Genomic DNA, 57,671 nt, shown 5'->3' on the forward strand with positions numbered 1-57,671 from the left:
ATAGGATAAAAAATAATATAGTGAATTCAAAGTTTTGACCGTATATTTTTTTATAAAGTTATCGTATATAAACTTTATTGACCTTACTTCTTCAAGTGCAAGTATTGACAGTATTAGCCAGTAAAATATATTAAAGCTTCGCTTCTTAAAAATATGTCTATATTCATATAAATATTGTTTTAATGTTTGTTTTATAGAGTTTTTGGATATACTAATCATAATCAGACATCTCCTAGATTTTTTTTTTAGTTATGATTAGTATTCCTAGGATTTAGATGTCTGATTTTTCTACTTTATGGAAGCTAACTCTTTATTTCTTGTAAAGTGGTGTAAAATATAATTATTTGTAATAAATTTTATCATAATTTTCCTTATTAATTTAAATTAAATATTTTGTTCATGATATAATTATTTTAAGTAAAAGTTAATGGGGTTTTAAAGTATGAAGAGGCCATTTTCTTATTTTTTATTTCCATATATTCTTGGAGTTTACTTTGGATATAAATTTCATATTATAACAAGTTTATTATTTGTAGGTTTATTATCTTCTATAATTTTATTTATACTATCAATTTTAAATAAAAAGGCATTTATATATTCTTTATTTTTGCTAATTTTCTTTATTGGATATTATAATACTAGCAGTAATATGATTAAAGAAGATAAATTGCAATTTTTGTATGATAATAGAGTGGAATATGCAGGTATAGTAAAAGAAAAAATTATTAAAAATTCGTCTCGTTCAAAATATGTATTAGTTACCGATTATATTAGAATTAACAGAAATATTTATCATATAAAAGAAAAAGTATTATTAAATGTAAAAGGAGAAAAAACTTTTGAAGAAGGAGATAAAATAAAGGGAATCGGTTTTGTAAAAAGGCCCAAGGCAAATACAAATCCAAGATTGTTTAACTACAGACTTTACTTGAAGACACAAGATATAAATCTAATAATATATTCAAAAGATTATTCAATTTATTTATTATCTAAAAATAATTTAAAATTTTTTGAGCATAATGCTCAATTAATCCGAAATAAATTTTTAAATGTATTAGATATGGCATTGTCAGAAGAAAATAGTTCAATAATTAAATCAATTATATTAGGGAAAAGTTCGTATTTGAATAAAAATATACTTAATAGTTTTAGAGAGTTGGGAGTATCTCATATATTAGCAGTATCGGGACTTCATGTAGGAATAATTTCGGCTTTTTTCCTTTTTGTTTTTACTATGTTGCAGCTAGATAGAAAATTATCTACTCTCATTACAATAGTTTTAATTTGGAGCTATGGTTATATAGTTCAATTTCCTCCATCAGTATTAAGAGCTTCAATTATTTTTACGCTATTGATGACTTCTAACCTGACTTTGAGAAGATATGATGCAACAAATAGTATTTTATTTAGCGCCTTTATTTTACTTATTTTTAAGCCTTTATGGATTTTTAATATAGGCTTTCAATTATCATTTGCATCGGCTTTATCATTAGTATTATTTACAGAAAGAGTAAAATTATTATTAAATATAAATAACAGGTTTATAAATGTGATGTCTCCTATTCTAGCTGTGCAAATTGGTATATTACCATTGCTATCATATCATTTTAATAATATATCTTTAATAGCAATAATAACTAATTTAATTTTAGTTCCAATATTGTCTATTTCAGTTATAGGTGGGTTTATTTTAATTTTTGTTTCCTATATCAATATAAATACTGCATTATTTTTAGGAACATTATTGGATTTAATTTTAGACTTTACTAGATTTTTGATAAATATTTTTAATAAGTTTCCGTATAAGACATTAATATTACCACAACCATCATTTGAAAGTATTATTTACTATTATCTTGCCGTTTTTATATTTTTAGGTTTTATTAGGTTTGATTTACTATCTATGAAGATTAAGAAAACTTTTTTGATATGTACTTTATTTACTATATTATTAACAACATTTTATATTACTCTACAAAATGATGTAGAAATAGAATTTTTAGATGTTGGACAAGGTGATTGCAGTTTGGTTAATATTAATAACGATAAATTCTTTTTAATAGATACTGGAGGTTCGCTTTCAGGAGAATTTGATATTGGTGAAAATATACTCTATCCGTATTTGGTTAAAAAGGGTATTTTTGCTTTGGATGGAGTCTTTATATCTCATTTTCATGAAGACCATTGTGAAGCTTTGTTAAAATTGATTGAAAAATTGAAAATAAGGAATATATTTATATCGTATGAGAATATGGAAAACGATATTTATTTAGATATTATTAAAAAAGCCGCAGAGAATGATATACCTATTAAAATACTAACTAGAGGTGATAAGATAAATATAACTAAAAATGTGTCATTTGAAGTCTTATATCCTAGTAAAGGAATAAATAAAAATAAATTTGAAAATGAAAACAATTTATCTATGGTATTGCTTTTAAATGCATATGGTAAGAAAATTTTATTTACTGGAGATATAGAGTCAGAAGTCGAGAATATCTTATCAAGCCAGAATAACATAGACATAGATGTTATTAAAGTCCCTCATCATGGCAGCAATACATCTTCAACTGAAGAATTTTTAAGGTCAGTTAAACCTGAATATGGTATTATAAGTGTAGGTATAAACCGATTTGGGCATCCTAGCGATGAAGTATTAAAAAGATATAAAAAATACAATATAGAAATTTATAGAACTGATAAAGATGGATTAATTACAATACGAATTACACCGAGAGGTTATAAAATATACGAGTTTGTTAATAATTAAAATTTTAAGACAGGGAGTGTTGTTATGAGTTATAGACAGATTTTAAATGATATTCAAAATAATGACTTAAAAAGAGTTTATCTTATATATGGAAAAGAGAATTATTTAATTAATTGGATAGTAAATGAGATAAAAGAAAAATATATAGATAAGAATTTTGAGACTCTTAATTATGTGCATTTGGACGGCAAGGAAGTAAGTGTAGATTCAATTATAAATGCTTGTGAGACGTTGCCTTTTATGTCAGATAAAAAAATTGTAGTTATAGAAAATTTAGTATTTTTAACAGGAGGCAAAACATATAGCAAAGAAGAGGAACAGCGTCTAAATGAATATATCTGCAATATAAGTAGTTTTATTTGTTTGATTTTTATTGTTAGAGAAGAAAAAATTGACAATAGGAAAAGGATAATAAAAAATATAAAAGATGTTGGTATGGTTGTTGAATTATCAAAAATAAAAGGAGATGATTTGGTTAAATGGGTATATAAGATGTTTAGTAAATATAATAAAAATATAACTAAAAAAAACATTTCATACTTTATTGAAAATACCGGATATTCGGAATTTAGTAGCGATAAAACGCTTTATGACTTAGAAAATGAAATTATAAAAATATGTAATTATTTAGGAGATAGAAAGGAAGTTACAACTGGAGATATAGACAAAGTTTTAATTCGAAGCCTTGAAAATAATATTTTTAAATTAGTTGATTCGATTGGACAGAAGAGAACAGATAAAGCACTAACACTTTTAAATGAAATGATATTAAATAATGAACCGATACAATTAATTTTATATATGGTTATTAAACAAATTAGGCTTTTATTTATGACAAAACTTTTAGAGGGGAAAGGATATAGTCAAGGTGTCATTGCACAAAAGTTAGGAGTTCAGAATTTTGTAGTAAAGAAGTTGATTGAGCAGAGTAGGAATTTTAGGATTGAAGAATTACAAAGTGCATTCGAAAGGTGTTTAAAAGTAGACGAAGATATTAAAAGAGGTGAAATAGAAAGCAGATTAGCACTTGAAATGTTAATTGTTGAGTTCTCAAAAAAATAATTCGGGCTTTTGCCCGAAGTATAAGTATTACATATTTAATTAGACAGCTTCATTTAATCTCCTAGCTAAACGGCTAACCTTTCTTGAAGCCGCATTTTTATGAATAGTTCCTTTTGCAGCAGCTCTATAAAGCTTTTTCTCAACTAATCTAAGCAAGCTTTTAGCCTCTTCAATATTTCCGCTTTCTAATGCTTCATTAAACTTTCTGATGTAAGTTTTAATTTCTGACTTTCTTCTTCTATTTATAGCAGTTCTTTTTTCTATAACTTTAATTCTTTTTTTAGCTGATTTGATGTTTGCCATAGGTTCACCCCCTTCAATTGCAATTGACAAATGATATTTTACCATGAACATATATAAATTGCAAGAAAAATATGTTATTTCTTTTATTCCCATGTATCAGAAAAATTATGCAGTTGATAAGATAAATTTGAAAACAAAAATAAGAATAAATAATTTAATAAAGAGTTAATATAAAAATACTACTAAATATAAAGGTGGTGTTAAAATGCTACAAATAAGAACTGACTTAGCTATTGAAGCAAGAGAATTATATAAAGAAAGGAATAACATTGAAGTATCCGGGGTTGAAGTTGAGAAAGAAGAGAAGAATGATTATACAATAACAAGAGTAAAGATAGTTAATGAGTATGGAGCAAATCAAATGGGTAAACCAATTGGAAATTATATTACTATTGAAGTGCCAGCATTAAAAAAAGCTGATCAGGATTTGAAAGATGAAATTAGTAAGGTATTGGCTAAAGAACTTAAAGCTTTACACAAACTTGATAAAAGTAATAAAACTCTAGTTGTAGGATTAGGTAATTGGAACGTAACTCCTGATGCATTAGGTCCGAAAGTAGTAGATAAAATTTTAGTTACAAGGCATTATTTTGAGGCTTATAAGAAGATTGAAGATGAGACAATGGCAAATGTTTCTGCTATTTCTCCGGGGGTAATGGGTCTTACTGGAATTGAAACAGGAGAGATAATAAAAGGTATTGTCGAAAAGATTAAGCCAGATTTGGTTATAGCCGTAGATGCATTGGCATCTAGAAAAATGGAAAGAGTAAGTAGTACTATTCAAATTTCCGATACTGGGATTAATCCTGGTTCTGGTGTAGGTAATAAAAGAAAAGGTTTAAATGAAGAATATTTGGGGATTCCAGTTATAGCGATAGGTGTACCGACTGTTGTTGATGCTGCAACAATGGTAAATGATACTATTGATATGATAATAGGTGAAATGAAGAAACAATCTAAAGTTGGTAGTAATTTTTATTCTATGTTAGAAGAAATGGAAAGCGAAGATAAATATCAATTAATTAAAGAGGTATTAAATCCTTATATGGGAAATGTTATGGTTACTCCAAAAGAAGTTGATGATTTGATTGACGATCTCTCAAAAGTAATTGCAAATGGATTAAATATTTCATTACACCCAGGAATTGATTTGAAAGATGTAAATAGGTATTTAAATTAGCGACTTAAAAATTAGTCGCTTTTTTTCTATTCATAATAACAAAATTTACAGAATATAATTTCATATAGTAGTCTAACATTAGAGAAATATAGGGGAGTGTTACCTATGAGGTATAAGATTTATAAAGATAAGGGGATTTGGTATATTATAATAGCTATTTTGTGTTTAGTGTTGTTTTTTATGGGATTTAAAATAATCTCTAATCTTTCAAATGATTTTGCTAAAGATGATGATGAAGAAGTTGAAGAGGTATTTAACTATATTTCTTACTATAATGGAGAAAAAGAAAATAATTTATATAAAACAGATGCTGCTGATTTATCTAGTGCAAAGAATGAAGAGCAGTATTTAAAAACTGATGATGTAGACATAGATGATTTTTTTTTGAAAATAATTATTAATTCCAATTCATATATGAAGGCTATGTATTATGAAAAATATAGAAATAATTCTGATAGAGCCTTTATTAATAAATTTTTAAATGGTTTAAAATCATATTTTCAAATGACATCTTTTTTGAAAGCACAGATAGAATCGATTTTTAATAAAGAGGATATTACTCCTGTAAACAGTGTAAATTATTCTAATGAAAGAGAAATAGAAAAGGACGAAGACGAAGATGTTGTTAAACAGGATATTGATTTGGATGAAGATGGAAAAGTGGAGATAAAGGAGGATATAATATTTATTGAAGATTCTTCTGAGGCAAAAGTAGGAAGTATTTTAAAGGATAATAGTATAAAAACAAAAATGGTAAAAAAATTAAAAGTCAATAAAGAAAAGCCATATGTACTTATATATCATACACATGGAACAGAAGCATATTTGCCTATAAAATCAAATAGATATCATACAACGAAAAGAGATTATAATGTTATAAAGATAGGAGATATTATAACTGAGGTGCTTTCTAAAAAAGGTCATAAAGTTAAACATATTGATATTTACCATGATATACCTTCATACAATAAGTCATATTCTAGATCTTTATCGACAGTTAAAGATATAATAAATAAAGATAAAAATATAAAAATAATTTTTGATATACATAGAGATGGCATTCCAGAAGATGCGAGTTATATTAAAAAGGCTTTAGCTGAAAGTAAGGTTAAAATTAATGGTGTTGATGTTGCTACTTATTCATTCGTTATTGGACCTGAAAACCCAAATAAAGATGAGATATTAAATTTTGCTAAGTATATAAAAGCGGTTTCTGATAAAATGTATCCGGGATTATGTAAAGGGATCATAATAAAACCCTATGGTAAGTTTAATCAGTATGTAAAAGATCATTATGCATTAATAGAAGTTGGAAGTAATTTAAATACAATTGAAGAAGCTAAAAGAGCCGCAAAATTTATTGGGAATATTCTAGATATAGCATTAAAAGGGATTATCGAATGAATAGATTAAGTTCTTTTTTTTTTAGAATAAAAGTGATATAATGATATATGTGCTGATTTGGAGGTGGTTATGTGAAAGAAGAGACAAGAAATGAAATATTAGAATGGATAAAAAGTATATTGTATGCTGTTGTTATAGCTATAATAATTAAGACTTTTATTTTCAATACTACATATGTTATAGGCGATTCTATGTATCCAACTTTACATGAAGGAGATAGATTGTTTACAAATAAATTAGTATATATTATAGGAGAACCGAAAAGAGGAGATATAGTTATACTTAAAGCACCAGATAAACCAAATGTAGATTATATAAAGCGTGTAATAGCTGTCGAGAATGATGAAATAAAGATATCAGATGGTAAGGTGTATATTAACGGGAAAGTATTAGATGAATATTATTTGAAAGATGGTTTGTATACTCATGGCGATATAGATTTAAAAATTCCAAAAGGATATGTATTTGTATTAGGCGACAATAGAAAGTTTGGTGCAAGTAAAGATAGTAGGTATTTTGGACCAGTTCCGGTGAAATCTATTAAAGGTAAAGCGGTGTTTAGATATTATCCTTTTGATAATAGATTTGGATCATTATATAAATAGGTATAAATATTTTTGACTTTGTCCATAATAATTCTGGTGATTATTATGGGAGCAAGGCTTGAAAGATTAAAAAGGGAAAAACTTAGGCGTAAAATAAAGCGGAAAAAAAGATTGACAGTTTTATTAACTATTTTGATTTTGTTCATAGGTATCAAGATTGTTAATCAGTCTTTTGTTGAACTTTTACAAGTTGAAAACGAAAAATTGTTTGAATATAGCTATTTTAATGGTATATATAAAATACAATTGATGGGGAATATCTATAATATAGAAAAGTCAGATATTGATATGTATTACAGAAAATGTAGAGCTATAGTATTGAAATATGTTGATCAGATAAAAGATTTAATAGCCAAATTTAAAGATGACCGGGTTTAAGCCCGGTATTTTAGTATGCAAATGTTTTATTAATTTATACTTTTAACACATTATGTATTTGTGTTATAATTGTTTAGAATTACTTCCATGTTATAAGGAGGATAGGTATGCCAAAAGACAGACAGAAAAGAGTGAGGAATTTTTCTATAATAGCTCATATAGATCATGGTAAGTCAACATTAGCCGATAGATTAATAGAGAAAACGGGACTTCTTACCGAAAGAGAAATGAAGGACCAAATATTGGATAATATGGATTTGGAACGTGAAAGAGGAATTACAATAAAATTACAGACTACGAGATTAATCTATAAGGCTAAAGATGGTGAAGAGTATATTTTAAATCTTATAGATACACCGGGGCATGTCGATTTTAACTATGAGGTATCGAGAAGTTTAGCTGCTTGTGAAGGGGCTTTACTAGTAGTTGATGCGGCACAGGGTGTTGAAGCTCAAACTTTAGCAAATGTTTATTTAGCATTAGAACAAGATTTAGAGATAATACCTGTCATTAATAAAATAGATTTACCAAGTGCAAGACCAGAAGAAGTAAAGAGAGAAATAGAAGATGTAATAGGGCTAGACTGTGCAGATGCACCTATGATATCAGCTAAGGAAGGATTAAATATAGAGGACGTATTAGAAAGTATCGTAAAGAAAATACCAGCACCTACAGGAGACATTAATGCTCCATTGAAGGCTTTGATATTTGATTCGTACTATGACAATTATAAAGGCGTTATAACTTATATAAGAGTGGTTGAAGGAAATATAAAGCCAGGTATGAAAATAAAAATGATGGCAACAGGTAAGACTTTTGAAGTCAGTGAAGTTGGTATATTTGCACCGGGTCAAGTACCGGTTAAAGAATTAAATGCTGGAGATGTTGGTTACGTTGCAGCAAGTATAAAAAATGTTAGAGATGCAAGAGTAGGTGATACGATAACAGATGCACAAAATCCGACTGAAAAGCCTTTGCCTGGTTATAAGAAAGTTACACCTATGGTATACTGCGGAGTATACCCGGCTGAAGGAGAAGACTATAATAATGTTAAAGATGCATTAGAAAAATTACAAGTAAATGATGCTGCATTAGTTTTTGAGCCTGAAACATCTGCAGCATTAGGATTTGGTTTTAGATGTGGATTTTTGGGATTATTGCACATGGAAATTATTCAGGAAAGGTTAGAAAGAGAATTCAATTTAAATATTGTTACTACAGCTCCTAGTGTTATTTATAAAATCATGAAAAAAGACGGTGAAATGTTAACTATTCAGAATCCGACAAACTTGCCGCTAGTAGCCGAAATAGAGTATATGGAAGAGCCAATAGTAGAAGCTTCGATTATGACACCTACTGACTATGTTGGTGCTGTAATGGAGTTATGTCAGTCAAGAAGAGGAACATTTAAGAATATGGAATATTTAGATCAATCAAGGGTAGTAATGCATTATGATCTGCCATTAAATGAAGTAATTTATGATTTTTTTGATGCACTTAAATCGAAAACAAAGGGATATGCTTCTTTTGACTATGAACTTAAAGGATACCAGAAATCTGATTTAGTTAAGTTAGATATTTTAATCAATAAAGAGCTTGTAGACGCATTTTCTATAATAGTTCACAGAGATAAGGCTTATGAGAGAGCTAGAAGTATAGTTGAAAAATTAAAGGAAGTTATACCGAGACATTTGTTTGCTGTTCCAATTCAAGCGGCAATTGGTTCGAAAGTAATTGCTAGAGAAACTATTAAAGCATTAAGGAAAGACGTTCTTGCAAAATGTTATGGTGGAGACGTATCAAGAAAGAAAAAATTATTGCAGAAACAAAAAGAGGGTAAAAAACGAATGAGGCAATTAGGTAATGTTGAAGTACCTCAGGAGGCATTTTTAGCGGTATTGAAATTTGATGATAAATAATATAAGTTTACTTTTGTGGGGATTCCTAGTTTTAAAAGGGATTCCTTTTCTTTTTGTTGAATTAAGAAAATAGATAAATATATTGATAAATTTACAAGGAGTGTTTATTTATGATAGACTTTGATATATCTATAATTATAATCGGACTAGTACTATTAAGTATACTATATATTTATTTTAAATTTGTAATGAAAAAAGAGAATGTTTTTTTATTATTCTTTAGTATATTCTACTTTTATTTATTGATTTCAATAAAATATACTTTATTTCCAATACCTATAACTATGGCAAAAGTAGTTAGAAATGAAACAGCTTTCTTATCTGGAGTCAATTTAATTCCCTTTAATTATAAATCAGTTAATTATTTATTAAGTAAGCAAGTTATTTACAACATACTATTATCTGTTCCTTTTGGCTTTGGCATTCCATATATTACCAAACTCAATAGAAAAAAATTAGTTATATTAGCTATAAGTTTTGGAACTATAATAGAATCTTTACAATTAATTATCTCGCTATTTTTAAAGTCCGATACAATTTTAAGTTATATATATAAAATAAGTAAAGAAAACATTTAAATTAAAAGGAGAATTAATCATGAACGAATTATTGGGAATATACATTCATATACCTTTTTGTGTAAGTAAATGTTTTTACTGTGATTTTAATTCATATACAGATAAATCATATATTATTAAAGACTATATAAAATATTTAAAAAAAGAAATAGATTTGTATTCAGTCGAATTAAAAGATTATAAAGTTAAAACAATATTTATTGGAGGTGGAACACCTTCTAGTATAGATAGTAAATTTTTATGTGATATTGTAAATCATATTTACAAAAAATTTAATCTTTCTACGTTGATCGAATTTACAGTAGAAGCAAATCCCAAGACGCTAGATAAGTATAAACTAAAAGACTACAAAAACTTGGGAATAAATAGAATGAGTTTAGGTTTGCAGTCTTTTAATGATAAGTTATTAAAAAGTATAGGACGAATTCATACCGCTAGAGATTTTTTAGAAAGCTATGATTTAATAAGAAAGTTTGGTTTTGATAATGTTAATGTAGATGTAATGTTTAATCTACCGGGACAGACGATAAAAGATGTTATTGATACATTAAAAAAAGTTATTGCACTAAAGCCAGAACATATCTCGTTTTATAGTTTAAAGATAGAAGAAGGAACTTTATTTTATAAACTATATAATGAATCAAGATTAGACTTACCAGATGAAGATACGGAAAGAGATATGTATCATAAAGGAATAGAATTATTAGAAGATAATAACTTTATACATTATGAAATATCTAATTTTGCTAAGCATGGTTATGAATGTAAACATAATTTAATATACTGGAATGTAAAGCCTTATCTCGGATTAGGATTATCTGCTCATTCTAATATAAATAGCAAAAGATGGAGTAATTTTAGGAATTTTAAGCAGTATTTCAAGTGTTTAGATAATGGTAGATTGCCTATTGAAGAAAATGAGGAAATAGATGTAGAAATGGAAATGGCAGAATTTATGATATTAGGATTAAGATTGATTAAAGGAATTGAAAAATTAGATTTTAAAAAAAGATTCGGATTAAATGTAGATGATATATATGGTATGCAATTAAGAAGTTTAGAAAATAAAGGATTGATAGAAAATAAAGAAGAATATATTAAGTTAACAAAACGGGGAATTGATTTATCTAATTTAGTTTTTATGGAATTACTTCCTTAACTTACGTATTTATTAGCAACTACTAACTAATTAATACAAGGGTATTGACAAATTTTAAAAACAGTGATAATTTAAAAGCATAAGATTAGCACTCGATAGTATAGAGTGCTAATAAAAATGACAAGTTTTGCAAATTATAAAAATTAGGCTTTCTATAACTAATTGAGGTGGTATATATGATGTTGAATGATAGAAAGCTTAAAATTTTACAGGCAGTAATTCATAGTTACATTACAAGTGCAGAACCGGTAGGTTCAAGAACTATTGCTAAAAAATATAATTTAGGAGTCAGTTCAGCGACTATACGGAACGAGATGTCGGATTTAGAGGAATTAGGATATTTATTACAACCTCATACTTCAGCAGGAAGGATACCGTCTGATAAAGCATATAGATTATATGTGGATAATTTGATGCAAATAAGAAAGATTACAGAAGAAGAAAGAAGAAAAATAAAGTTGAGTTTGCTTAAAGAAATAAGGGAAATAGAGCAAGTTATACAGAATGCAGCTAAAATTTTATCTGAACTTACAAATTGTACATCTTTAGCAATTGCTCCTCAAATAAAGAGAAGTAAACTAAAAAGAATACAGTTAATACCTATTGACGAGCATAAAGTATTAGTCGTTATGGTTACTGATACAGGAATAGTTAAAAATACAGTATTTAGGATTGAAAATGGCGTAAGAGAAGAACAATTAGAAAAGATTACTAATTATCTAAATAGTAGATTGAAAGGGTGTTCAATAGAAGACATAAGTAAAAATATTGATACAGAATTTGTAAAAGATATGTATGATTTGAGAGATACGATAAAAGATATTTTGCCGTTAATAAATCAGTCAATAGATGGGATGTATGAAGTAGATTTGTTTGCAGATGGAGTAACTAACATATTTAACTTTCCAGAGTATAATGATATTGCAAGAGCGAAAAGTTTTATATCATTTATAGAAAATAAAGAATCTGTAGTCGATATGCTTTTAAAAAGTGGTTTTCATGACATTGAAATTATCATTGGTAGAGAGAATTGTTATGAAGAGGTAAGTAATTGTAGTCTAATTACTGCAACATATAGTTTAAATGGTAAAACGATAGGCAAAATAGGTGTAATTGGTCCTACAAGAATGGATTATTCAAAAGTAGTTTCTGTTGTAAAATCTATAGCTTTTGATTTAAATGAAATCTTAAATTATTTTATATTATAGGGTGTGAGGTTCTATCTTACACCCAATATACTGAATATATGTGTTTATGAATATAGAAAAGAGGTGGAATAAATGGAAAAACAGCAGCAAGAACAAGAAATAATAAAAGAACAAGTACATAATGAAAAACAGGAAAATATAAAAGATACAGAAGAAGATATTAATGATGTAAAAAATGAATCAAAAGAAGATAGTATAGACGAATTAAAAGCAAAGTTAGAAGATAAGATAAAAGAACTAGAGGAATTAAATAATAGATATTTGAGATTACAGGCAGATTTTTTAAACTATAAGAAAAGAGTAGAAAAAGAAAAAGAGTCAATATATGCATATGCATCTGAAGAATTAATATGTCAGGTATTACCTGTCATAGATAACTTTGAAAGAGCATTAGATTCAGTTGATGATAACCATAAAGAAGATAGCTTCTATAAAGGTGTAGAAATGGTCTATAAACAATTGATGGATATACTTAAAAAGAGTGGGTTAGAAGAGATAAATGCAATAGGGGAGAAATTTGATCCTAATTTACATCATGGTGTTGCACAAGAAGAATCGAGTGAACATGAGGAGGATATAATAATAGAAGTATACCAAAAAGGTTATAAATTAAAGGATAAAGTCATTAGACCAAGTATGGTAAAAATATCAAAATAAACTTGAAAGGGAGGAGAAGACTATGGGTAAAATAATAGGTATCGATTTAGGTACAACAAACTCCTGTGTTGCTGTTATTGAAGGAGGAGAACCTGTAGTTATACCAAATGCTGAAGGTAATAGAACTACACCTTCGATTGTAGCTTTTACAAAAAGTGGAGAGAGATTAGTTGGTGAAACTGCAAAAAGACAAGCAATTACAAATCCAGATAGAACAATAATTTCAATAAAGAGACATATGGGTACAGATTATAAAGTAAATATTGATGGAAAAGAATATACACCTCAAGATATTTCTGCTATGATTCTTCAAAAACTTAAAGCAGATGCTGAAAGTTATCTTGGGGAGCCAGTTACAGATGCAGTAATAACTGTTCCTGCATATTTCACAGATAGCCAAAGACAAGCAACAAAAGATGCAGGTAGGATAGCAGGATTAAATGTAAGAAGGATTATAAACGAACCAACAGCTGCATCACTTGCATATGGTTTAGATAAAGGTGATCAGCAGCAAAAAATATTAGTATTTGACTTAGGTGGAGGTACATTTGACGTATCAATATTAGAAATTGGAGATGGAGTATTCGAGGTTATTGCAACAAGCGGTAATAACCATTTAGGTGGAGACGATTTTGATCAAGCAATTATTGATTATTTAGCAGAGGAATTCAAGAAAGAACATGGAATAGATTTAAGAAATGATAAAATGGCTTTGCAGAGATTAAAAGAAGCAGCAGAAAAGGCTAAAAAAGAATTATCAAGTGTTATGACAACAAATATAAATCTTCCATTTATTACTGCTACGCAAGATGGGCCTAAACATTTGAACATGGATTTAACAAGAGCTAAATTTGAGGAATTAACAGCTCATCTTGTAGAAAAAACTATAGAACCTACTAAAAGAGCATTATCTGATGCTAATTTATCGCCATCAGATATAGATAAAGTTATTTTAGTTGGTGGTTCAACAAGAATACCAGCTGTTCAGAGGGCTATTAAGAATTTAATTGGTAAAGAGCCTCATAAGGGAATAAATCCTGATGAGTGTGTAGCTATTGGTGCAGCAATTCAGGCAGGAGTTTTAAGTGGAGAAGTTAAAGATTTATTATTACTTGATGTAACTCCATTATCACTAGGTATCGAAACATTAGGTGGTGTGTTCACTAAACTAATTGAAAGGAATACAACAATACCTACTAGGAAGAGTCAAATATTTTCAACTGCAGCAGATAATCAAACAGCTGTTGACATTCACGTTTTACAGGGCGAGAGGCCAATGGCTAAAGACAATACAACATTAGGTAGATTCCAATTAACTGGTATACCTCCAGCACCAAGAGGAGTACCACAAATAGAAGTTACATTCGATATAGATGCGAACGGTATAGTACATGTTTCAGCTAAAGATTTAGGAACAGGTAAAGAACAAAAAATTACTATAACTGCATCTACAAACTTAAGCGAAGAAGAAATTCAAAGAAAAATAAAAGAAGCTGAAAAGTATGCAGAAGAAGATAAGAAGAAAAAAGAAGCTGTTGAAGTAAGAAACAACGCCGATTCAATGGTATATCAAACAGAAAAAATATTGGATGAATTAGGAGACAAAGTAAGTGAAGACGAAAAATCTAAGGTTAAAGCTAAATTAGATGAATTAAAGAAAGCATTAGAGGGAGATAATATAGAGGAAATTAAAAGGAAAACTGAAGAATTAACTAATGAATTCCATGCAATATCGCAGAAGATGTATCAACAGGCATCACAGCAATATTCAGCTCAAGCTGGACAACAAGAAAGTAATAAGCAAAGTGAGAAAAAAGATGAGAATGTAGTTGATGCTGACTATGAGGTTGTAGATGATGATAAATAAATAAGCCAAAGCTAAATCCTCTGGATTTAGCTTTGGTTTTTGGTGTTGAAAGGTGGTGAAAAAATGAGCAAGAGAGATTACTACGAAATTTTAGGTGTTAGCAAAAATGCATCGGAGCAAGAGATTAAGAAAGCATACAGAAAATTAGCAAAAAAGTATCATCCAGACCTAAATCCAGGGGATAAAGAGGCCGAACAAAAATTTAAAGAAATAAATGAGGCTTATGAAGTATTGAGTGATTCAGAAAAAAGAGCAAGGTACGATAGATTTGGGCATGCAGGTGTAAATGGTAATGCGGCAGGAGGATTTGGGCAAGGTTTTGGTGGTTTTGAAGGTTTTGGTGGATTTGGTGATATATTTGATGATATTTTTGAAGCTTTTGGTGGTGGTTTTTCACATAGAAGAAAATCAGGCCCTAAAAGGGGAGCTGATTTAAAATATACTTTAGATTTGAAATTTGAAGAAGCAGCCTTTGGAGCACAAAAGGAAATAAAAATAATGCGGACAGAGGATTGTTCAGTATGCCATGGAACAGGTGCTAAACCGGGTACTAAAAAAACAACTTGTCCAAAGTGTAATGGTACAGGAGAAATAAGATATGCTCATAATACGCCTTTTGGTCAGTTCGTAAATGTAAGAACTTGTGATAGATGTCATGGAACAGGAGAGATTATAGAAGTACCATGTTCAAATTGTGGAGGAACCGGTAAAGAACGTCGTTTGAAAAAGATAAATATAAAAATACCGGCAGGAGTAGACACAGGTTCAGTAATACCTCTTAGAGGAGAAGGAGAACCTGGTGAAAAAGGAGGGCCTCCGGGAGATTTATATGTTTATATAAATGTACTGCCTCATGAAATTTTTGAACGTGAAGGTAATGATGTTATTTGTGAAATACCTATAACTTTTGTACAGGCAGCATTAGGGGCTACTATCGAAGTGCCGACACTTGACGGAAAAGTAAGATATAAAATACCAGAAGGAACACAAACAGATACAATTTTTAGATTGAAAAACAAAGGGATTCCATATATCAGAGGTAATGGTAGAGGAGATCAGTATGTGAAAGTAAAAGTACAAGTACCTAAGAAACTAAATGAAAAACAAAAACAGATTTTGAGAGAATTTGCAAAGGCTACTGGAGATACTGTCCATGAACACAAAAAAGGATTTTTTGATAAGGTAAAAGATGCCTTTGGGGGTTAAAATCACTCCATATTCATTGGAGTGATTTACTTTTGTATTTTCGCTGGTTTTTTTTAATTTAATAGGGTATAATAAAGTGGAAATAAAGAAGATTAAAAAATAAAGGATGTGGGGCTAAATGAAGTGGATTGAGGTCCAGATTAAAACTACTACGGAGGCTGTTGAAGTCGTATCTAATATTTTGTATGAAGCTGGAGTAGGGGGGGTAGTTATTGAGGATCCCAACGACCTAATATTCCAAAACAAAAATGAAGGAGATTGGGATTACATAGATCCTACTTTAGTAGAACAAAATTTTGAAGGAGTAATTGTTAAAGGGTATTTACCAGAAAGCGAGGATTTAATAGATAAAATAGAACTGATAAAACAGAACGTGGAAAAAATACCGCAATACAATTTGGACAAGGGATTAGGCGAAGTTACGACATCAGAAGTTTATGAAAAAGACTGGGCCAATTCATGGAAAAAGTATTATAAGCCAAAAAAAATAGGTGAGAAGATAGTTGTAAAACCTTCATGGGAAAGTTATGAGAAAAAATCAGATGATATTGTAATAGAACTTGATCCTGGTATGGCTTTCGGAACAGGAACTCATGAAACGACTATAATGTGCATAAAAAAATTAGAAAAATATGTTCATCAACATGATATAGTTTTTGATATAGGTTGTGGTACTGGTATACTGTCGATTGCAGCAGCTAAACTTGGAGCGATAAGTACTATAGGGATAGATTTAGATGAAGTATCTGTTAAAGTAGCTAAAGAAAATGTGAGAAAAAATGGAGTTGCTAATACCGTCCAAATTAGGAAGGGCAATCTATTAGATGTGGTTGACGGAAAAGCTAATGTTATTGTTGCTAATATAATAGCTGAAGTTATTATTAAACTTGCAGAAGTTGTTCCTAAATTTTTATTAGAAGATGGAGTTTTTATAGCTTCTGGAATAATATTAGATAAAATAAAAGACGTTAAAGCTGCTTTGGATAAAAATGGTTTAGAAGTAATTGACGAAATGAAAATGGGAGAATGGGCATGTTTAGTATCTAGATTCAAAGAGGGATCAGAGAATGCATAAATTCTTTGTAGATAAAAAAGATATTATAGAGGACAAAATAACTATTAAAGGCGAAGATGTAAAGCATATAAAAAATGTATTAAGGCTAAATATTGGTGAAATTATAAATGTATCAAATTGTGAAGGGAAAGAATACTTTGCAGAGATAATAAATATAGAAAAAAATTATGTAGAAGCAATTATCAAAGAAGAATTTGAATCAAAAAGCGAACCGCCTATACAGATTGTGCTTTATCAAGGATTACCAAAATCTTCGAAGATGGATTTGATTATTCAAAAGGCAACAGAATTAGGCATTGTTGAAATAGTACCATTAATAACAAAGAGAACGGTAGTTAGGATTGAAGATGAAAAAAAAGAACTTAAAAAGCTAGAGAGATGGAGACGTATTGTAAAAGAAGCTTCTAAACAGTGTAGAAGAGGGATTATACCAATTGTTAGTAATATAGTAACTTTTAATGAAATGATTGATAGATTAAAAGACGAAGAATTTATTTTAGTCCCTTATGAAAATGAAATGAAAAGGGGATTAAAAGATATATTAAAATCTTTAAAAAAGGATAGAATTAATATAATAATAGGTCCAGAAGGTGGCTTTGAAAAAGAGGAAATAGAAAGATTAAAGGAGATTAATGCTCATATAGTTTCTTTAGGACCTAGGATTTTGAGAACAGAAACTGCAGGATTTACTGCTATAGCTGTGGTTATGTATGAGCTTGGAGATTTAGGAGTGATTTAAATGAAAACTGTTGCTTTTTATACTTTAGGCTGTAAAGTAAATCAGTATGAAACGGAAGCAATGGCTGAACTTTTTAAAAAAGAAGGATACAATGTGGTGGATGCTGAAGATAAGGCTGATATTTATGTTATAAATACTTGTACAGTTACTAATCTTGGTGATAGGAAATCGAGGCAATTTATAAGGAGAGCAAAAAGGAAGAATAGAAAGGCTATTATAGCTGTTGTTGGGTGTTATGTGCAAGTTTCACCTGATGAAGTATTTGAAATTGAAGATGTAGATTTAGTTATTGGAACGAATGATAAAAATAAGATAGTTGAGCTTTGTGAAGAAGTTAAAGAAAAACATAAGCGCATTAAAATTGTTGAAGATATAATGAAAGTAAGAGAGTTTGAAGAGATGCCTATAAATGAGATAGAAGGTAAGACTAGAGCTTTTGTGAAAATACAGGAAGGATGCAATCAGTATTGCTCATATTGCATAATACCTTATGCAAGAGGACCTGTAAGGAGTAGGAAATTACAGAATATTATAAAAGAAGTAGAGAAACTTAGTAAAAGTGGTTTTAAGGAAATTGTTTTAACAGGGATACATGTAGCATCATATGGAAAAGATTTAGGAGATATAAGATTAATAGATGTTATTGAAGCTATACACGATATTGAAGGTATAGAAAGAATAAGATTAAGTTCATTAGAACCTACGATAATAACGGAAGAATTTATGGATAGACTAATAAAACTTCCAAAAGTGTGTAATCATTTTCATTTGTCACTGCAAAGTGGAAGTAATACAGTTTTAAAGAGAATGAACAGAAAATATACAACTGAAGAGTATTTAAGTATAGTTAAACTTATTAGAAAATATATGCCTGATGTAGGTTTGACGACTGATATAATAGTAGGTTTTCCAGGGGAAACAGATGAAGAGTTTGAAGAAACATATAATTTTGTTAAAGAAATAGGTTTTTCAAGAATACATGTTTTTAAATATTCTCCAAGAAAGGGTACACCTGCGGCAAAATTTAAAAATCAAGTTGATGGTAAAATCAAAGCAGAACGAAGTAGAAAATTAATAGAACTAGGTGAAGAACTTAACAAGGTTTTTAATAGAAGATTTATAGGCAAGATAATGAATGTTTTATTTGAAGAGAAAGTTAGAGGAGCAACTGGGCTAATGGAAGGGTATACAACAAATTATATTCGGGTTATGGCTAAAGGAGATATTTCGATTGAAGGAGAAATATTGCCTGTAAAAATGAACAGAATATCGGGTGAAAATTTAATAGGTGAGATTACAAATAAATAAAGGATTTTTTAGTGATATTGTTGAATATATAATTATGGCAGTAAGGAGGTGAACTGGGTGTCTGATTGTATTTTTTGTAAAATAGTTAATGGAGAAATTTCTAGCAATAAAGTATATGAAGATGATAAAGTATTAGCATTTGAAGATATAGATCCTCAAGCACCTGTTCATATACTAATAATACCAAAGAATCATATATCTTCAATTAAAGATATAAATGAGGATAATGTAGATATTATAAATCATATACATTTAGTTATAAAGAAATTAGCGAAAGAAAAAGGTATAGATCAGGATGGATTCAGAATAGTAAACAATTGTGGTAAAAATGGTGGCCAGACTGTAGAACATTTACATTACCATTTATTAGGCGGAAGACACTTAATGTGGCCTCCAGGTTAAAATATTTGTTGCATAAAACTGTTATTTAATGTATAATAATCTAGTGCCGAAATCTACTTACTGCTTTGTGATTAGGAACTGTAGCAGTGGGAGAGGGGAGGGAAGAAGCAGATGACACAGGTAAGAGTTAAAGAGAACGAATCACTAGATAGTGCTCTTAGAAGATTTAAAAGACAATGTGCTATTGCTGGCGTTCTTTCTGAAGTAAGGAAGAGAGAGCATTATGAAAAGCCTAGCGTAAGACGTAAGAAAAAAGCCGAAGCAGCTAGAAGAAAAAATAAGAAAAGAAGATAAGAGGTGGTTTAATGTCCTTTAAGGAAAGGTTAATGGCAGATTTAAAAGCCTCTATGAAAAACAAGGATAAGGTCCGCAAAGATGTTATTACAATGGTAAGAGCTGCTATTAAACAAAGAGAAGTTGATGAGAGAATTGAGTTAAATGATGAGGACATTATAGAACTTATTGCTAAACAAGTAAAACAAAAGAAAGATGCTTTAAAGGATTTTGAAAAAGGCGGAAGACAAGACCTTGTAGAGCTTACTCAAAAAGAGATTGATATATTAATGGAATATCTGCCTAAACAACTATCAGAAGATGAAATTGATGAAATAGTTAAAGCTGCTATAGAGGAAATCGGCGCTAGTACTATGAAAGACATGGGTAAAGTGATGTCTTATGTGATGCCTAAAGTAAAAGGCAGAGTAGATGGAAGTTTAGTTAATAAGATTGTTAGACAATATTTAAAATAGATTATAAACCTGGGTATTTAAATATCCAGGTTTTTTTAAATGAAAAAAGTTAAGAAAAATTAATAAAGATGTTAAGAAATATTAAAATAAACAGAATTAAGAGGATTTATTTAACATAAATAGAATAAAGTTATAAATAAAAGAATCAATGCTGATTTAAACGTAGCAAGGAATATATGTGCACAGCAAAGATATAAAATAGGAGGTGAAAACCGTTGGCTTAATGTTAAGCTGTGTAATCCTATCAAAGTAGAAAGCGACGTTAAGTTTGTAGGCTTATAGCTTCATAATAGGAGTATCGGAGAAGACCTATAAATTTATAAAGATTTATAGGTATGTGTTGCTTTCTATAAAGTTTTTATAAATATAAGTCAACGGATTAACATGAAAAGAGTAATTGCTATAATTTTATGTTTAACGTTAGTATTATCATTAATTGGATGTACTTCTACTGAAAATAGTTCAAGTACAAAAAACAAAGAAATAACAATACTTATGTATGGTAGTCCATATGAGGAGTTTGGGGCAGCATTTAATACATATAAAGAAAAATTCGAGAGGGAAAATGGGATAAAAGTAAAATTTGACGCGATAGATACAGAAAACAAAATGAGGTCTAAATTATATTTAAAAGACGGTCCTACTCTAATATATATAGGACCATGGGAATTTTATGGTAATTTTGTGAAAACGGGGATAGCTTTAAAGGTAGATGATAAATTAAAAAATTATGCAAAAATATATGATAGCATTAAGGATGAGAATGGCTATTTTGTTCCGATAGGTATGGCTCACTATCCTGTATTATTAAACAGAAGAGTTTTCGAAAAGTTGGGAATAGAGGAGCCAGGACTAGATTGGACTAGAGAAGATTATTTTAGAATAAGAGAAAAGTGGTTAGATGAGGAACCTCAGAATTTTACACCATTTTTATTCAAGGAACTCATTGGAAACGTTATGGAAGAATTAGAAATATATGATTTAGAAAATAACAGAATTAATATTGATAAATCAAAAATGATAGAATACATAAAGAAATTGAAGGATGAGCTACATTCCGGTAGGTATATTTTAAATGACAATTATACATTTGAAAACTATTATAAAATGTTTTTCGAAATAAGATCAGAAGAATATAAGAAAGTAAGAGAAATGGTTTCATATAATGAGACAAATAGTATAAGGAGGCAGTTTTACGCTAAGAATGCATTGAATTCCCTCGGGAATAGCCTTGAAATGGATGTAAGAGAACATATTATTTTACCGCAAGTTATTGATAAATTTAATGAATTAGTATTATGGGGATTTGTTGTTAATAAAAACGGAAAAAATATTGACTTAGGTTTAGAATTTTTAAATGGGTTGTTGAGCGATGAAGTACAGCTAGAACTATTCAAAAAGAAGCGGGATTATCCTGTGAATAAAGATATAGAAGATGAAATCGAAAAAATAGAAAAAGATAATAATGTAAACGAAAAATCTATTGCTTTGAGGAAATACGTATTAAGTAAGATAAAAAGTGGAGATTATAAATCATTGAATAGTTATAACGATAAGTATTTAATTATAGATTCAGAATTAACTCGTAATATAATAAAATTTGTTTTTGCAGATAAAGATTATACAGATGAAGAGATGGTCAAAGAAATAGAAAAATTTGAAAACAAGCTAAATATGTGGTTAAATGAGTAGAAATTAAAGCTAAATTAATCGTTAAAGAAGGGAGAATAATAATGTTGGAAGCAGGATTAGTATTAGAAGGCGGTGGAATGAGAGGTTGTTATACTTCAGGAGTTTTAGATTTTTTTATGGAAAAGGATTTATATTTTCCTTATATTATAGGAGTTTCTGCAGGGGCATGCAATGCCTCGTCTTATATTTCAAGACAAAAAGGTAGAAGTATAAAAATTAATCTTGATTATGCCCAAGATGATAGATATATTAGTTATAAAAATTTAATAATCAAAAGAAGTCTTTTTGGTATGGATTTTATATTTGACGAAATACCTAATAAACTTATACCATTTGATTTTGAAACTTTTAATGAAGCAAAAGAAAAATTTATTATAGTGGCTACTGATTGTAAAACAGGACAGCCTGTATATTTTGATAAAGATGAATGTGAAGATGTAGTTAAAGCCATTAAGGCTTCTAGTAGTTTACCATTTGTAGCTCCGATTGTTGAAATGAATGGGAAATTTTTGTTAGATGGAGGGATAGCAGATCCTTTACCTATAAAGAAGTCGATAGAAGACGGAAATAAGAAAAATGTTATTGTTTTGACTAGAAATAAAGGTTATAGGAAGAGTCCTTTTAAGTTGAGAAAATTATTGAAGGTTATGTATTCTGAATATCCTGGGTTAATAAATGCAATGCTTAATAGATATAAAGTGTATAATAGTACATTAGAATATATTGAAAAATTAGAATCAGAAAAGAAAGTTTTTGTAATTAGGCCAACTAAAAATATGAAAGTAGATAGGATTGAAAGAGATGTGAACAAACTAAAAGAATTATATGAGATGGGATATGAAGATGCAAAGAGATGCTATGATGAAATGATGAACTGGATTTGCGAGGAATAGAAAATTTAATGTTTATGAGGTGATATTTTTGTGCCTAAAATTGTATTTTTACTTTTATCTATGTTATTATTTTTAGTTGGCTGTACAGACGAAACTATATCAAAACTTGAACCAGATGCACAGAAAGAAATAACAATATTAATACAAGAGCCAATTAACCCAATCATAGAAAGCTATAAATTCAAATTTGAAAATTCAAAGGGTGTAAAAGTCAAATTCGATATAATAGATGCAGATACATTAGATGACTACATAAAAAAACTAAACATAAATCTGTATTTAAAGAATGGTCCAACTCTTATCTATTTACCCCAGTATTTTTTTTATCAGAGTTATATAGATAGCGGTGTAGCATTAGAAGTTACAGATAGAATTACTAATCTTGAAAAAATATACGATAGTTTAAAAGAAGAAAAAGTTTATTATGTTCCTATTGGGATGTATTATGTTGCGAAAATATTAAATAAAAGCACGTTAGATGAGCTTGATGTTAAAGAGCCTAGTCTTGATTGGACTAAAGATGATTATTTAAAGATTAAAGAGAAATGGTTATCTAAAAAGCCAAGATATTTTACTTTTAAAGATTATGACGAGATTATTAAAGAGCCTTTATATAATCTGAAAATAATAGAAGAAAACAATAAGATTAGTATAAACAATTTGAAAATTAAAGAATTTATAAAAAATACAAGAGAAAAAATATTTTCAGGTAAATACATTTTAAAAGACTATTCTTATGAAAATTACTACAAAATTTTTGTAGAAGGTATAAATACATCAGAATATCGAAGAGTTTTAAGATTTTTACGACTTGTAGATAAAGAAATTTTGGTTCGGAATTTAGGAATAAATGCATTTGAAACAAAACGAGTAAGTGAAATGATAGATAAAGGAGATGCAATAATACTTCCAGAAGTAATTAACGAAAATAACAGTTTTTTTACTTGGGGTTTTATAGTAAACAGGAATGGTAAAAATACAAATTTAGGGATAGAATTTATTAATGGTTTATTAAGTGATGAAGTACAGCTTTCTATGTATGGTAATGGTAAATTGTTTGGAGGTTTTTATCCAGTAAATAAAGAAATAGAAAGTAAAATAGATAAAATAGATGAAATTTATAATTATAACAAGAAAGCTGTAGAATTGAAAAAATTTATATTAGAAAAAATAAAAAAGAGTAAAATAAGACCTTATAATTATGATGACAGAATACATCAAGAACTTTATGATATGCTTCATAGAGACTTATTTAAATTTATTTTTGTGGACAAGCCTTATAAAGATGAAGAGTTAAGTAGAGAATTGCAGAAATTAGAGGATAAATTAAATATGTGGTTGAATGAGTAATTAGCTGATATATAAGAAATAGGAGAGTGGTTTATTGTATAAAAATGTGAAAAGATTAAGTTTTGTGATGATGATATTTTTAATAATAATTGGTATTTATATAAATTTAAATAAAAACACTGGCATGATAAACTTTCAAGATGATACAGAAAATGAAATTACTATAATTGTTTGGAATAAAGTATTAGAAACAGAAATTCCTAGTTTTATAAGTATATTAGATTATTACATACCTAAATTTAAAGAAGAGAATAATGTGGAAGTTAGATATGAAATTGTTTATGCAAATACTTATGAGGATTTTATAAAAAAAAGAAATTTTAAGTTGTATCAAAAAAATGGACCTACTTTAATACCGATTGTACGGAATGGGATAAATGAAAAAATATTGGAACGATATGTTAAAAGTGGGGTAGCGTTAGAACTTACAGATAAAATATCTTATTTGAGTAAGATATACGATGGTCTAAAAGAGGAAAAAGTTTATTATGTACCCATTGGGATGTCATATACTGCTATGGTGCTTAATAAAAACTTATTAGATAAATTTGTAATAGAAGAACCTAATTTTGATTGGACAAAGGAAGATTATCTAAATATTAAAGAGAAGTGGCTCTCTTTAGAACCTAGGCATTTTACAAAGAGAGATTATATTGATATTGTAAAAGGACCATTATATGAACTTAAGTTAATAGATGATAATAATAAGATAAAATTAAATACTTTAGAGGTTAAGAATTTTATAAAAAATGCTAGAAGTAAGATATTTTCAGATAGTTATATATTAAGCAAGGATTTTTCATATAAGGATTATTATAAAATTTTTGTTGAAGGTATAGTTACGCCTGAATGGGAAAAAGCAATGAGATTTTATAAAAGTATAGAAAGGGAATGTTTAGTTTCAACGTTAGGGGTAAATATTTTTGAAACGCAGCAGATAAGTGAAAAAATAGACAGAGAGAATGTATTGATTCTTCCAGAGGTAATAGAAGGGAATAATAATTTTTATACATGGGGTTTTATAGTAAATAAACATGGTAAAAACGTAGAAAAAGGTATTGAATTTGTTAATGGATTGTTAAATGATGATATTCAGTTTTTGATGTACAATGCTGGAGCATTAACTGGTAATTTTTATCCAGTGAACAAAGACATACAAAATAAAATAGAAAAGTTGGATATTAAATATAGTTACAACGAAAAGGCTATAAAACTGAAAATGTATATATTAGATATGTTGAGAAAATGTAATATAAAACCTTATTCTTTTGATACTGTAATACATCAAGAACTCTATGATATGCTTCATAGAGACTTATTTAAATTTATCTTTGCAGACAAGCCTTATACAGATGAAAAGTTGAGCAGAGAACTACAGAAATTGGAACATAAATATAATATGTGGTTAAATGAGTGATTAAAACATAATGTGTAATAAATATTAAAAAATAGTAACAATTACTTTTGGAAGAAGGATTATTTTAACAGTAATAGAATATATAATGAAAAAAATGAGAATAAATTATCAAATTAGAAAACAAAAGTAGTCGTGCCATATTCGCAAAATTTAAAATATTCAAACTCAAACTAAAAGTAGACTTGAGGTGGAGTATGTTAAAAAAAATAAGAAAATCTAAAGGTTTTTTATTTATATTACCTAGTCTAATAGGTTTCTCAATTTTATATATTATCCCTTTTATTTTGGGTTTAAGATATTCTGTAAGCAGAAGTGGTTTTGATAATACTTTTGTTGCATTTAAAAATTATAATGATGTGTTTAAGAGCAATGCATTTAATTTAGCATTAAAAAATACAGCGTTATTTATGGGTATTGCTATACCACTCATTATTATTATTTCTTTTATATTAGCTTTAATAATTTATGAGATAAACGCACCAAAATTTATAAAATTATTTATTATACTTCCTATGGCGATACCTTCGGGTACAGTAGCTGGTTTTTTTAGAAAAGTGTTTGGAACTGGAGGATTCAATTTAATAAATACAGAATATGCAATGATAGTAGTAGTATTAATATTTATTTGGAGAAATACAGGTTATAATCTGATAATATATCTAGCTGGGCTGTCGCAATTAAGAAAAGAAATAATAGAAGCCTCTATGATTGATGGAGCGAATTACTTTCAGAGGCTATGGCATATTATTATTCCACTTATTACGCCTACGACAGTATTTGTTGGAATAGTAACTATAATTAATTCATTTAAAGTATTTAAAGATATATTTATATTACAAGGAAACTATCCAAATCCAAAAATATATATGTTACAGCATTATATGAATAATAAATTTAGAGATCTTCAGTATGAAAAATTAACATCTGCAGCTTATGTATTTGCAGCAGTAATATTTGTTTTCGCTTTCTTACTGTTCTATTTTGATAGAAAACATGCAAGAAAAGTAGGTGAAAGTTAATTATGAAAAAAATATTGCTTGTGTTGATTTTTATAATATCTCTTTTATACGTATTTCCGATAATATATACATTTACGAATTCTTTTATGACGGAGAGTCAAATTAATGCTGAAAATATACAGATTATACCTGATGAGTTTAATTTGCAACAGTATTATTCTATTGTAACTAATAAAGCAGAGTATTTTAAATTTTTTATGAATTCTGTCAAGTTAACTGTTATTATAATAGTTGGACAAATAGTGATAGGGATTTTTGCAGCATTTGCCTTTGCAAAGATGGAATTTCCAGGAAGGGATTTGATATTTGTAATATATATTTTAGCAGTACTACTTCCATTTCAAGTAACTTTAGTACCTAATTATCTTGTGTTAGATAAAATACATAGAGTTTTGAATATAAAAATACTTGATACACATATAGCGATTATTTTACCGGGTATTTTTTCATCATTCGGAGTTTTTTTATTAAGACAGTTTGTAAGAGGTATACCTAACGATATAATTGAAGCGGCAAGAATTGATGGAGCAGGATATGGCAAAATTTTATTTAAAGTAGTTTTACCTGTAATAAAACCTGCAGTTTTTTCGTTGGTTATTCTTACTTTTATAGATAATTGGAACTTGATTGAACAAGCTATTATTTTTATAGATACTCCTTCGAAGTTACCATTATCAGTATTTTTGGAAAATATCTATTATGGTGATTATAAAGTGTTTTATGCTGGCGCAGTACTTTATATTGTCCCTGCCCTATTAATATTTATTAAAGGTGAAGATTATTTGAAAGAGGGTCTAACAGTAGGAGGTATGAAGTGATGGAAAATAAAGTGCTTAAAACAACGAAAAATATAGTGGTAGGTTTTTTTACACTTATATTTATAATGGGTTTTTTTTCAAAGTCAATAGTTAATTTATTTTTACCTAAAGTTCAAGTTGTATCGGCTATAAAGGGCTCTATTGAAAAGAGTGTTGATCTTGAAGGTACAATAGAACCAAAAGAGGTTTATAAAGTAAGGCTCGGTGGTAATGTGATTATAGATGAATATTTTGTTAAAGTAGGACAAGAAGTAAAAGTCGGAGATCCTATTTTTAAAATAAATTATAAATATGGTTTTAAAGGAGAGGATGAGCAAATAGAAGATCTTAAACTTTTACTTGAAAAAGAGAAGGTTAAATTAGATAGACTGAAAAACAGTTCATTTATTATAGATGAGAAGAATATAGAGGTTTTAGAAGATAAAATACAGTTTCAAAAAAATGAGATTTCAAAATTGGAACAGTTATACAAATCAGGAGCAATAAGCCTCTCAGAATTGGAACGAAATAAAGAGAGTCTTAAAGATTTGGAAAATAATTTGGAAATAAAAAAAATATTACTTGAAGAAAAGAAGAAAGAAAATCTATTAGAAATTAAAGAGGCGGAAAACAATATCAAACGGATTAAAAATGAAATATCTGAAATTGAAAATAGGAAGAAGTTTTATGCTAAAGTTTCAGACGATGGGATTTACTATTCGGATGTTGATGGTGTTATATTAAGATTAAATCAAGTGAATAGGATATTAGGTAAAGATACTACAATTATTGAGATTGGCAAAGTGAAAGGATATAATTCAGTAAAATTTGTAGCTTATGTACCTGATAAGTATTATTATTTTGTTAAAAATGCAGCTAAAATTGAAATAGAAACAGAAAACAAAAATCTTGTTCCTGATGCTGCAAGAATTGTAAATGTAAGTGAAGTAGCAGAGAATAAGTTAATAAAGATCGAAGCTATATTTGGAGATGAAGCTCAAGGGGTTCCTGTATTGGGACAAAGATTGCAAGGAAGAATATCAAAAGAATATAATAAAGAAAATACTATTCCAAAAGTCGCTGTTATCCCATATGACGGATATGGTGTAGGAAAAGAAGGTTATGTTTATGCAGTAGAAGAAAAGAAAGGAGTTCTGGGTACTGAATATATTGCGAGAAAAATAGATGTGGTAATGGTAGTAGTTGGAAATAATCAAGTTTGTGTAAGAGGGCTTGAGACATTGGAAAAGCCCAGAGTAATTACGAATTTGTCATATAAGATTAAGGATGGAGTGAAAGTACATTTATGGGAGTAAGGAAAATTATTTTATTAGCTTTAATAATAGTACTATCTTTTAGTTCGTATATGTACTTGAAAGAAAAGTATAATCCTACGGCTGTAGAGATTAGATTCAGAGGAGATTTGAGGAATGAGGAATTCCGAAAAATAAAAAAAATGCTTTATCTAAATGTATATTCAATAAACTATTCGATGAAATATAGACAACATAAACTTATAATGACAACTGGAATGGATACTCAAATAATTGATATACCGATTATCCATGGAGAATTTATAACAGATTCAGAAAGAAGAGTTGCAGTAGTAGGAGATAAGGTAGCAGATTTTTATTTTAAAACAGAGAATGCTGTTGGAAAGAAAATAAAAGTGTTTGAAAATGAATATGAAGTAATAGGTATTATTAAAAATAGTAATGTAATATATATACCATTCGATGAAAAACTTTTTGGACTAGACTGGGAGAAAAAGATAGTAAGATATGTATCTTATGATAAAGAGTTGTTTTATTTACATTTAAAAGTTAATAAAGTAGTTAGTCAACTTTCGGTTTTAGGACTAGATGTGCAAGATATTGTTGTTTATAAAGAAAAAATATATGGTTATATAAATGTGATAATTTTTGTTGCATTATATATATTATTCAATTTTATTGTGAAAATATATAGACGTGTAAAAAAACAAACTATCGTTTTGTTTCAGGGATATATGGAAAAAAGAAGAATAAAAGAATGGTACGAATATGTGTTAGAAATGAAGAATAATATATTAAAAACGTTAGCATATTCCATTCTGCTTGTTTTTATGATTGTGGGGATATTTAAAACGATACCATATTTAACTATTTCTCCTTCGAGTATTCCTGACAATATATTTTCTTTATACAGCATTTTGAGTGTTTTTAAGTATAAATATGATAATTTTATATTACATCTTAATAACGGTTATAGTGAAATAATGATAGATATAATAAAAATTAACATAATTTTTCTATTAACAATTATAGGAATATTACTGAATATGGTATTTAGAAAAGCAAATTCAAGATAAGATTGTTTAATTTATTTTAAGAGTTAAATTTCAGGGTATACATATATTAATAGTCATACTATAATTTAGACTAAGGAGGTGAGAAATTGAAAGTAAGAAGAGTAGCAGTTTTTTTTATTTTATTGGTTCTAGTATTAAGTTCAATTTCAGTATATTCCGATGAAGGGAATGATGTATATGTAATACCAATAAAGGGAGAAATAAATAAAGCTACTTATCAGTTTGTTAAAACAAAAGTTGAGGAAATTTCTAAATATCGACCTGCTGCTATAATTTTTGAAATAGATACATATGGCGGTTTTATAGATAATGCTATAGCTATTAAGGACGTGATTATGGAGATTAATACGCCAACAATTTCTTTTGTAAATAATAAAGCAGAGTCTGCTGGGGTTCTCATTACTATAGCTGGAGAGAAAATAGTTATGGCAGAAGGTTCTACTATAGGTTCTGCCGAACCAATACCAAATACAGAAAAAATTATGTCAATGTGGGTAAGTACTCTAAAGACTGTTGCAGAACAAAGAGGAAGAGACAAAGAATTAGTAGCAGCTATGGCTGACAAAGATATTGAAATAGATGGAGTAGTAAAAAAAGGGAAATTATTAAACTTGAATTATAAAGAAGCTAAACAGTTAGGATTTGCAGATTATATATCTAACGATTATGACGATATATTAGATCATTTTGATATTAATTATAATAAAGTTGTAAAGATAAATACTGATTTAAAAATGAATATAGCCAAATATTTGACTAATCCATATGTAAGTGTATTGCTTATTTCGCTTGGATTTTTAGGCTTTGTTATTGAGTTGTTTACCCCAGGTTTTGGTGTAGGCGGGACATTGAGTTTAATTTCATTTTCATTATATTTCGGAGGGAACATTATAGTAGGAAACTCTGGATGGGGTACAGTTATAATATTTTTAGCAGGTATAGTTTTACTGCTTATAGAAGTGATCATGCCTGGATTTGGTGTACCAGGAATAGGTGGAATAATTTGTGTTATTATAAGCATAGTATTAACTTCTGGTTCTATAGAAAGTGCGATGATTTCGTTAGGAATAGCTATTATACTGACAGTTTTGGTCGTTATACTTTTGGTGAAATATGGGCAAACAAGTCCTTATTTGGATAAAATAGTATTAAGGACAAGACAAAATAATAAAAAAGGTTATGTAGGCGTTGAAAATAAACCTGAATATGTAGGGAAAGAAGGTATAGCTATATCTTTGCTTAGACCAGCAGGAATTATAGATATAGAAGGTAATAGAATTGATGCTGTTTCTGAAGGTTCTTTTATAGAAAAAGGAGCTAAGGTTAAAGTAATTAAAGTTGAAGGACCGAGAGTTGTTGTAAGGAAATTATAATTTTAAGGAGGCGTTTTTCGATGGGAAGTTTTGTTTCAATATCTATTATTATTGTTGTAGTTATTTTGTTTTTAACGATATTATTTAGTTTTATACCTATAGGGCTTTGGATTACAGCTTACTTTTCAGGAGTAAGAATAGGATTTTTTACGCTTGTAGGAATGCGACTTAGAAGAGTTATACCTTCAAGGATTGTTAATCCATTAATTAAAGCTACAAAAGCTGGGCTAGAATTAGGAATTGACAAATTAGAAGCTCATTATTTAGCAGGTGGAGATGTAAATAGCGTTGTTGATGCCTTGATTGCAGCGCAAAGAGCTAATATTCCACTAGAATTTGAAAGAGCGGCAGCAATAGACTTAGCAGGCAGAAATGTATTAGAAGCTGTACAGGTTAGTGTTAATCCTAAAGTTATTGAGACACCAAAAGTTTCAGCAGTTGCAAAAGATGGTATAGAAGTTATGGTTAAAGCTAGAGTTACAGTTAGAGCAAATATAGAGCGATTAGTAGGTGGTGCAGGAGAAGAGACTATTATAGCAAGAGTAGGAGAAGGTATAGTTACTACCGTAGGTAGCGCTAGTAGCCATAAAGAAGTGCTTGAGAATCCTGATAAAATATCTCAAACTGTTTTGGGGAAAGGACTCGATGCAGGTACGGCATTTGAAATATTATCAATAGATATAGCCGACGTTGATGTTGGTAGAAATATAGGTGCTAAACTTCAAACAGACCAAGCCGAAGCCGATAAGAGAATAGCTCAAGCAAAAGCAGAAGAAAGAAGAGCTATGGCTGTTGCTAGGGAACAGGAAATGAAAGCTGAAGTTCAGGCCATGAGAGCTAAAGTAGTCGAAGCAGAAGCAGAAGTCCCATTAGCATTAGCTAAGGCTTTGAGAGAAGGAAAACTTGGTGTAATGGATTATTATAATATGAAAAATATTTTAGCAGATACCAATATGAGGGATGCTATATCCAAGATGAGCAGAGTAGATGAAAAGAGTAACCCTACAAATAAGTAGTAATTTGAGGATGTGTTAATATGGAAGGAATTTGGGATATATTAAAGACTCTTATTGTAATATCGTTACCAGTTATATTTAGTAGTGTATTTAATAAAGATAAAAGAAACGGAAATAGAAGATATTCTAGTGAAACTACATCTGTTCGAAAGATAAAACAAGATTATGAGCTTATTTCTGAAGAAGATGGTGATGAGCCAGAGCAAGTAGAATTTGTATATGTAGAAAGTTCTGAAACAAATCAAGAGAAAGAGATTTTTCCAGTGGAAGTTTTGGAAGAAGAAAGGATTAATAAAGAAAAATTAGAAGATAGAGAAGATGATATCATTAAACAGAATGAGGTAAATGATAAACCTGTATTTACAATAAATTTTAACTCAGATGATATATTAAGAGGTATAATTATGTCTGAAATATTATCAAAACCAAAGAGTTTAAGATAGAAGTTGCGGGCGATAGCCCGCATTTTTCTATTTAGTACCAAATATCCTGTTTTTAAATACTTGTAATACATATTTAATAACAAGCATAACTTTTTTATATAAGGAGGGCTTTTTGTGAAAAAGAGGGTAGATGATATTAAATCAACTATATCTGATGTATTGGAATTACCAAAAGATATAGTTTTAGACTTACCTAGGATTACATTAATAGGTAATTTACAATTATATATAGAAAATCATAAAGGAATTATCGAATACAGTAAACAAAGAATTCGTATTAATACTAATATTGGTATATTAAGAATCGTTGGAAATAATTTGACAATTAGAACTATTGTTACTGAAGAAATTATAATAGTTGGAGAAATTGAAGTAGTTGAATTTATAAGTTGAGAGGTGTAGTTAATGTTAGTTATAAGAATATGGAATTATTTTCGTGGATATGTTATTATTAAGATTGAAGGACTCACATTAGAGAGATTTATTAATCTTTCTATAGCTAAAGGAATATATTTATGGGACATCATAAGATATGATTATACGACTTTAGAAGCAAAAGTTGGGTTAAAAGGTTTTAAATCTCTGAGGGAAGTAGTTAAAAGAGTTGGTTGTAGAGTTTATATTATAGAAAAAAAAGGCTTCCCTTTTTTAATTCATAAATTGAAATACAGAAAGATGTTAGTATTCGGGTTTGCTGTAGCAGTGGGTATAATAATTTTTTTAACTTCTTTTATTTGGGAAATAGAAGTAATAGGTAATGAAAATGCGGATAGCAAACTTATAGTTGATTATTTAACAAAAATGGATATTAAACCAGGTATTTTAAAGTCAGAGATAGATATATCTGAGTTGAAAAGAAGTATACTAAGGGATATTGAGAATATATCATTTGTTAATATGGAGATAATAGGTACAAAACTTTTAGTTGAGGTTAAGGTTAGAGATGTTATGCCATCTGCTATAAGAAAAGATGTACCTTGCAATGTTGTTGCTAAGAAAAAAGCAGTTATTGTGAAAGTTATAGCCAGAAATGGTAAGAGTGTTGTGGAAAAGGGTGATATTGTAAAAAAAGGTCAAGTTTTAATTTCAGGGATAATTGAAGATGAAAAACTTGAAAATCCTTTATTAGTGCATTCTGATGGCACTGTTTTAGGTAAAACATTGTATGTAAAAGAGCTACAAGAACCTATTATAAAAAAAATTGAGGAAGAAACAGGAAATTGTTATTCGGTTAGAGAAATTAAAATAGGTAATTATAGTTTGCTTTTAAATAATAAGGAAATACCGTATAAGAATTATATTGAAGATAAAAAAAATAGAAAATTAATTAAAATTTTAGGTTATGAATTGCCTTTTGAAATTATAGTTCATAAATATAAAGAAGTTGAACTCATTAAAGTTAAACAAAATGTTGAAGCATTGAAAAAGATGCAATCTGTAAGAGGTGTACAAATGATTATGAATGAATTACCTAAGGGGGCAAAGGTTATATCAAAAGATGTTAAATATTCTATTGAAGATAATATCCTTATTACTAGAGTTAGTATTGAAGTAATCGAAGAGATTGGTGAGAAACAGAAAATACAATAATAGTTGGGAGGATAAGATTGGAAAGAGAAATGTTTGAAAAAAGAATTGAAGTAAAAGATAACGATTTTATAATGGAGCTTTATGGTAATCTTGATGAAAATATTAAAATTATAGAAAAAGAATTTGACGTTGATATTGTATCTAGACAGAGTGAGATAAGAATTATTGGTCAGGAGCCTAACATTTCTATTGTTGAGAAATTGATAGCAAAATTAATAGAGATGATAAAAAGCGAAGGTAGATTGACTAAACAGAGAATAAGATATGCAATACAGCTAATAAATGAAGGAAACGAAGATAGGATTAAGGAACTTTTAGATGAAATTTTGTGTATCACGGCTAGTGGTAAAAGTATTAAACCGAAAACATTAGGTCAAAAAAGATATATTAATGCTATAAAAGAGAATGATGTAGTATTTTGTATTGGACCTGCTGGTACAGGTAAGACTTATTTAGCTATGGCTATGGCAGTAACTGCTTTTAAGAATAAAGAAGTAAATAGGATAATACTAACTAGACCTGCTGTTGAAGCAGGAGAAAAATTAGGATTTTTACCTGGAGACTTGCAAGACAAAGTAGACCCGTATTTAAGACCTTTATATGATGCGCTTTTTGATATATTAGGTGCTGAAACGTATATGAAGTATATGGAAAAAGGACTCATTGAAGTAGCACCATTAGCTTATATGAGAGGTAGAACATTAGATTCGTCTTTTATAATATTAGATGAAGCGCAAAATACTACTCCAGAGCAGATGAAAATGTTTTTAACTAGATTGGGATTTGGGTCAAAAGCAATTATAACTGGAGATATCACACAAATAGATTTACCCAATGGAAAACCTTCTGGGCTAAAACAAGTATCAAATATACTGGAAGGAATTAAAGGTATAGAGTTTATTTATTTAGGGAAGCAAGATGTTGTTAGACATCAATTAGTTCAAAGAATTATAGAAGCATATGATAGATTTGAAAATAAAAAGAAACAAAAATAATTAATGTGTATGGAGGGAATTCCATGCTTGGTATTGATAAAGAGAGGTTGGACAAACTTTTGGCCAGCCCTATATTTAAAATTTTTAGAAATCAGCTTATTAAGCAGATATTTATTGCTTTATTATTTACTATATTGCTGTTATTAATAGTGGTAGATAGCATAGCACCGGAAAAAATTAGTGTTAGTGTTGGAGATATTGCTCCAGTGGATATAATAGCTACAAAAGATATAGTTGATGAAATAACTACGAATCAATTGAAAGAGAAAGCTATAGATAGTGTTGAGCCAAGACATAAGATAGATCCGACAATTCAGGTGAAAGTAAAAAATGAAATAAAACAATTTTTTGAACTTGTTTATGAGTCAAAAAACTATGATGAATCAGATATTAATATGAAAATTTCTTTGCTTAAACAGCAATCTAGTATTAAATTATCTGAGAAAGATTATTCGACAATTATTAAAGCTAATAATGAAGAGTTAAAAATGCTTGAAAGTAATATATATGATATAGTAGCCCAAATCATGGGGACAGGTATAAAAGAAGAAGAATTGGAATATGAAAAAGAAAATGTGAAAAAAATTTTTAATAGTTTAGATAGTCTTTCGGACAATTTAAAGGAATTAGGAATAGATATCGTAAATAATACTATTAAACCTAATAGATTTTTGGACATTGAAACTACAAGGCAAAAACAACAGGAAGCGGCTAATTCTGTAGAACCCGTTATTATAAAAGAAGGACAACTTATTATTAGAAAAGGCGAGAAGATTGATGTAAAAACTTTAGAATTGATAAAGAAAACAGGCTTACTTAAAGAGAATGATGGACCTGATTATAGTTTAATCGTAGGGGCACTATTTATAGTTGTATTATTAGAATTGGTTATAGTAGCTTATTTGTATTTATTTAATAGAGAGATTTTAGAGAGTACAAAATTTTTAGTGATATTATCAATTATTATATTGACTACAATAATGATTTCTAAGAGTATATATGGTATTTCAGGATATTTAGTACCAATTTCAGCTGCTACTATGCTGATTTCTATACTTGTGAACCCTAAATTAGCTATATTAATTAATTGTGTATTAACCATAATGATAGGTATGGTTACAGGCAATGACGTAAATATTATTGTAATGTCTCTTATAGGGGGGTCTGTCGGAGCTGTTGGAGTAATAAATTCATATCAAAGACACAATATATTTTTGACAGGATTGATAGTTAGTGCAACTAACTTATTAACTATATTGGCATTTGGTTTAATAATAGATACAGAGATTATTTCGTTATTGAATAAAATAATGTACGGAGTTATTAATGGCATATTTAGTGCTATTTTAACTATAGGGTCGCTACCATTATGGGAGAGTGTATTTGGAATTGTAACGCCATTAAAACTATTAGAGCTTTGTAATCCAAATCATCCATTATTAAAAAGATTGTTATTAGAGGCACCTGGAACTTATCATCATAGTATAATAGTTGGAAATTTAAGTGAAGCAGCTGCTGAAGCTATAGGAGCTAGTCCATTGGTAGCTAGAGCGGGGGCATATTTTCATGATGTAGGGAAATTGAAGAGACCTTATTTCTTTAAAGAAAATCAGTTAAATTCTGAAAATCCACATGATAAAATTAATCCAAGTTTAAGTACTTTAATAATAACTAATCATGTAAAAGACGGAGCTGAAATGGCAAGAAAATTTAAATTACCTTCAATAATAATAGATATTATTAAACAACATCATGGTAATACTCTTGTTGCATATTTTTATCATAAAGCTTTAAATAGTGAAAATTCTGATCATGTTCAGGAAGATAGTTTTAGATATGAAGGACCTAAACCGCAAACGAAGGAAGCTGCTATTATCATGTTAGCTGATTCTGTAGAAGCTGCTGTGAGATCTATGAAAGAGCCAACGAAAGGTAAAATAGAAGGATTAGTGAGAGAAATAATTAAGAACAAGCTGAATGATGGACAATTAGATGAATGTGATTTAACTCTAAAGGATTTGGATACTATTGCAAATTCATTTCTAAATATACTTTTAGGAATATTTCATGAAAGAATTGAGTATCCTAAACTTGATTTGAATGAACTTAAAGGAGGAAAACTTAATGGAGCTGCTAATTGATGATAGACAGAATAAGGTAATTATTGAAGAGGATGTTAAAGACGCCGTGAGAGATGTTATTCTTGAATGCCTTAAATTGGAAGGATTGAGTAGTAATTATGAAATTAGTGTTTCATTTGTAGACAATGAGGAAATAAGAAAATTAAATAGAGAATATAGAGGGAAAGATAGTCCTACAGATGTGTTATCTTTCCCGATGGAAGATGAAGAGATAGATGAAGGTTATATACCTGTTTTAGGAGATATTGTTATTTCGGCTGAAAAAGCTTTGCAACAATCAATTGAATTTGGACATTCTTTTAAAAGGGAAGTTGCATATTTGACTGCGCATAGTATGTTTCATCTTATGGGATATGATCATGAAACTGAAGAAGAGAAATTAGTAATGAGACAAAAAGAAAAGGAAGTAATGAAACGTTTAAGGATTTTTAAAACAGAAAACAATTAGTGGTTGGTGTTAATAATGAAGGTCAGAAGGTTAATAGATAGTTTTAACTATGCAGTTTCTGGAATAATTTATACTTTAAAGACTCAAAGGAATATGAAAATACATTTTATTTCTGCTTTTTTAGTATTATTTTTAAGTCTTTTTTTAAATTTTTCTAGAATGGAATTACTACTGTTAATATTTGCTATTTCCCTGGTAATAATTGCTGAAATGATTAATACATCTATTGAAAAGACAATAGATTTAATTACTAATGAATATCATCCTTTAGCAGAGATTGCAAAAAATGTTGCAGCAGGTGCAGTGTTGATTTCGGCGATAAATTCAATAGTTGTAGCATATTTATTATTATTTGATAGGGTTAATCCTTATACGAGTTTAATTATTATGAAAATTAAGAATTCACCTATACATTTAACTTTTATAAGTATTTTTTTAATTTTAATAGTTACGATATATGTAAAAACATTAACAAAAACAGGGACACCTTTTAAAGGCGGTTTAGTTAGTGGACATGCTGCTGTTGCATTTGCTACAGCAACAGCAATAACTTTTATTGGAGAGAATACTTTAGTTGCAACATTAAGTTTTCTTATAGCATTTCTAGTAGGACAAAGCAGAATAGAAGGGGGGATTCATTCAACTTCTCAAGTATTTTTTGGAGCTTTATTAGGAATACTTTTGACAGTATTAGTGTTTCAGTTTATTGGTTAATGATATTAATTTAATTAATAAAATAGATTTAGAAAGAGGAGGCAAAATGTTAAGAGGGATTAGAAACATATTCATAACAGGATTTTTAGTAATATTACCTATAGCCGGTAGTCTTTACATAATGTATTTGTTTTTTAGCTTTATTGAAAATCTTTTTGATGCGCCTCTTAAAGGATTACTTGGTATTGAAGTTCCCGGTGTTGGAGTTATATTGACTTTTACTATTATTTTTGTAATAGGAATTATAGCAAGAAATTATTTTGGTAAAAGAATATTGCATTTTACGGAGAAAATTATTATAAAAATTCCATTAGTTAAAACTTTTTATATCTCAATTAAACAAATTGTAGATACATTGTTTCTAAAGAAAAATGAGGCTTTTAAAAAAGCTGTTTTAGTCGAATATCCTAAATATGGGATATATACTGTAGGATTTATAACATCAGAAGCGCCAAAAGAAATATCTGAAAAGACGAAAGAGGAATGTATAAGCTTGTTTATACCAACTACTCCAAATCCTACTTCAGGTATGTTTATTATAGTTCCTAGAAGTAAGATTGTTTATTTAGATATGGACGTAGAAGAAGCTATAAAGCTAATTGTATCTGGCGGGTTAGTAACTCCAGAAATGAAGTAAATGATGAGGGGGAATTAAAATGCACAAGAAAATAGGGTTACTTTTGATAGCAATAATGGTATTGATAAGTTCGTTATTTGGATGTACTAAAAAAGATACAACCGATTTGAAGCCAACTATATCAAAAGAGGAAAACGATAATGAAGATAAAAAAATGCAAGAAGATGTTAAAGAAAATAATGAGAATTTAATAAATAATGAAGATGATAATAATACTAATAAAGCAGATGATTTAATGCAGTCTCCATTAAGTGGAATTTATGCTCCGAAAGAAAAGGTTTTAAGAAGGCCCGTGGCAGTAATGTATGATAATCATCCAGAAGCTAGATGGCAGTCAGGTATAAGTCAGGCTGAGATAGTTTATGAATTTTTAGTAGAAGGTAATTATACTAGATATATGGCTTTATTTTTAATGAATGAGCCGGAACTTATAGGTCCTGTTAGGAGTGCGAGACCTTATTTTATAACTGCATTATTAGAATATGATCCTGTATATGTAAGATGTGGAGGAAGTGAGGCTGCAAAATCAGATGTAAAAAAATTAAAAATAGCAGATATAGATGCTTTGACTAGTTCTAAAAAAGTTTTTTGGAGATATAATAAGACGGGTAAAAGAAAGCCACATGATTTGTATACAAGTATGGAAGTTATTAGAAGAACACAGAAAGAACGTAAATATAGACTTAAAGGCAACTTTGAATCATTTGAATTTAACAAAGAAGATTTAGATTTGGATGGTATTCAGGCTAATACTGTTAAAATAGAATATTTTAAAAATAATACTACTAAATATGTTTATGATAAAGAAAATAGAGTATATAAAAGATATAAAGATGGTAAAATTCATATAGATGAGTTAGATAAAAGTATTGTAACGGCTAAGAACATAATTATACAAAGAGCGAATACGAAGGTGATAGATAGTTATGGCAGACTTGCTATTAATCTTGTAGGTAAGGGTAAAGGTATCTATATTACTAATGGAAAAGCCATAGATATAGTTTGGGAGAAAAAGACTAGAAGAAGTAAGACAATGTATTTTGATTTATCTGGTAATGAGATAAAATTAAATCCGGGCAATACTTGGATTCAAGTAGTTAAACCTAATACTAAAGTAATTATTTAATAGGAGGTAAATTTATGGACAAAAGACAACTTATAAAAAAAGCATTAGAAGCAAAAGAAAAATCTTATGCACCGTATTCAAATTTTCATGTAGGAGCAGCGCTACTAACAAAAAATGGGAAAATCTATACAGGTTGTAATATAGAATCTGCTTCATATACTCCAACTAATTGTGCAGAAAGAACTGCTATATTTAAAGCTGTATCTGAAGGAGATAGAGAATTTGTAGCAATAGCGATAGTTGGAGATTCTAAAACATATACTTATCCTTGTGGGGTGTGCAGACAAGTTATAAGGGAATTCGGAAAAGACATAAAAATTATTGTTGCAAAGTCTGAAGATGATTATAAAGAGTATGATTTAGAAGAATTGTTTCCTCACAGTTTCGGGCCTGAAGATTTAAATGTTAAGACTGGGAGGGAGTAATATGGGGTATAAATCAGGTTTTGTGTCTATAATTGGAAGACCTAATGTTGGTAAGTCGACTTTGTTAAATTGTATTATAGGAGAAAAAATAAGTATTATTTCAAATAAACCTCAAACAACTAGAAACAAGATACAATGCGTTTATACAGGAAATGATTATCAGATAATATTTTTAGATACCCCTGGTATTCATAAGCCCAAAAATAAATTAGGAGAATACATGGTAAAGGTAGCTAAAGATACGCTTAGTGAAGTAGATGTTGTAGTTTTAATGGTTGATAACAGCTTGAAAATTGGACCTGGAGATAAATATATTTTAGAGCAAATAAAAAATATAAAAACACCTAAGATATTATTGATAAATAAAATTGATAAAATAAAGAGTAGTGATGTAGATATTATATTTGAAAATTATAAAAGCACAGGTATTTTTGAAGATATAATTCCTATTTCAGCATTAAATGGAGCAGGTATAGATAAGTTTCTTAAAGTTATTAAGAAATATTTACCTGAAGGACCTAAATATTTTCCAGATGATATGATTACTGATCAACCTGAAAGATTGATTATTGCTGAAATCATTAGAGAAAAGGCGCTTCATAATTTAGAACAAGAAGTTCCACATGGGATTGCTGTAGAAACTGACTTAATAAGAAAAAGATCGGATAAGGACATTATAGATATAAATGCTACAATATATTGCGAAAGAGAATCTCATAAAGGTATAATAATTGGTAAGGGCGGAAAAAAATTAAAGGCAATAGGGAAAGAGGCTCGAATGGATATTGAAAGATTGTTAGGAAGTAAAGTTTATCTTGATATATGGGTTAAAGTAAAAAAAGACTGGAGGGAAAAAGAAAATCTCTTAAGGCAGCTTGGCTATAAGTAGCTTTAAAGTCCACATTTTGTTTCTATTTTTCCTTCAATACTATAATTTTCAAAGAATAAAATGCATTATATTAAACACAATATTACACATAGAAGAACATTGGGGAGGGGCATAAAATGTTGAGAAACGAAATGTGGAAGATTTTTCAGGTTACAGGAAATATAAATGCTTTTATCTATTGTAAAGAATGTGAAAAAATTGTTTTAAAACAAAAGGAAGACGGATATAAGGAGGAAATCAAAACTGTTATATAGAGGTGTATAATGTTATTAAATTTTGAGGGAATAGTTTTACGCCAAATTAAATATCATGAATGGGATAAAATACTTACCATATATACAAGGGAAAATGGTAAAATTCAGGCTATAGCTAAAGGTGCAAGGAGACAAAAAAGTCCTTTAATATCTTGTTCTCAGGTCTTTAGCTATAGCAGGTTTATTTTGTATAAAGGTAAGAATTTTTATTATATAAATAGTGGGGAAATAGTAGATACATTCTATTCATTAAGAGAAGATATATATAAATTGGCATATGCAACATATTTTCTTGAACTTGTAGATTGTGCAACGTTTGAAGAATATCCAATTCCCGTTTTATTTGATTTACTTATTAAGACATTAAGGGTTTTAGAAAATTTGAAAGATAACTATTCAAAGTTAGCACGTGCTTTTGAATTAAAATACATAAGTTTTATTGGATATAAACCAAATTTGAAAACTTGTGTTTTATGTAATAATGAACCCGGTAATAATATTATATTTAGTATAAAAAATGGAGGTATTCTTTGCGAAGATTGCAAACAAAAAGATAATGAAGGGTATATTATAAGTAAGGATATTTTAAAGGCTATGAGGTTTCTTATGTACACTGAACTAGACAAGTTAGATAAAATGATAATAGATGGCAATACTATGGTTAAATTAAAAGAAATTATAATAAATTATTTAAAGGAATATACTGATAGAAAGAGTTTTAAGTCTCTTGACTTTTTAAATTCTATTAAAGAATAATGGAGGGATGGTTTATGGAAATAACACTAGAAAAGATTGATTTACTTAGAGAAAGGACAGGAGTTAGTTATAAAGAGGCTAAAGAGATATTAGAAAAATGCAATGGAGATGTTGTAGAGGCTTTAATATATATAGAAGAAAATCGAAAATCATGGCCACAAAACATTGGTAATATAGGCGATGAGATATTAGAAAAAATAAGAGAATCAATAAGAAAAGGGAATGTAACTAAGATAATACTCAAAAAAGATGGAGAGACAATAATGAATATTCCTGTTACAGCAGGAGCTATTGGTGCTTTATTAGCTCCACCTGCAACTATTTTTGGATTAACAGCTGCATTTCTATCAAAATGTACTATAGAAATAGTAAAAGAAAACGGAGAAGTAGTGAGAATAAATGATTTAGCAGAGAAAACTATTGAGAATGTAAAAAAAGTTGCAAAAAGAGATAAGAAGGAAGAGTCTAGTCCTGAAGACAATACACAAGAATAATATTGACAAACAGATAATAATTTGCTAAATTATGTTTAACAAAAGCATAGAAAGCTATGATGAAGAGGAGTAGTCAATAGGTATTATTTAAGCGAGCTAGGGATGGTGGGAGCCTAGTATAATCCGTTGATGAAGGGCGCTTCTGAGCATTCTTTTAAAGAGGATGCCAAATGGCATCAAATAGGGTGGAACCGCGGAAGGAACCTTTCGTCCCTATGTTTGTGGGGATGAAAGGTTTTTACATTTAACTAATAAGGAGGAATGATGATGAAGTTTCAGGATTTGATAATGACTTTACTTAAATACTGGGGAGATAAAGGCTGCATAATTGTTCAACCGTATGATATTGAAAAAGGTGCGGGAACAATGAACCCACAAACATTTTTAAGAGCACTAGGACCAGAGCCTTGGAAGGTAGCATATGTTGAGCCTTCAAGAAGACCAGCAGATGCTAGATATGGTGAAAATCCTAATAGAGTATATCAGCATCATCAACTTCAGGTTATATTAAAACCATCTCCAGATAATGTTCAAGAATTATATTTAGAAAGTCTTAAAGCCATTGGCATTGATCCATTAAAACATGATATTAGATTTGTAGAAGATAATTGGGAAGCTCCAACTTTAGGTGCTTGGGGATTAGGCTGGGAAGTTTGGCTAGACGGTATGGAAATTACTCAATTTACATATTTCCAACAAATAGGCAGTATAAATTGTGAATTAGAATCTGCTGAAATAACTTATGGACTAGAGAGAATTGCAATGTATTTACAAGATGTTGATAATATTTTTGATATTGAATGGGTGGATGGAGTAAAATATGGTAAAATTTTTAAACAGGCTGAATATGAGCATTCGGTATATAGTTTCGAAGAAGCAGATATAAATGTACTTTTAAATTTATTTAATACATATGAAGAACAGGCTAAAAAATTAATAGAAAAAGGACTTGTTTTGCCAGCTTATGATTTTGTCTTAAAATGTTCACATACTTTTAACGTATTAGATGCTAGAGGTGCTATTAGTGTAGCAGAGAGGACTAGTTATATTGGAAGAGTTAGAAATTTAGCTAAACTTATAGCAGCAAAATATATTGAAAAAAGAAAAGAGCTAGGATTTCCGTTATTAAAAGGAGGTGCTAAAAATGACATATAAATATTTATTAGAGATAGGTGTAGAAGAAATACCTGCAAGATTTATGGAACAAACTATTAGCCAAATAAAAGAGAAATTTGAGAATTTGTTTAAAGATGAAAGAATAGATTTTCATGATATTAAAGTTTATGGTACACCAAGGAGATTAGTTGCTATTATATATGGACTTAGTGAAAAACAAGAAGATTTACATGAATTAGTAAAGGGCCCTGCTAAGAAAATTGCATATGATAAAGATGGCAATCCAACAAAGGCATTAATTGGTTTTTCCAAAGGACAGGGAGTTAATCCAGAAGATGTTATTATAAAAGAATATAATGGGGAAGATTATGTGTATGTAAATAAAGTTGTAGAAGGGAAAAATATTAGAGAAGTGCTTAAGGATAAAGTGCCTGCACTTATAAAATCTATAAATTTTCCTAAGTCCATGAGGTGGGGAGGAAAAAGTTTTAGATTTGCTAGACCTATAAGATGGATAGTATCAATATTAGAAAATGAAATTATAGGATTTGAATTAGATGGCATTTTAGTATCGAATAGAACAAAAGGGCACAGATTCTTAGGTAAAAAAGATATAGAAATTAATAATGTGGATGAATATATTGATAAACTAAGAGAAAATTATGTTATTGTTGACCAACAGGAAAGGAAAAATTTAATAAAGCATGGATGTGATAGATTAGTCAAGAGTAAAGGCGGAAATATATTAGAGGATTTAGAACTTTTAGAGGAGTTAACATATATAGTTGAGTATCCAACACCTTTGTTGGGCAGAATAAAAGAAGAATATTTAAAATTACCTATGGAAGTTATTACTACTCCAATGAAAGAACATCAAAGGTATTATCCTGTTGTAGATGATAAAGGTAGATTGATGCCATATTTTGTTGCAGTTAGGAATGGCAATGAAGAATATTTAGATGTTGTTACAAAAGGTAATGAAAAGGTATTAGAAGCGAGACTCGAAGATGCTAAGTTTTTCTATAATGAAGACATAAAAAAACCTTTAGAAGATTATGTGGAAGGGCTTAAGAACATTGTTTTTCAAGACAAATTAGGAACTATGTATGAAAAAACTATTAGACTTGTAGAATTAGCTGAAAAGATAAGTGAATATTTAGAAGTAGGAGAAGAAACTAAAAAAGATGTAAAAAGAGCTGCCTATCTTTCAAAAGCTGATTTAGTAACTAAAATGGTTTACGAATTTACTGAATTACAGGGAATTATGGGTAGAGAATACGGAAAAATGTCTGGTGAAAATGAAATAGTTAGCTTAGCTATCTATGAACATTATTTACCTAGGTTTGCAAGTGATGAGCTGCCTACAACTACTGCTGGTGCTATATTAAGTATAGCCGATAAAATTGATACAATAGCAGGTTGCTTTGCAATTGGTATACAACCAACGGGTTCTCAAGACCCATATGGATTGAGAAGACAGGCGCTTGGTATAATTAATATAATATTAGATAAAAATTTACACATTTCATTAGGGGAATTTATAGATTATGCATTATCTATATATAAAAATTCAAAAGGGCTGGAGTTTAATAAAGAAAAAGTAAGAGAAGAAATATTAGATTTCTTTAAGATAAGAATAAAAAATCTATTTATAGAAAAGGGTATAAGATACGATGTAGTAGATGCGGTTATATCTACTGGTTTAGATAATATAACTGAACTTTATGTTAGAGCAGAAGAATTTAATAAATGGATAGATAAGGAAGAGTTAGGAGAGATTATAGCTGCTTTTAATAGAGTTGCTAAGTTAGCTAAAAAGGCAAGTTCTGATATTGTTAATGAGGACTTGTTAATTGAAGATAAAGAACGTGATTTATATAGAATTTATATTAATACAAAAGATAAAGTTGATGAATATTTAAGAAAAAGAGAATATGATAAAGCATTAGATACTCTTATTGATTTGAAAGAGCCGATAGATAATTTCTTTGATAATGTTATGGTTATGGTTGAATATGAAGATATTAAAAATAATAGACTAGGTTTAATTAAAAGAATATCAGATATGATGTTTTCAATCTGTGATTTATCAAAAATTGTTATGAAATAGATAGAATAAAGTCCACCAATTGGTGGACTTTATCTTAAGAACACAATTTGATAAAATATAGTAAACATTTCTGTTTGAAAAGAGGTGAGTGTTATTCAATATACTGAAAGGCAAAATCAGATAATTAATATAGTTAAGAAAAATCAGCCTATAACAAGTGAAGCGATTGCAAAGAAATTAAATTTAACTAGAGCTACTCTTAGACCGGATTTAGCTATACTTACAATGTCGGGTATTTTAGAAGCTAGACCTAAGGTTGGATATTTTTATTCTGGTAAGTCTAATTTAGATTTTTATAAAGATTACATAAAAGAAATTAAAGTGGATGATATTAAATCTCTACCTGTTGTTGTTGATGAATCAACTACGGTTTACGATGCAATAGTGACTTTATTTTTAGAAGATGTAGGAACAGTTTGTGTAGTTTCAAAAGGATTGCTTGTAGGAGTAGTTTCAAGAAAGGATTTTCTTAAAAGTGCTATAGGAGGGGTAGATATAAATAAAATACCTGTTGGGGTAATAATGACTAGAATGCCTAATATAATTGTTGCAAAACCGGAAGAAAGCATTATTGAAGCAGCTGAAAAAATTATAGAACATCAGGTTGATAGTCTTCCTGTGGTACAAGATGCTGAAGTAGATGGAGTTAAAGGGTATAAAGTTGTAGGTAGAATTTCAAAAACAAATATTACAAAAATATTTGTTGATTTAGGAACAAAAGCTTCGATTTAAATAAATCAAAAAGGATTTTGTTTAGATTGATGGACAGAAAGTATATTCAAAATTTTCTATAATTTAATGAAACATAGTTTCTTTGATTTGTAAAAAACGTTAGGGGGTTGTTGAATGGGAAAAGAAATGGTTGTATATGTTTTATCAGACTCAATAGGTGAAACTGGGGAACAAGTTGCAAGGGCGGCTGTAAGCCAATTTAATTCAGGAAAATATAATATCAAAAGATTTCCATATATTACAGAAGAAGAACAAATTATCGAGATTTTTAATGAAGCTAGAAATGAGAATTGTATAATTATTTTTACAATAGTTATTGAGAAGTTAAGAAATTTTATACTTGAAAATGCAAAAAAATATAATATACAGGCAATTGATTTGATGACGCCGGTAATAGATGCAGTTAAAAATGTTGTTGGACATGAACCGAAAAGAGAGCCGGGGCTTATTAGAAAACTAGATGAGAAGTATTTTAGAAAAGTAGAAGCTATTGAATTTGCAGTAAAATATGATGATGGAAAAGATACAAGAGGGATTAAGTTAGCAGATATTGTTCTTATAGGTATATCAAGAACTTCTAAAACTCCTCTTAGTATGTATTTAGCTCATAAAAATATAAAGGTAGCTAATATACCTTTAGTACCAGAAGTATCTCCACCAAAAGAATTATTTGAAATTGCTCCTAAAAAGATAATAGGACTTACTGCAAATCCTATAAAATTGAATGAAATAAGGAAAGAAAGATTGAAGGCATTGGGTTTGAGCAATACTGCTAGTTATGCTAGCATGGATAGAATACTTAAAGAACTTGAGTATTCGGAGAAGATAATGAAAAAGTTAGGATGTGTTGTAATAGATGTGTCCAATAAAGCCGTTGAAGAAAGTGCAAATATAATTATGGAGATTATAAAGGAAAATAACTTATTAAAGGTTTAAATAAGAGTGCTATTTTAAAGCACTCTTTCTTTCGCAACTGAATTTGTTAAAAATTACTTTTTAAAAAATAAATAGCAGGATTATATTTGTATATGTTGTATATATTAAATAATAACTTTATGAATAAAAGGTGATGTTAGATGAATATAAGATCGAGGACAGAGGAATTAGAGAAAAATATTCTTTCTAAATATGCAGCTTTGAGTTCTAAAGCTAAAAGGAAATTTGAAGAGAAAAAGTGTAGTATTAGAACAGAATTTCAGAGAGATAGAGATAGAATAGTTCATTCGAAAGCATTTCGTAGACTTAAGCATAAAACTCAAGTTTTTATTGCTCCAGAAGGAGACCATTATAGGACAAGACTTACTCATACATTGGAGGTAGCACAAATTTCAAGGACTTTAGCTAGAGCTTTAAGATTAAATGAAGACTTAGCGGAGGCTATTGCACTAGGTCATGATTTAGGACATACACCTTTTGGACATAAGGGAGAACAAGTTTTAAATGAAATTTTTTCAAAAGGCTTTAGGCATAATGAACAGAGTTTAAAAGTAGTTGATTATTTAGAATTCCATAATGAAAAACCGGGGTTAAATTTAACATATGAGGTAAGAGATGGGATTTTAAATCATACAGGGAACAGAGAACCTATTACGTTAGAGGGGAAAATAGTAAAAATAGCTGACAGAATAGCTTATATAAATCATGATATTGACGATTCAATAAGAGCTAGAATAATATCTAAAGAAGATTTACCGAAGGACTGTATAAAGGTGTTGGGTTCCACATATGGAGAAAGAATAAATACTATGATTATGGATATTATAAAAAATAGTTATGAAAGAAACGATATAAAGATGAGCGAGGAAATTAGTTACTATACTAATAAGCTTAGAGATTTTATGTTTCAAAGTGTTTATTTGAATAAGAAAGCAAAATCAGAAGAAGATAAGGCAAAATTTATAATAGAACAGCTTTATGAATATTATAATAAAAACTTCGAAAAAATACCAGCAGAACATAGGAAACATCATGAAACTATTCGGAGAACTAAAGATGAAATAGTATGTGATTATATTGCTGGTATGACTGATAGATATGCAATTAGGGTTTTTAAGGATATTTTTGTTCCTCGGCCATGGCAAAAATAATATAGTATGAAATTAAAACAAAAAATTAAATAAAAATCAAATTAATCCATAAAATACTAAATAAAAATATATAAAAAATTTTTTAAATAGGAAGGAATATATCGATATATGTCGAATAATTTAAACCTGCCATAAAAATGTTTATGTTTTTATAATCCATAATTATATTCCTTATCAAATTGCAGATAATTTAAAATATAGTTTATGTTTTAAAATATAAACGAGAATTTTCTTTTTGTTATATTTTGTTATGTTGAAGATTTTGTTTTAATATATTTCCATTTTAAAGAAGAGTTTTTTTGTTTAAAGGGAAGGAAAAAAGTCTATTTTTGACGAATAGTATTTAAAAGGTGATTATTTATGTCAAGTACTTTAAATGAAGATTTGATTCAGGAAATAAGAGAAAAAAATGAAATAGTAGGAGTTATTTCACAGTACATTAGGTTAAAAAAAACTGGTGCTAACTATAAAGCACTATGCCCTTTTCATAATGAAAAAACACCTTCATTTGTTGTATCGCCTTCAAAGCAGATTTTCCATTGCTTTGGATGCGGAGTGGGTGGTGATGTAATTAGTTTTATAATGAGGTATGAAAACCTAGATTTTAAGGAAGCTATTAAGATATTAGCTGATAGAGCAGGTATAGAAATTGATGAAAGCAATATGAAAAAGAATATTGAGCTAGAAAGAAGAAAAAATAGACTTTATCAAATAAATCGAGAAGCAGCTAGATATTTTTATTATAATTTACAAAAAAATAGTAGAGGATATAACTATTTTAGAAAAAGAGGTGTTTCAAGTAATACTATAAAAATTTTTGGACTTGGATATGCTAATCCAGAATGGAATGATTTGCTGAAATACTTAGTATCAAAAGGTTATGGTGAAGAGGAATTATTAGAGGCAGGACTGGTTATTGAAAAGAAAAATAAAAATGGTTTTTATGATAGATTTAGAGACAGAGTTATGTTTCCTATAGTAAACACAAGAGGCAAAGTTATAGGTTTTGGTGGTAGAGTATTAGATGATTCTGTACCTAAATATTTAAATTCTCCAGATACTCTTGTGTTTTCTAAAGGTAACAATTTATTTGGATTAAATTTGGTATATAAAAATTCAAAAATAGATAAAATTTTATTAGTTGAAGGTTATATGGATGTTATTTCCTTATATAATAAAGGTATTGTTTATAGTGTAGCTTCTCTTGGTACAGCTTTTACAGAAAGTCAGTGTAAAATGCTAAAAAGATGGAATGACAGCATTTATATTTGTTATGATTCTGATGATGCAGGACTAAAAGCATCTAACAAGGCATTAGATTTATTGAAAAGAGTAGGATTTAAGCCTAGAGTTATAATTTTACCTGATGGATTAGATCCAGATGAGTATATTAATAAATTTGGAAAGGAGTTATTTGAAAATTTATTTACTACTGCATTAGATTATATTGATTTTAAAATATTATATTATAGAAATAAGTTTGATATAAATACTGTTCAAGGGAAAGTAGATTTTATAAAAAATATATCACAGGATATAAAAAATATATCAAGTCCTGTTGAAAGAGATGTATATATTAATAGAGTTTCTGATGAAGTTAATATTTCTGTCGATGCTATAAAAAGAGAAATTTTTGGTATAAAAGGTATTAAAACTAGATTAAAGGACAAGTATATAAATGCTAATTATAGAGATACTAATAAAAGTAAGATTGTTCCAGTAGAAAATGTTTTGGAACCTGGTCATTTAACTGCAGAAAAAAGCCTTTTAAATTTATTGATTAGTGATGAATATATATATGAAAAAATTAAAGAAGATTTTTCGCCAGATGATTTTCTTGATCCAATGAATAGAAAGATTGCAGAATTAGTTTATGATAACTATAGGAAAGGTAAAAAAATTACGAAACAGGAGATTATTGATAATTTTTCAAATTCCGAATTAGACAAATTGAATGAAATTCTGGCGATTAAAATAAATTTTGATGATAGTGAAAAAGAAAAGGCTGTAGATGACTATTTAAAGAAAATAAATTATTACAAGTTGAAGATAAAAAGAAAACAAATAAGAGAAAAGATAAAGCTTATAGAGTCTAAGAAAGTTATAAATGAAGGAGAGGAAGAGGAATTAAAAGAGTTATGTTTAGAATTGATGGAAGTAGACAAAGCTTTAAAATTACACTGTTTGTTTTAGCTGAAGGGAGGGAACTAAATGAGCAAAGATAAAGAAAAGGACATGAAGATAAATACTATGAAAAAGTTGATTGAAAAAGGTAAAAAACAGGGGATGTTAACATATAAAGAAATTATGGATACATTAGAGGAGATAGATATTGATTCAGATCAAATAGATGAAATATACCAGGGTTTAGAGGAAATGGGTATAGATATAGTTGGTGATAAAGAAGATGAAATATTACTAGAAAAAGAAGAAATACATGAAATTACAGAAGATGATTTATCTTTACCTAAAGGGATAAGCGTAGATGACCCTGTTAGAATGTATTTGAAAGAAATAGGGAAAGTACCACTACTTACAGCAGAAGAGGAAATTGAATTGGCTAAAAGAATGGAACAAGGTGATGAATTGGCAAAAAAGAGATTAATCGAGGCGAATCTAAGATTAGTTGTAAGTATAGCAAAAAGATATGTTGGTAGAGGAATGCTCTTTTTAGATTTAATACAAGAAGGTAATTTGGGTCTTATAAAAGCTGTTGAAAAGTTTGACTATAGAAAGGGCTATAAATTTAGTACCTATGCTACATGGTGGATAAGACAGGCAATTACTAGAGCTATAGCAGATCAGGCTAGAACTATTAGGATACCTGTTCATATGGTTGAGACAATAAATAAATTGATTAGAGTTTCTAGACAATTATTACAAACTTTAGGAAGAGAGCCTACTCCTGAAGAGATTGCTAAAGAAATGAATTTGGAAGAAGAGAAAGTTAGAGAGATATTAAAAATAGCTCAAGAACCTGTTTCATTAGAAACGCCTATTGGCGAAGAGGAAGATAGTCATCTTGGTGATTTTATTCCTGATGATGATGCACAAGCACCTTCTGAAGCAGCTACATTTACTTTACTTAAAGAGCAATTGGTAGAAGTATTAGATACATTAACGCCTAGAGAACAGAAGGTTTTAATTCTCAGGTTTGGTCTTGAAGACGGGAGAGCGCGTACGTTAGAAGAAGTTGGTAAAGAATTTGATGTAACTAGAGAAAGAATCAGACAAATTGAAGCAAAGGCTTTAAGAAAGCTAAGACATCCAAGCAGAAGTAAAAAATTAAAAGACTTTTTAGAATAAAATTAAAGATTCGCCGAGGGCGAATCTTTAATTTTGATCTCTTAAATAATAATGTTTTTTAGAATCATTAATTTTAATGTTTTCCTTTTTTTCATTAATATAAACTTTGAGTTCTTCAGCTTCTTTTTGCCAATTAATTGTTGTACCACCCCATGTGAAAGTTGGAATGTCATAAAAACTTTTAATTTTATTTGGTTTATGAGTCATAGCAAACACCTCATTAATAGTTTTCTCAATAGTAATAGTTTTTAATATATTTTTTTAGTAAATTTAAATAGTAATGGTATAATATAATTAAGGGTTAGTGTATATGAAAGTAAATATAGAAGAAGGAGTAGCAATATGAAGTTATCACCGAGGTTAAAAGCAATAGTCGATTATGTTGAAAATAATTCTTTTGTTGCAGATATTGGTACAGATCATGCTTATATACCTGTATATCTTGTTGAAAATAATATTTCTAAAAAAGTTATTGCTTCAGATGTTAATAAAGGTCCACTTGAAAATGCTAAAAAATATGTAGATTTGAAAAGATTAAGTCATAGAATAAACTTAAGATTAGGAGATGGAATAAAAATATTAAAGCCAAATGAAGTAGATACTGTTATTATAGCCGGTATGGGTGGCTTATTAATTAAAAAAATACTTGAAGAAGGGAATGAAATAGCTGAGACAATAGATAATTTTATACTGCAACCTATGATAGCATCTGATGAACTAAGAAAATATTTAATTAGGCATAATTATAAAATTATTGACGAAAAATTGGTTAAAGAAGGAGATAAAATATATGAAATCATGTTAGTTAGACATGGCAAGGATAATATTAGTGATGAAATATATTTTGAGATAGGTGAAAAATTGGTGGAGAATAAAGATCCATTATTAAAAGAATTGATTCAGAAAAAATTAAGAGAGATTAAAAATATATTGCAAAAAATTAGGATAAATGAATCAATAAAGGCACAAGAAAAATTAAATATAATAAAGATAAAATATGATAAGTTGAAGGGGGTATTAAAATCCATTGATTGTTAAAGAAATATTGGACATAATGGAGAAAATAGCTCCTATTAAACTAGTTGATAAGTGGGATAATTGTGGTTTTCAAATTGGTAATATTAATAAAAATGTAGAGGCTATTATGTTAACACTAGATGTTGCAGAAGAAGTGGTCCAAGAAGCTATAAGTAAAAATGTTGATTTAATAATATCTCATCATCCAATTCTATTTAATCCTATATCTGAAATTACTTTAAATGATACTAAAGGTAAAATACTTTATGATATCATTAGACACGATATATCTGTGTATAGTGCTCATACAAATCTAGATGTATGTAAAGGCGGCGTAAATGATGTTTTAGCTGATATACTTCAATTAAAAAACAAAAAAATATTAAGTAAATTATATGAAGAAAAATTGTACAAGTTGGTCGTATTTGTTCCTAAAACACATGTAAAAAAAGTGAGAGATACAATAACTGAAAGTGGAGGTGGATGGATAGGGAATTATAGTCATTGTACATTTAATATTGATGGTTTTGGAACTTTCATGCCTAGAGAGGGGACAAATCCTTTTATAGGTACTGAAGGGGAAGTAGAAGTAGTGGAAGAAATTAGAATTGAAACTATAGTGCCAGAAAGTATTTTGGATACAGTTGTTGAAAATATGATAAAAGTACATCCTTATGAAGAAGTAGCTTATGATGTATATCTTTTGAACAATAAAGGTTTTGATTATGGATATGGTAGAATTGGCGAATTACAGGATATCATTGCTCTTGGTGATTTTGCAAAATATGTTAAGAAAAAACTCAATTGTAAGTCTATTAAAGTGATAGGAGATATAAATAAGAATGTAAGAAGAGTAGCCGTTTGTGGGGGGAGTGGTGCTGAATTTATTGAAATAGCTTCAAAGAAGGGAGCAGATGTATTAGTAACAGGAGATATAAAATACCATGAAGCACAATTGGCTATAAATTTAGGATTATCTTTAATAGATGCAAATCATTATGATACGGAAAAAGTAATATTACCATATTTGAAAGAATATATTCAAAAAGAGGTTGGTAATAGTATAGATATATATACAAGCAATTTCAATAGTGTCCCCTATGAAATTTTTTGATAATGGGGGTAAGGAGGGGATTTAATGGTTCAATTAGAGCTTTTGTGGCAGTTACAAAAACATTATTTAGAGCTTAATAGATTAGAAAGAAAATTAAAGGATTTAAATAAAAGAGATGAGATAGAAGAATTTAAGGTGAAGATACATCAGTATGAATATGATTTGGAAAATAAAAAAACAAGATTAGAAGTAAATAATATGAAAATCAATAGGTATAATAGTAAGGTTAATCAATTGAAATATGAATTTAAAGAAATTGAAAACAAATTATATAGTGGTAAAATAAAAGATATAAAGCAGCTTACTTATATGGAAAGTGAAAGCAAGAAAATTAAGGAAGAGATAGAAAAATTAGAAACCGAAATAATATTGTTAATGGAAGAAATCGATAAACTTAGAAATGAAATTATTGAGGTTGAAAAGACTTATGATGAATTAAAGAAAAATTTAGAACAAATAATTATTGATAATGATAGCTTAATGCAAAAGGTGGAATTAGATATAAAAAAAGAAAAGGAAATAATTGATAGAATATCAGCGGATATAGATGAAGTAAGTTTGAAAAAGTTTAATAAACTATTGAAGAATAAAGGAAGGGCAGTAGTTGAAGTAGAGGGAGATAAGTGTACGGGATGTTATATGGTTGTTCCTTTGTCGATATTGTCGAAATTAAAATATAGTGATAGTATTACTTATTGTGATAATTGTGGTAGGATTCTATATTATAAAAAGCAGGAGGAATAGAATGAGGAAAGCAATAATACACACAGATGGAGGTTCAAGAGGAAATCCCGGTTTAGCTGGTATTGGGGTTATTATATATGATGAATCAAAGAATGTAGTACTTGAGTTAAGTCAGTATATTGGGATTCAGACTAATAATGTTGCCGAATATAAAGCTTTAGTTAGAGCTTTAGAGTTATCTTATGAGATGGGGATAAAAGATGTTGAATTTTATATGGATAGTGAATTAGTAGTTAAGCAAATAAAGGGCGAATATAAGGTCAAAAATGAGAGAATGAAACCATTCTATGAAATTGCAAATTCTTTGATTAGCCAGTTTGATAATTTTAGCATACATCATGTTAGAAGGGAAAAAAATAAAAAGGCTGATGAGTTAGCAAATTTAGCAATGGATATGAAGGGTATTAGTATTAAAAGAAAGAACATGTAAAGTGTTTACTATAATTACCATTTGACGGAGAATATTTATTATGTTATAGTATTCTTTGTCGGTAAGAAAAGAATAGCGAGTAAGTCAGACAGCCGCATGCATTTAGCATGAGGAAAGTCCGAGCTCCGCAGGGCAGGATGCTGGGTAATACCCAGTGGGGGCGACCCTAAGGATAGTGCAACAGAAATATACCGCCTGACACTTAATATATGTAGCTATAGATGTTACCATATATTAAGTGCCGGGTAAGGGTGGAAAGGTGAGGTAAGAGCTCACCAGCAGCTAGGCGACTAGCTGGCTCTGTAAACCCCATCTGGAGCAAGACCAAGTTAGGGACATAAAAAGGTGGTGGCCCGTCACCGTCCCGGTTGGTAGGTCGCTAGAGCCTATTGGCGACAATAGGCGTAGATAGATGGCTGTCTAACACAGAACTCGGCTTATAGACTTACTCGTTTATTGATAACATCTGCTATATAGCAGATGTTATTTTAATTAAAGAATTGAGAAAGAAGCACATTATTTTGCAGGTGCTTTTTTACTATTAGAAGATAGTTTTGATCAGAAAGTTATAACATTAAGTTTACTGTTTGGTCATATACAGCATCAGGTTTTCTTTTGATACGTTCTTGTCCTTATTCAAGGTTATTAAGATGATTTTTTATATTTTTAATTTCGCTATCAATTGCATCCAATTTTTCAAGTATAAGATTTAAAGTTTTTTTCATATCAAGAATCCTTTCTATTTAATTTAATCCTTTTTATCTCTCTTTTGCCTTTGACGCTCACGTCTATGTTTTTCAGCAAGTTTTAATTCTATCTGAATTGGATTAGCTAAAATAATTTTATCCTCGTCAGTAAGAAGTTTACCGTTTAGTATAAGACCAGTTTATTCAAGCATTATTTTCATATTAGTTACTTCTGGGTATTTTTCTTCAGGAGTAAGTTTTTTTTGGGTTGCGGCTATCTATTATTTTTATTATATTTTTCTTTATAATTTGATTTTAATACATATAGTATTACACAAAAAGTATGATTTCTTTACTAATAGTCCAATAGGTGTTATTATTTGTGATATTGATAATTGGAAACCTATTAATTGTAATAAAAAAGTAAAGAGAAAAATAATAATATAGTAAATTCAATATTTAGGGGATGAAATGAATGGGAAAACGCAGACTTATTTTTAAACTTTTTCCTATGAGAGTCAAAAGAGATTATGTATATAGAACTAAACAGAAAAGTAGTTATAGAAAGCTATTTTATCAACTGTTAGTTAGTATAATAATTATTCTTTTGATAATTTTCATTAAATCTTTTAATACAAATTTTACAAATAATGCCATCAGATTAGTTGAAAATACATTAAAATATGATTATGATTTTAAAAAATTAGGGCATAAAATATTGAAATATGCAAAGGGAAGCGGTAAAGAATTAGATAAAGCAGTTTCAGTTTTTAAATATAAAAATAATACAAAAATATATTCGTTTTCAACTCCTGCTACGGGTATAGTTTATAAAAAATTTGGCCAAATCAAGAAAGGTAATACAACTATTTTTCATAGAGGTGTAGATATACTTTCAAAAGATAAAAACGTATATTCAATTGGTGAAGGAATTGTAGGCG

At 28.8% G+C, this 57,671-nt stretch carries 58 protein-coding genes, 1 other RNA gene and 1 other annotated feature (1 of these 60 running past the window's edge); of the genes, 56 read left to right on the forward strand and 3 right to left on the reverse strand.

Features of this window, described 5'->3' with window-relative positions:
• The coding region (locus tag BUB51_RS13305) for a hypothetical protein (protein WP_278293829.1) at window positions 1-219 on the reverse strand (219 nt) is incomplete at its 3' end.
• Window positions 220-442: 223 nt separating this feature from the next.
• Here BUB51_RS13305 and BUB51_RS02290 point away from each other — a divergent pair.
• Window positions 443-2,770: a DNA internalization-related competence protein ComEC/Rec2 gene (locus tag BUB51_RS02290; protein WP_073195097.1), complete on the forward strand. Its 2,328-nt coding sequence runs from the start codon at window positions 443-445 to the stop codon at window positions 2,768-2,770.
• A 24-nt stretch (window positions 2,771-2,794) separates the two neighbouring features.
• On the forward strand, window positions 2,795-3,832 hold the full coding sequence (gene holA / locus BUB51_RS02295) for a DNA polymerase III subunit delta (RefSeq protein WP_073195098.1): 1,038 nt from the start codon (window positions 2,795-2,797) through the stop codon (window positions 3,830-3,832).
• A 39-nt stretch (window positions 3,833-3,871) separates the two neighbouring features.
• Here the strand turns inward: holA and rpsT are convergent, their stop codons facing one another.
• Window positions 3,872-4,135, reverse strand: coding sequence for a 30S ribosomal protein S20 (gene rpsT, locus BUB51_RS02300; RefSeq protein WP_035161458.1), 264 nt, complete (start codon window positions 4,133-4,135; stop codon window positions 3,872-3,874).
• Window positions 4,136-4,340: 205 nt separating this feature from the next.
• On the opposite strand from rpsT, the gene gpr reads away from it, so the two are divergent.
• The 48 genes from gpr to rpoD all read left to right on the forward strand — a co-directional run bounded on the left by gpr (window position 4,341) and on the right by rpoD (window position 52,739).
• Window positions 4,341-5,315 carry a GPR endopeptidase gene (gene gpr, locus BUB51_RS02305; protein ID WP_035161460.1) on the forward strand — a complete coding sequence of 325 codons (975 nt, stop codon included), beginning with the start codon at window positions 4,341-4,343 and terminating at the stop codon, window positions 5,313-5,315.
• Between the two features lie 105 nt (window positions 5,316-5,420).
• Window positions 5,421-6,719 carry a stage II sporulation protein P gene (spoIIP, locus tag BUB51_RS02310; protein WP_073195100.1) on the forward strand — a complete coding sequence of 433 codons (1,299 nt, stop codon included), beginning with the start codon at window positions 5,421-5,423 and terminating at the stop codon, window positions 6,717-6,719.
• Window positions 6,720-6,790: 71 nt separating this feature from the next.
• A complete protein-coding gene (gene lepB, locus BUB51_RS02315; RefSeq protein ID WP_035161465.1) occupies window positions 6,791-7,324 on the forward strand; it encodes a signal peptidase I in 534 nt (177 codons plus the stop codon).
• A gap of 45 nt (window positions 7,325-7,369) precedes the next feature.
• The gene (locus BUB51_RS02320; protein WP_035161467.1) at window positions 7,370-7,702 is read left to right on the forward strand and encodes a hypothetical protein; all 333 of its coding nucleotides are present in this window, start codon (window positions 7,370-7,372) and stop codon (window positions 7,700-7,702) included.
• Between the two features lie 107 nt (window positions 7,703-7,809).
• Window positions 7,810-9,621 carry a translation elongation factor 4 gene (lepA, locus tag BUB51_RS02325; RefSeq protein WP_073195102.1) on the forward strand — a complete coding sequence of 604 codons (1,812 nt, stop codon included), beginning with the start codon at window positions 7,810-7,812 and terminating at the stop codon, window positions 9,619-9,621.
• Between the two features lie 110 nt (window positions 9,622-9,731).
• Window positions 9,732-10,199 (forward strand): VanZ family protein, encoded by a 468-nt coding sequence (locus BUB51_RS02330; protein WP_073195105.1) that lies wholly within the window; start codon window positions 9,732-9,734, stop codon window positions 10,197-10,199.
• A 19-nt stretch (window positions 10,200-10,218) separates the two neighbouring features.
• Window positions 10,219-11,358 carry a radical SAM family heme chaperone HemW gene (gene hemW / locus BUB51_RS02335; RefSeq protein ID WP_073195107.1) on the forward strand — a complete coding sequence of 380 codons (1,140 nt, stop codon included), beginning with the start codon at window positions 10,219-10,221 and terminating at the stop codon, window positions 11,356-11,358.
• A 179-nt stretch (window positions 11,359-11,537) separates the two neighbouring features.
• Window positions 11,538-12,566, forward strand: a complete 1,029-nt coding sequence (hrcA, locus tag BUB51_RS02340) for a heat-inducible transcriptional repressor HrcA (RefSeq protein WP_242945535.1) — start codon at window positions 11,538-11,540, stop codon at window positions 12,564-12,566.
• A gap of 72 nt (window positions 12,567-12,638) precedes the next feature.
• On the forward strand, window positions 12,639-13,223 hold the full coding sequence (grpE, locus tag BUB51_RS02345; RefSeq protein WP_073195111.1) for a nucleotide exchange factor GrpE: 585 nt from the start codon (window positions 12,639-12,641) through the stop codon (window positions 13,221-13,223).
• Between the two features lie 22 nt (window positions 13,224-13,245).
• Window positions 13,246-15,090, forward strand: coding sequence for a molecular chaperone DnaK (gene dnaK, locus BUB51_RS02350; RefSeq protein WP_035161477.1), 1,845 nt, complete (start codon window positions 13,246-13,248; stop codon window positions 15,088-15,090).
• A 63-nt stretch (window positions 15,091-15,153) separates the two neighbouring features.
• A complete protein-coding gene (dnaJ, locus tag BUB51_RS02355; protein WP_035161479.1) occupies window positions 15,154-16,296 on the forward strand; it encodes a molecular chaperone DnaJ in 1,143 nt (380 codons plus the stop codon).
• 118 nt (window positions 16,297-16,414) lie between these two features.
• Entirely contained in the window at window positions 16,415-17,371 is a 957-nt protein-coding gene (gene prmA, locus BUB51_RS02360) for a 50S ribosomal protein L11 methyltransferase (protein ID WP_073195114.1), read from the forward strand.
• Window positions 17,364-18,110 carry a 16S rRNA (uracil(1498)-N(3))-methyltransferase gene (locus BUB51_RS02365; protein ID WP_073195116.1) on the forward strand — a complete coding sequence of 249 codons (747 nt, stop codon included), beginning with the start codon at window positions 17,364-17,366 and terminating at the stop codon, window positions 18,108-18,110. The genes prmA and BUB51_RS02365 overlap by 8 nt, the downstream gene beginning before the upstream one ends.
• Window positions 18,111-19,418: a tRNA (N(6)-L-threonylcarbamoyladenosine(37)-C(2))-methylthiotransferase MtaB gene (gene mtaB / locus BUB51_RS02370; RefSeq protein WP_073195118.1), complete on the forward strand. Its 1,308-nt coding sequence runs from the start codon at window positions 18,111-18,113 to the stop codon at window positions 19,416-19,418. It begins immediately after the preceding gene.
• Between the two features lie 57 nt (window positions 19,419-19,475).
• On the forward strand, window positions 19,476-19,820 hold the full coding sequence (locus BUB51_RS02375) for a histidine triad nucleotide-binding protein (protein WP_073195120.1): 345 nt from the start codon (window positions 19,476-19,478) through the stop codon (window positions 19,818-19,820).
• 111 nt (window positions 19,821-19,931) lie between these two features.
• Window positions 19,932-20,114: a 30S ribosomal protein S21 gene (gene rpsU, locus BUB51_RS02380; RefSeq protein ID WP_035161487.1), complete on the forward strand. Its 183-nt coding sequence runs from the start codon at window positions 19,932-19,934 to the stop codon at window positions 20,112-20,114.
• Between the two features lie 11 nt (window positions 20,115-20,125).
• Window positions 20,126-20,569 carry a GatB/YqeY domain-containing protein gene (locus tag BUB51_RS02385; RefSeq protein ID WP_073195122.1) on the forward strand — a complete coding sequence of 148 codons (444 nt, stop codon included), beginning with the start codon at window positions 20,126-20,128 and terminating at the stop codon, window positions 20,567-20,569.
• A gap of 384 nt (window positions 20,570-20,953) precedes the next feature.
• Window positions 20,954-22,261, forward strand: coding sequence for an ABC transporter substrate-binding protein (locus BUB51_RS02390; protein WP_073195123.1), 1,308 nt, complete (start codon window positions 20,954-20,956; stop codon window positions 22,259-22,261).
• Between the two features lie 41 nt (window positions 22,262-22,302).
• Window positions 22,303-23,154: a patatin-like phospholipase family protein gene (locus BUB51_RS02395; RefSeq protein ID WP_073195125.1), complete on the forward strand. Its 852-nt coding sequence runs from the start codon at window positions 22,303-22,305 to the stop codon at window positions 23,152-23,154.
• 30 nt (window positions 23,155-23,184) lie between these two features.
• Window positions 23,185-24,504, forward strand: coding sequence for an extracellular solute-binding protein (locus BUB51_RS02400; protein ID WP_073195127.1), 1,320 nt, complete (start codon window positions 23,185-23,187; stop codon window positions 24,502-24,504).
• A gap of 34 nt (window positions 24,505-24,538) precedes the next feature.
• Window positions 24,539-25,921 (forward strand): extracellular solute-binding protein, encoded by a 1,383-nt coding sequence (locus BUB51_RS02405; protein ID WP_073195129.1) that lies wholly within the window; start codon window positions 24,539-24,541, stop codon window positions 25,919-25,921.
• A gap of 194 nt (window positions 25,922-26,115) precedes the next feature.
• Window positions 26,116-26,940, forward strand: coding sequence for a carbohydrate ABC transporter permease (locus tag BUB51_RS02410; RefSeq protein WP_035161509.1), 825 nt, complete (start codon window positions 26,116-26,118; stop codon window positions 26,938-26,940).
• Window positions 26,941-26,942: 2 nt separating this feature from the next.
• Window positions 26,943-27,758: a carbohydrate ABC transporter permease gene (locus tag BUB51_RS02415; RefSeq protein WP_073195130.1), complete on the forward strand. Its 816-nt coding sequence runs from the start codon at window positions 26,943-26,945 to the stop codon at window positions 27,756-27,758.
• Window positions 27,755-29,053, forward strand: a complete 1,299-nt coding sequence (locus BUB51_RS02420; protein WP_143153545.1) for an efflux RND transporter periplasmic adaptor subunit — start codon at window positions 27,755-27,757, stop codon at window positions 29,051-29,053. The genes BUB51_RS02415 and BUB51_RS02420 overlap by 4 nt, the downstream gene beginning before the upstream one ends.
• Window positions 29,044-30,087 (forward strand): ABC transporter permease, encoded by a 1,044-nt coding sequence (locus BUB51_RS02425; protein ID WP_073195134.1) that lies wholly within the window; start codon window positions 29,044-29,046, stop codon window positions 30,085-30,087. Before BUB51_RS02420 ends, BUB51_RS02425 begins: the two co-directional genes overlap by 10 nt.
• Window positions 30,088-30,173: 86 nt before the next feature.
• On the forward strand, window positions 30,174-31,460 hold the full coding sequence (locus tag BUB51_RS02430) for an NfeD family protein (protein WP_073195136.1): 1,287 nt from the start codon (window positions 30,174-30,176) through the stop codon (window positions 31,458-31,460).
• Between the two features lie 20 nt (window positions 31,461-31,480).
• On the forward strand, window positions 31,481-32,476 hold the full coding sequence (gene floA, locus BUB51_RS02435) for a flotillin-like protein FloA (RefSeq protein WP_073195138.1): 996 nt from the start codon (window positions 31,481-31,483) through the stop codon (window positions 32,474-32,476).
• A 20-nt stretch (window positions 32,477-32,496) separates the two neighbouring features.
• Window positions 32,497-32,919 (forward strand): hypothetical protein, encoded by a 423-nt coding sequence (locus BUB51_RS02440; RefSeq protein WP_073195140.1) that lies wholly within the window; start codon window positions 32,497-32,499, stop codon window positions 32,917-32,919.
• Window positions 32,920-33,033: 114 nt separating this feature from the next.
• On the forward strand, window positions 33,034-33,312 hold the full coding sequence (yqfC, locus tag BUB51_RS02445) for a sporulation protein YqfC (protein ID WP_035163750.1): 279 nt from the start codon (window positions 33,034-33,036) through the stop codon (window positions 33,310-33,312).
• A gap of 12 nt (window positions 33,313-33,324) precedes the next feature.
• Complete coding sequence (yqfD, locus tag BUB51_RS02450) at window positions 33,325-34,509, forward strand: sporulation protein YqfD (RefSeq protein WP_073195142.1); 1,185 nt, start codon at window positions 33,325-33,327, stop codon at window positions 34,507-34,509.
• Window positions 34,510-34,538: 29 nt separating this feature from the next.
• Window positions 34,539-35,504: a PhoH family protein gene (locus BUB51_RS02455; protein ID WP_073195235.1), complete on the forward strand. Its 966-nt coding sequence runs from the start codon at window positions 34,539-34,541 to the stop codon at window positions 35,502-35,504.
• A gap of 23 nt (window positions 35,505-35,527) precedes the next feature.
• Window positions 35,528-37,645, forward strand: a complete 2,118-nt coding sequence (locus tag BUB51_RS02460; RefSeq protein WP_073195144.1) for an HD family phosphohydrolase — start codon at window positions 35,528-35,530, stop codon at window positions 37,643-37,645.
• Entirely contained in the window at window positions 37,629-38,093 is a 465-nt protein-coding gene (ybeY, locus tag BUB51_RS02465; RefSeq protein WP_073195146.1) for an rRNA maturation RNase YbeY, read from the forward strand. The genes BUB51_RS02460 and ybeY overlap by 17 nt, the downstream gene beginning before the upstream one ends.
• Before the next feature lie 15 nt (window positions 38,094-38,108).
• Complete coding sequence (locus BUB51_RS02470) at window positions 38,109-38,807, forward strand: diacylglycerol kinase (protein ID WP_073195148.1); 699 nt, start codon at window positions 38,109-38,111, stop codon at window positions 38,805-38,807.
• Window positions 38,808-38,853: 46 nt separating this feature from the next.
• Window positions 38,854-39,444: a DUF502 domain-containing protein gene (locus tag BUB51_RS02475; protein WP_073195149.1), complete on the forward strand. Its 591-nt coding sequence runs from the start codon at window positions 38,854-38,856 to the stop codon at window positions 39,442-39,444.
• A gap of 19 nt (window positions 39,445-39,463) precedes the next feature.
• Entirely contained in the window at window positions 39,464-40,570 is a 1,107-nt protein-coding gene (locus BUB51_RS02480; protein ID WP_073195151.1) for a DUF3048 domain-containing protein, read from the forward strand.
• Between the two features lie 14 nt (window positions 40,571-40,584).
• On the forward strand, window positions 40,585-40,995 hold the full coding sequence (locus tag BUB51_RS02485) for a cytidine deaminase (RefSeq protein WP_035163757.1): 411 nt from the start codon (window positions 40,585-40,587) through the stop codon (window positions 40,993-40,995).
• A gap of 1 nt (window position 40,996) precedes the next feature.
• Window positions 40,997-41,884, forward strand: coding sequence for a GTPase Era (gene era / locus BUB51_RS02490; RefSeq protein ID WP_073195154.1), 888 nt, complete (start codon window positions 40,997-40,999; stop codon window positions 41,882-41,884).
• A gap of 116 nt (window positions 41,885-42,000) precedes the next feature.
• Window positions 42,001-42,138: a YqzL family protein gene (locus BUB51_RS12835; protein ID WP_143153546.1), complete on the forward strand. Its 138-nt coding sequence runs from the start codon at window positions 42,001-42,003 to the stop codon at window positions 42,136-42,138.
• 9 nt (window positions 42,139-42,147) lie between these two features.
• Window positions 42,148-42,894 (forward strand): DNA repair protein RecO, encoded by a 747-nt coding sequence (gene recO / locus BUB51_RS02495; RefSeq protein ID WP_073195156.1) that lies wholly within the window; start codon window positions 42,148-42,150, stop codon window positions 42,892-42,894.
• A gap of 14 nt (window positions 42,895-42,908) precedes the next feature.
• On the forward strand, window positions 42,909-43,388 hold the full coding sequence (locus BUB51_RS02500; protein ID WP_073195158.1) for a DUF4342 domain-containing protein: 480 nt from the start codon (window positions 42,909-42,911) through the stop codon (window positions 43,386-43,388).
• 47 nt (window positions 43,389-43,435) lie between these two features.
• Window positions 43,436-43,606: a binding site (T-box leader), on the forward strand.
• 49 nt (window positions 43,607-43,655) lie between these two features.
• Window positions 43,656-44,543, forward strand: coding sequence for a glycine--tRNA ligase subunit alpha (gene glyQ, locus BUB51_RS02505; RefSeq protein WP_073195161.1), 888 nt, complete (start codon window positions 43,656-43,658; stop codon window positions 44,541-44,543).
• Window positions 44,533-46,614: a glycine--tRNA ligase subunit beta gene (gene glyS, locus BUB51_RS02510; protein ID WP_073195163.1), complete on the forward strand. Its 2,082-nt coding sequence runs from the start codon at window positions 44,533-44,535 to the stop codon at window positions 46,612-46,614. Before glyQ ends, glyS begins: the two co-directional genes overlap by 11 nt.
• An 84-nt stretch (window positions 46,615-46,698) precedes the next feature.
• A complete protein-coding gene (gene ccpN, locus BUB51_RS02515) occupies window positions 46,699-47,346 on the forward strand; it encodes a transcriptional regulator CcpN (protein ID WP_073195165.1) in 648 nt (215 codons plus the stop codon).
• 114 nt (window positions 47,347-47,460) lie between these two features.
• Complete coding sequence (locus tag BUB51_RS02520; protein ID WP_073195167.1) at window positions 47,461-48,282, forward strand: pyruvate, water dikinase regulatory protein; 822 nt, start codon at window positions 47,461-47,463, stop codon at window positions 48,280-48,282.
• A gap of 140 nt (window positions 48,283-48,422) precedes the next feature.
• Window positions 48,423-49,433, forward strand: coding sequence for a deoxyguanosinetriphosphate triphosphohydrolase (locus BUB51_RS02525; RefSeq protein WP_073195168.1), 1,011 nt, complete (start codon window positions 48,423-48,425; stop codon window positions 49,431-49,433).
• Window positions 49,434-49,793: 360 nt separating this feature from the next.
• On the forward strand, window positions 49,794-51,626 hold the full coding sequence (dnaG, locus tag BUB51_RS02530) for a DNA primase (protein ID WP_073195170.1): 1,833 nt from the start codon (window positions 49,794-49,796) through the stop codon (window positions 51,624-51,626).
• A gap of 18 nt (window positions 51,627-51,644) precedes the next feature.
• On the forward strand, window positions 51,645-52,739 hold the full coding sequence (gene rpoD, locus BUB51_RS02535; RefSeq protein ID WP_073195172.1) for an RNA polymerase sigma factor RpoD: 1,095 nt from the start codon (window positions 51,645-51,647) through the stop codon (window positions 52,737-52,739).
• A 27-nt stretch (window positions 52,740-52,766) separates the two neighbouring features.
• Here rpoD and BUB51_RS02540 read toward each other — a convergent pair whose 3' ends face one another.
• Window positions 52,767-52,946, reverse strand: coding sequence for a hypothetical protein (locus BUB51_RS02540; RefSeq protein WP_073195173.1), 180 nt, complete (start codon window positions 52,944-52,946; stop codon window positions 52,767-52,769).
• A gap of 135 nt (window positions 52,947-53,081) precedes the next feature.
• Between BUB51_RS02540 and BUB51_RS02545 the strand changes: the two genes are divergently transcribed.
• From BUB51_RS02545 to BUB51_RS02570, 6 genes are all read left to right on the forward strand, one after another.
• The gene (locus BUB51_RS02545; protein ID WP_073195175.1) at window positions 53,082-53,777 is read left to right on the forward strand and encodes a tRNA (adenine(22)-N(1))-methyltransferase; all 696 of its coding nucleotides are present in this window, start codon (window positions 53,082-53,084) and stop codon (window positions 53,775-53,777) included.
• Complete coding sequence (locus tag BUB51_RS02550) at window positions 53,767-54,870, forward strand: Nif3-like dinuclear metal center hexameric protein (RefSeq protein WP_073195177.1); 1,104 nt, start codon at window positions 53,767-53,769, stop codon at window positions 54,868-54,870. The genes BUB51_RS02545 and BUB51_RS02550 overlap by 11 nt, the downstream gene beginning before the upstream one ends.
• A 24-nt stretch (window positions 54,871-54,894) precedes the next feature.
• A complete protein-coding gene (locus tag BUB51_RS02555; RefSeq protein ID WP_035165039.1) occupies window positions 54,895-55,614 on the forward strand; it encodes a zinc ribbon domain-containing protein in 720 nt (239 codons plus the stop codon).
• A gap of 1 nt (window position 55,615) precedes the next feature.
• Window positions 55,616-56,044, forward strand: coding sequence for a ribonuclease HI family protein (locus BUB51_RS02560; protein ID WP_073195180.1), 429 nt, complete (start codon window positions 55,616-55,618; stop codon window positions 56,042-56,044).
• Between the two features lie 76 nt (window positions 56,045-56,120).
• Window positions 56,121-56,500, forward strand: an RNA gene (gene rnpB, locus BUB51_RS02565) — RNase P RNA component class A.
• Window positions 56,501-57,205: 705 nt separating this feature from the next.
• On the forward strand, window positions 57,206-57,671 hold the 5' portion of the coding sequence (locus tag BUB51_RS02570) for a murein hydrolase activator EnvC family protein (RefSeq protein WP_073195182.1). Its footprint extends 242 nt past the window's final position; the window shows 466 of its 708 coding nt (coding positions 1-466); its start codon is at window positions 57,206-57,208; its stop codon lies beyond the right edge, outside the window.

Origin of the sequence: Caloranaerobacter azorensis DSM 13643 (assembly GCF_900129995.1) — a bacterium.
Taxonomy (GTDB): domain Bacteria; phylum Bacillota; class Clostridia; order Tissierellales; family Thermohalobacteraceae; genus Caloranaerobacter; species Caloranaerobacter azorensis.

What these genes read in the sequence shown, in the direction of transcription:
- yqfD (WP_073195142.1), top strand. Translation starts at nt 33,325, where the DNA reads ATGTTAGTTATAAGAATATGGAATTATTTTCGTGGATATGTTATTATT.
- rpsT (WP_035161458.1), bottom strand. Translation starts at nt 4,135, where the DNA reads ATGGCAAACATCAAATCAGCTAAAAAAAGAATTAAAGTTATAGAAAAA.
- BUB51_RS02460 (WP_073195144.1), top strand. Translation starts at nt 35,528, where the DNA reads ATGCTTGGTATTGATAAAGAGAGGTTGGACAAACTTTTGGCCAGCCCT.
- hemW (WP_073195107.1), top strand. Translation starts at nt 10,219, where the DNA reads ATGAACGAATTATTGGGAATATACATTCATATACCTTTTTGTGTAAGT.
- BUB51_RS02385 (WP_073195122.1), top strand. Translation starts at nt 20,126, where the DNA reads ATGTCCTTTAAGGAAAGGTTAATGGCAGATTTAAAAGCCTCTATGAAA.
- BUB51_RS02480 (WP_073195151.1), top strand. Translation starts at nt 39,464, where the DNA reads ATGCACAAGAAAATAGGGTTACTTTTGATAGCAATAATGGTATTGATA.
- prmA (WP_073195114.1), top strand. Translation starts at nt 16,415, where the DNA reads ATGAAGTGGATTGAGGTCCAGATTAAAACTACTACGGAGGCTGTTGAA.
- rpoD (WP_073195172.1), top strand. Translation starts at nt 51,645, where the DNA reads ATGAGCAAAGATAAAGAAAAGGACATGAAGATAAATACTATGAAAAAG.
- holA (WP_073195098.1), top strand. Translation starts at nt 2,795, where the DNA reads ATGAGTTATAGACAGATTTTAAATGATATTCAAAATAATGACTTAAAA.
- floA (WP_073195138.1), top strand. Translation starts at nt 31,481, where the DNA reads ATGGGAAGTTTTGTTTCAATATCTATTATTATTGTTGTAGTTATTTTG.
- era (WP_073195154.1), top strand. Translation starts at nt 40,997, where the DNA reads ATGGGGTATAAATCAGGTTTTGTGTCTATAATTGGAAGACCTAATGTT.
- BUB51_RS02290 (WP_073195097.1), top strand. Translation starts at nt 443, where the DNA reads ATGAAGAGGCCATTTTCTTATTTTTTATTTCCATATATTCTTGGAGTT.
- BUB51_RS02540 (WP_073195173.1), bottom strand. Translation starts at nt 52,946, where the DNA reads ATGACTCATAAACCAAATAAAATTAAAAGTTTTTATGACATTCCAACT.
- gpr (WP_035161460.1), top strand. Translation starts at nt 4,341, where the DNA reads ATGCTACAAATAAGAACTGACTTAGCTATTGAAGCAAGAGAATTATAT.
- ybeY (WP_073195146.1), top strand. Translation starts at nt 37,629, where the DNA reads ATGGAGCTGCTAATTGATGATAGACAGAATAAGGTAATTATTGAAGAG.
- BUB51_RS02545 (WP_073195175.1), top strand. Translation starts at nt 53,082, where the DNA reads ATGAAGTTATCACCGAGGTTAAAAGCAATAGTCGATTATGTTGAAAAT.
- rpsU (WP_035161487.1), top strand. Translation starts at nt 19,932, where the DNA reads ATGACACAGGTAAGAGTTAAAGAGAACGAATCACTAGATAGTGCTCTT.
- BUB51_RS02410 (WP_035161509.1), top strand. Translation starts at nt 26,116, where the DNA reads ATGTTAAAAAAAATAAGAAAATCTAAAGGTTTTTTATTTATATTACCT.
- lepA (WP_073195102.1), top strand. Translation starts at nt 7,810, where the DNA reads ATGCCAAAAGACAGACAGAAAAGAGTGAGGAATTTTTCTATAATAGCT.
- BUB51_RS02425 (WP_073195134.1), top strand. Translation starts at nt 29,044, where the DNA reads ATGGGAGTAAGGAAAATTATTTTATTAGCTTTAATAATAGTACTATCT.
- BUB51_RS02520 (WP_073195167.1), top strand. Translation starts at nt 47,461, where the DNA reads ATGGGAAAAGAAATGGTTGTATATGTTTTATCAGACTCAATAGGTGAA.
- BUB51_RS12835 (WP_143153546.1), top strand. Translation starts at nt 42,001, where the DNA reads ATGTTGAGAAACGAAATGTGGAAGATTTTTCAGGTTACAGGAAATATA.
- glyQ (WP_073195161.1), top strand. Translation starts at nt 43,656, where the DNA reads ATGAAGTTTCAGGATTTGATAATGACTTTACTTAAATACTGGGGAGAT.
- mtaB (WP_073195118.1), top strand. Translation starts at nt 18,111, where the DNA reads ATGAAAACTGTTGCTTTTTATACTTTAGGCTGTAAAGTAAATCAGTAT.
- BUB51_RS02475 (WP_073195149.1), top strand. Translation starts at nt 38,854, where the DNA reads ATGTTAAGAGGGATTAGAAACATATTCATAACAGGATTTTTAGTAATA.
- BUB51_RS02470 (WP_073195148.1), top strand. Translation starts at nt 38,109, where the DNA reads ATGAAGGTCAGAAGGTTAATAGATAGTTTTAACTATGCAGTTTCTGGA.
- BUB51_RS02560 (WP_073195180.1), top strand. Translation starts at nt 55,616, where the DNA reads ATGAGGAAAGCAATAATACACACAGATGGAGGTTCAAGAGGAAATCCC.
- BUB51_RS02395 (WP_073195125.1), top strand. Translation starts at nt 22,303, where the DNA reads ATGTTGGAAGCAGGATTAGTATTAGAAGGCGGTGGAATGAGAGGTTGT.
- glyS (WP_073195163.1), top strand. Translation starts at nt 44,533, where the DNA reads ATGACATATAAATATTTATTAGAGATAGGTGTAGAAGAAATACCTGCA.
- dnaK (WP_035161477.1), top strand. Translation starts at nt 13,246, where the DNA reads ATGGGTAAAATAATAGGTATCGATTTAGGTACAACAAACTCCTGTGTT.
- spoIIP (WP_073195100.1), top strand. Translation starts at nt 5,421, where the DNA reads ATGAGGTATAAGATTTATAAAGATAAGGGGATTTGGTATATTATAATA.
- BUB51_RS02525 (WP_073195168.1), top strand. Translation starts at nt 48,423, where the DNA reads ATGAATATAAGATCGAGGACAGAGGAATTAGAGAAAAATATTCTTTCT.
- recO (WP_073195156.1), top strand. Translation starts at nt 42,148, where the DNA reads ATGTTATTAAATTTTGAGGGAATAGTTTTACGCCAAATTAAATATCAT.
- BUB51_RS02500 (WP_073195158.1), top strand. Translation starts at nt 42,909, where the DNA reads ATGGAAATAACACTAGAAAAGATTGATTTACTTAGAGAAAGGACAGGA.
- grpE (WP_073195111.1), top strand. Translation starts at nt 12,639, where the DNA reads ATGGAAAAACAGCAGCAAGAACAAGAAATAATAAAAGAACAAGTACAT.
- hrcA (WP_242945535.1), top strand. Translation starts at nt 11,538, where the DNA reads ATGTTGAATGATAGAAAGCTTAAAATTTTACAGGCAGTAATTCATAGT.
- BUB51_RS02455 (WP_073195235.1), top strand. Translation starts at nt 34,539, where the DNA reads ATGTTTGAAAAAAGAATTGAAGTAAAAGATAACGATTTTATAATGGAG.
- dnaJ (WP_035161479.1), top strand. Translation starts at nt 15,154, where the DNA reads ATGAGCAAGAGAGATTACTACGAAATTTTAGGTGTTAGCAAAAATGCA.
- BUB51_RS02390 (WP_073195123.1), top strand. Translation starts at nt 20,954, where the DNA reads ATGAAAAGAGTAATTGCTATAATTTTATGTTTAACGTTAGTATTATCA.
- dnaG (WP_073195170.1), top strand. Translation starts at nt 49,794, where the DNA reads ATGTCAAGTACTTTAAATGAAGATTTGATTCAGGAAATAAGAGAAAAA.
- BUB51_RS02415 (WP_073195130.1), top strand. Translation starts at nt 26,943, where the DNA reads ATGAAAAAAATATTGCTTGTGTTGATTTTTATAATATCTCTTTTATAC.
- BUB51_RS02555 (WP_035165039.1), top strand. Translation starts at nt 54,895, where the DNA reads ATGGTTCAATTAGAGCTTTTGTGGCAGTTACAAAAACATTATTTAGAG.
- BUB51_RS02485 (WP_035163757.1), top strand. Translation starts at nt 40,585, where the DNA reads ATGGACAAAAGACAACTTATAAAAAAAGCATTAGAAGCAAAAGAAAAA.
- BUB51_RS02320 (WP_035161467.1), top strand. Translation starts at nt 7,370, where the DNA reads ATGGGAGCAAGGCTTGAAAGATTAAAAAGGGAAAAACTTAGGCGTAAA.
- BUB51_RS02440 (WP_073195140.1), top strand. Translation starts at nt 32,497, where the DNA reads ATGGAAGGAATTTGGGATATATTAAAGACTCTTATTGTAATATCGTTA.
- BUB51_RS02330 (WP_073195105.1), top strand. Translation starts at nt 9,732, where the DNA reads ATGATAGACTTTGATATATCTATAATTATAATCGGACTAGTACTATTA.
- BUB51_RS02365 (WP_073195116.1), top strand. Translation starts at nt 17,364, where the DNA reads ATGCATAAATTCTTTGTAGATAAAAAAGATATTATAGAGGACAAAATA.